This is a genomic window from Rickettsiales bacterium, assembly GCA_029252805.1.
Taxonomy (GTDB): Bacteria; Pseudomonadota; Alphaproteobacteria; order Rickettsiales; family JALZUV01; genus JALZUV01.
In genome coordinates, this window is record JAQXAR010000046.1 from 1 (window position 1) to 48,210 (window position 48,210).

The following is a 48,210-nucleotide window of genomic DNA, read 5'->3' on the forward strand; positions in this document are numbered from 1 at the left end:
AAGATAGCTGCGACGCTTTCAGCGTGAGCCTGTTACATAACGTCACCACCCCGACCCTAGGAACGAGGAGACAGTGTAGTTAACGATTGCTGTCACACACAAAAGAACTTATTCGGTTGCAATAACAACTTATTCTTACCCTTTCAGGTTATTGCAAAATCATTGCACGCTATTTTATCAGCGACCCTACTATAGTAGTAAGGTGTAGTCTGTAAGGGTAAGAATATTTTTTCAACTACTCTACGTCATCAATTCAGATTACGTAAAATTCCTACAATCATGGCAAACGACAATCGGCCACAGAACTTGAATAGCGCTTTACTGAGGTTAGGCGTTCACTCAAACACTTCCTTAATGGGTATGTGCAACCAATATGCACAAAACCACAACGTGGATGCTGCAATCCACTATATTAGTGTTACAATTGGCGGAGAAATCGCCAATAATATCTTTCAAGTTATTGAGAACTGGCCTTCTTCGAAGGACTGGTTTGACAAAGAAACGGGAGAATACACCATGTGAGTAACATAGTGTTATGAACCCGAGAAAACAGCCTCTGCGAAAGCAAAGGCTGTTTTTTTGTCCTAATTTTCGCCAAGCCCTAATTCTGACGTTTATTTCTGAATTTCTGGGCCCAGCCTACGCGGTGCAATTGCTGCGGACGAGTCATGGCTAGCGCATCCGCCTCCACATCCTCCGTAATCGTACTGCCAGCGCCGACAATAGCGCCCTCACCCACCTCAACCGGCGCTACGAGTGCGCTGTTGGAGCCGATAAAGGCATGATCGCCAATGGTCGTGCGATATTTCTGGAAGCCGTCATAGTTACAGGTAATCGTTCCCGCACCGATATTAGCATAAGCGCCCACATGTGCATCGCCCACATAGCTGAGGTGATTCACCTTCGCGCCTTCTTCTAAATCAGCATTTTTAATTTCAACAAAGTTACCGATACGCGCGCCTTTGCCAATGTTGGCTCCTGGGCGTAAACGTGCATAAGGCCCAATAATAGCATCTTTGGAAACATGTGCCCCTTCAAGATGCGAGAAGGCGCGGATGCGAGCACCCGATTCCACCTCAACTCCCGGCCCGAAATAAACATTCGGCTCGATCACCACATCTTTATGAATTTCAGTATCGTGGCAAAAACTAACCGTCTCTGGCGCCTGCATCGTCACGCCTGAGCGCATGATATGGTTTCGCGCACGGGCTTGATAAGCGTGCTCGGCGGCGGCTAAATCCACGCGATCATTCACGCCCAATAGCGATTCTTCCGATGCCTCAACTACGGCGCACGTTTTGCCTTCCTTCACCGCAATTTCGACCAAATCTGTTAGGTAATATTCACCCTTAGCATTATCGTTTTTAATTTGAGCGAGGTAGCGGATCAAGTCTTTCGCATTCACCGCCATCACACCTGAGTTACACAGGTTAATCGCACGCTCTTGCGCATCTGCTTCTTTAAATTCGACGATTCTCTGCAAGTCACCCTTATCATCGCATACTAAACGGCCATAGGCAGCAGGGTCTACCGGACGCATCCCTAAGACCGTTACCGCGGCTTTTGTCAGGATCATCGCGCGCAAGGTTTCGACCTCAATCAATGGCGTATCACCGTAAAGCACGAAGACTAAACCGTCGAACCCGTCGAGTGACTCTTCTGCAGCACGCACCGCATGACCGGTGCCGAGTGCCTCATGCTGAATGGCGGTGTTTGCATCATAATCCAGCTGCGCGATCACTTCTGCGACCTTCGGCATTTCAGGGCCGACCACGACCACCATTTCTTCCGGCTTCAACTGAGAACTCGTTTTTAAGACATGCCCCACCATCGGCAAACCCGCTACTTCATGTAGCACCTTAGGTAAAGGCGATTTCATTCTCGTTCCCTGCCCTGCACACAGAATCACACAAGCGATCGATGGTTTTTTCATAGCTTCCAGCCTCAAAATTGCTTACAATTCACCGTAATAAGAAGAAATTAGGGAAACCATGCCTCAGATACCAGCCAATTTTGTCATGCCAGCACTTCTAGCCTTATGCGGGTTGCTACTTGTGGTGCTTTTCACCCATTTTTATCGCACGAGCCGCATGCGACGCATCATGAATGTGCAACGTGAACATATTATCCGCTTAGAGGCCGAAGCAGAAGCCTCAGACCGTTACGGCGATACGTTCAAAGATGCCGCCCGTGCAAGCGTGATGGCCGTAGGACAAGAGCTCTCCAGCAAGCTGCTCGAAGATCATAAGCGCGAAGCGGAAGCGGTTAAGCAATCAATCGGACAAAAAACAGAAGAACAACAACAGAAGTTCCTCAAACAATTTGGTGAGCTTTCAAATGCCGTTGCGGCGATCAATGAAACCAGCAAGCAAACACAAGATAAAGCTGATACACTCTGGCGCACCATGTCATCGCCCGGCACTGCAGGGCAGCTTACGGAAGTCTCATTAGAGAATCTTCTACTGAATCTCGGCCTACAAAGAGGCACCGACTTCGACCTACAAGCCAGTATGACCAACGATGCAGGAAGTAACTTTCGTCCTGATGGCATTGTCTACCTCCCCTTTGACCGCCTGATGATTATCGACTGCAAAGCCTCTAAATATGAACTCGAACTCGCTGCTGCAGAAACCGAACAAGAGCGCACGCAAGCCGAAGCAAAATTTAGCCAAGCCATGCATAAGCACATCACCTCGCTTGCGCAAAAGAACTACACTGCGGCCGTGATTGACGATCATAAACGCCGTACCGGAAACGCACCTCACCCACAGATTATCAATGTGATGTATATCGCCTCCGATGCGGCGGTTTCGCGCCTTGATACGATCGATGGTAGCTTCCGCGAGAAGATGCAAAAATATGGCATTATCGCCGTAGGCCCCGCAGGTTTACATGGCCTATGCAGTATCGCCTCGATGCAGATTTCTGAACTCAAACGAGATGAAAATCGCGAGAAAATCGTTAAAGAAATCGAACGGATCCTTGCTGGCCTTGCCATCAATCTTGATCATTTAGAGAAAACCGGCACGCATCTAAAGCGCGCGGCGGAAAGCTACACGAAATTCACCTCTTCCTATAACCGCACCTTATCGCCCAGACTCAAGAATATTGAGAAACTCGGTATCTCACCTGAAGGAAATAAGAAACTCCCCGGCAAACTTCTTGGCTTTGAGATGCGCGAAACGAATGAATGGATTGAAGGTGAAGCCGAAGATGCCGATAATGTCACTTCATTGGAAGATAAACGAAAGAGTACCTCTTAATGCAATTCCCCGGACCACAATGGCCTGAGCTCGAAACCATCACACTCACCGATGGTCGCACCCTCGCCTTCCGCCGTATTGGCGCAAAAACCGGTAAACCGGTCCTCTTCTTCCACGGCACGCCCGGTTCTCACACGCTCGGTTTTATGGCCGGTGATGCTGCGGAACGTGCAGGCTATCAACTTATCTGCCCTGATCGTCCAGGCATTGGTGATTCTGCCCCTCAGAAAGGCCGAGAATTGCGGCACTACCCTTTGGATATGATTCAACTCCTCGCACATTTAAAGATCAAAGAATGCGGCGTGATTGGCATTTCCGGCGGCGCCCCTTATGCGTTCCAATGTGCCTATGACCTGCCCAATCAAATCACGTTCGTCACTAGCTTATCCGGATGGCTTAGCTTCGGGCGTGAAGAGGCAACTGGCATCAAATTACCCAAGCCCATCAACACGTTCCGCTTAATGTATAAAAGCAAATTCACCGTACCGGCTGTCGGCAAACTCACCGAATATACCGTCAATAAGCAGCCGGATAAATTCGTCGCACATTTACGCAAAACCCTACCGCCTGCAGATGTCGCACTGATGGATGTGGATTTTTATCGTGAGCTCTTCCTCTATGATTTGCAAAATGCCTATAAAAATGGATGGAAAGGCCCAGCCGTGGATGGCGCCCTGCAATTTGGTGATCAGCCTTTCGCCTTACACAATATCAAACAGCCCGTCATCTTACTACATGGCACCGCCGATAGCGTTGTGCCCTACGCCATGGCCGAAGCCTACAATAAGCACCTACCGAATGTAGCGGAATTCATCACCACCCCCGAAGGCGGGCATCTTTGCGCTGCGACGGAAGAAGGTAAGGTGTTTAACGCGATTAAGAAAATTGATACTTAAAAGCCTGGATTAAAGCCTTCTAGTTCAACTTTATTCATTAGACTATCCGTATGCCTCCCAAGTGAGTCCGCTGCTGGAGGAGTGCGGTTGAGAATATCATCTATCAAACTCCCCCGTAAAGAGGAAATCGTATCTTGTGCTCCGGTAGCGGCTCCCTGCTCACCCAGAATCACCTCCCCTGCCGGAACATCTGGTAAGGTATTTAGTTGGGCATTAAACTCATTGATAAAATCTTGCTGCTGCTCAGCGCGTATTTGTTCATTGAGTTCCAAAAACTCTGCACCACTCATTGTATTTTCAATAACTCTAAAGTTATCAACATTCTTAAACACATATCTATTGGCGCCACCCTCTGCATCTGTATTGCTAGTTACCCCTTCTCCCGCAGAGGAATACGTTACTGCGCCATCCACTGGAGCAGAATGTGTTTCCGTCTTTGTTTCGGTCGCGGAAGCCTCATGATGTTCTTCAACAGCGGGCTCATCAACATGCTCACCTACCTTATGATCACCCGCATCATGCCCTCCACCGTCTGAGATAACCGCTCCTTGCTCCATGGCGCTTTGAGGTAAATATTCTGAAATTTCCGGCCAGTCTCCACTTAAGCTCGCGCCGATAATGGAGCCGATAATACCACTAACGATCGCATGTTTGATGCCGGCGCTAATAACGCTCGAAGCTTCCACCTTATGCGCATTAGCGATCTCTTCGGAGGTGGGTTGGCCGCCTGCGGCGTATAAAGCAGCTTCACGCTTTTTCCCCTCTCGTTTAGCCTCTTGGTTTCCACGATAAAGCCCGACTAACCCTGCGGCGAGCATCGTTACCATAATGGGGGTTGCAAGCGCACTTAAGCCAGCCATCGCGATGGCGCCGCCTACAGCCATTCTGACCAAAGCAAAAACCGCAACAGATGTCGCCACCGAAAACAGGAAGTCGCTAGGATTATTCGCAACGCTATGCGCAAAATGTTTTACTTTATTTGAAAAAGCGATCGGTCGATAACCCACTTGAGAACTATCATCAACCTGCAGGTTAGAGCGTGAAGGTTGCGCAACAAAAGGGTCCGGCGCAGCAACCACTGTTGGTTGCCCCGCTCTTACGTCTCTTTTGTTATATGTCGCTACTTCGGTCACACATCTCCACTTACATTATTCAATCTCGGAATGAGTATAAAGGATTACCCCCCTCAACCGAAGGAGGGGTATGTTACGATTAGATGACAGTCAGAGCGCCTAAGCTACCTTTTTACTCTTGCCCTCAGCGCCTTTTTTCTTATTTAGGTACGGCTTGAGCCATTTCCCTGTAATAGAGCGCTTCTCTTTGATCACCTCTTCCGGCGTGCCTGCAACAACGAGCTCGCCGCCTTTATGACCACCACCCGGGCCGATATCGACCACCCAATCCGCCGTTTTCACGACATCTAGGTTATGCTCAATCACGACTACCGTGTTACCCGCATCGACCAAGCGATGCAGCACCATAAGGAGCTTCGCAATATCTTCACTATGCAAGCCTGTAGTTGGCTCATCAAGAATATAAAGCGTACGACCTGTCGAGCGTTTTGATAGCTCACGTGCCAGCTTAATACGCTGTGCCTCACCCCCGGAAAGTGTCGTCGCTGATTGGCCAATACCAATATAACCCAAGCCGACTTCTTCGAGTGCTTTGCATTTTTCACTGATCGATGGATGTGCTTCAAAAAACTTTGAAGCCTCTTCAACCGTCATGTTTAGAACGTCAGAGATCGACTTATCTTTATACGTCACTTCCAGCGTTTCGCGGTTATAACGCGCGCCTTGGCAGACATCACATTTCACGTAAACATCTGGCAGGAAGTGCATTTCAATCTTGATAACGCCGTCCCCTTGACATGCTTCACAACGTCCGCCTTTAACGTTAAAGCTAAAGCGGCCCGACTTATAGCCACGCGCTTTTGCTTCCGGCAATTGAGCGAACCAATCACGAATGGGCGTAAATGCCCCGGTATAAGTCGCCGGATTCGAACGTGGAGTACGCCCAATCGGCGATTGATCAATCTCAATCACCTTATCGATAAACTCAAGACCTGTGATTTTATCATGTGCTCCCGGATGTGCCTTACTTCCGTGCAACTTGCGCATGGTCGCCTTATAGAGCGTTTCAATCGTCAGGCTAGATTTACCGCCACCCGATACTCCTGTGACGCAAGTGAGCGTCGCCAGTGGAATCGTCACATCGATATCTTTAAGGTTATTCGCACGCGCGCCTTTAATCGTAATCGCTTTGATTTTCGACGTTTCACGACGTTTCTTCGGCACTGCAATCTCTCTTTTACCCGAGAGATACTGACCTGTAATGGAATTAGGATCATCCATCACTTCTTGCGCGGTACCTTCTGATACGATGAGACCACCATGCACACCGGCACCCGGCCCCATATCGATCAGGTAATCTGATTCGCGCATTGTATCTTCATCATGCTCTACCACGATCACGGTATTTCCCAGATCACGAAGGTTTTTCAACGTACTTAGCAGACGTTCATTATCGCATTGGTGCAAGCCAATTGAAGGCTCATCCAACACGTAAAGCACGCCAGAAAGGCCGGAACCAATTTGCGATGCCAAACGGATACGCTGTGACTCACCGCCCGAAAGCGTGCCAGATTCACGGCTCAGCGTGAGGTAATCCAAGCCTACATTATTGAGGAAACCAAGACGAGCGCACAGTTCCTTGAGCACTTTTTCACCAATTTGCTGATGCGTTTTGCTAAGCTTTTTTTCTATGCTAGAGAACCACTCGACCGCTTCTTCAATCGACAAACGGCAAATCTCACCAATATGATGATCAGCCACTTTAATGCAGAGCGATTCTTTATTCAGGCGATAACCATTACACGCTTCACACGGGCTGATATCTTGATATTTACCAAGCTCTTCGCGCACATGATCGCTTTCCGTCTCATCGGACTTACGTCTGAGCGATGGGATAATACCTTCAAATGGCTTGTTACTGAGGAAGCTACGCAAACCATCATTATATTTGATTTTCACCACTTCCTCGCCGGAGCCGTAAAGCAGCATTTCCTGAGTTTCGTCTGGCAGGTCTTTAAACGGCACAAGCGGATTGAATCCGAAATGCTGAGATAAACCTTCAATCGTTTGTTTATAATATTTCGTTTGCGTGTTCGCCCAAGGCGCAATCGCATCATCCAGCAACGATTTCTTCGGATCGGGTACGATCAGTTCTGGTACGAAGAAAATCTCCGTTCCGAGGCCATCACACTCTTTACAAGCACCATAAGGGCTGTTGAATGAGAATAAACGCGGTTCAATTTCATCAATCGTAAAGCCGCTTTCGGGGCAAGCGAACTTGCTTGAAAGCAGGATAAACTCGCTATCTCCGCCTTTTTTCTTCGGCAGAACTTCGACCATTACCAAGCCGCTCCCCGTATTCACAGCCGTTTCCATTGAGTCCGCCAAACGCACTTCGATATCGTCTTTAATCACCAAGCGATCGACGATAACTTCGATCTCATGCTTCTTATTTTTATCGAGCTTAGGCAGTTCATCATCAAATTTATACACTTCGCCATTAATGCGTACCCGCTGGAAGCCAGCCTTCTGCGCGGCAATAAGTTCGCCATGATGCTCACCTTTACGGCCACGCACAACCGGCGCAAGCAGGTGAAATTTCGTGCCCTCAGGCAGTTCCATCACCTTATCAACCATCTGACTAACCGTTTGACTTTCAATCGGTTTACCTGTCGCTGGAGAATATGGAACACCAATACGCGCATAAAGCAAACGCAGGTAATCATAAATCTCAGTCACCGTACCTACGGTCGAACGCGGATTCTTGCTGGTCGTCTTCTGATCAATCGCAATTGCAGGTGATAGGCCGGTGATGCTCTCGACATCCGGCTTATCCTGAATATTCAAAAACTGGCGCGCATAGGCCGATAGACTCTCGACATAACGACGCTGTCCTTCCGCATAGATCGTATCAAACGCAAGCGAGGATTTACCTGAGCCTGAAAGCCCTGTCACCACCACCAACTGATTCTTAGGAATATTAACATCCACATCTTGCAGATTATGTTCTTTCGCGCCACGAACGCGGATAAAAGGATCACTTGGGTTTTCGAGAGCTGACATATTCGCCTGTACCTGTACTTCTTTAAGGGGCATGCACTCTAGCCAATTTTCCTCTACCATGCTAGCGATAATTACGGTTTCTCTACAAAATACCCTTATACCACATCTTGCAGATAGGCGAGTAAGGCTAGCCCACCAACTTTTTGGCGTGCGTCATTTATTTTGCGCAGTAAAACTAATGACAAACCTATAAAACTGCGCTATTCCTTCACAAAATTAATAAGAACATAAATGAGGGCATCATGGCTGGTAGCATCAATAAAGTAACTTTAATCGGTAATGTGGGTAACGAACCTGAGATTCGTCAAACACAGGATGGCCGTGAACTTGCAAATCTTTCCATCGCGACATCGGATAGCTGGCGCGATAAAAACACAGGCGAACGCCGTGAGAAAACTGAATGGCACCGTGTGGTCGTCTTCAATGAAGGCCTCGTTAAAGTGATCAAAAACTATGTTCACAAAGGCTCTAAGCTTTATCTTGAAGGCGCGCTTCAAACACGCAAATGGACTGGCAATGACGGTATTGAGAAATACACAACTGAAGTCGTCCTCCAAGGCTTTAACGGCAATTTGACTATGCTCGACAGCAAAGGCAGCCAAGGTGGAAGCTACAATCAAGATAGTGGCAGCCAGAACCAAGGCCAACAGCAAGCCTCACCTGCATTTGGTCAAGTCCCAGGTGGCAATGCGAGCAATGCTCCCGCAGCAGCGCCTGAATTAGACGATGAAATCCCATTCTAATTTTTAAGGTTATCCAACCATGGATAAGTTAAAATTTTGGGGCGCCGCGGTCGGCTTTATCCTTTTTCTTTGGATTATGTCACCAGACCCTGAGCCTGAAGCGACAGATTTTACGACCACAGAAGCCCAGCTAACGGGTGATGGGGCCACCATTTTATCTGATCCGCTAGACGGACCGCAAACCATGCAGTTCAAGACTGGCAAAGTGCCCATTACAACACGAGGCGGCAATTTACCTCTCGTTTTAGGCTTTGCGCATAGTGACGAACAGCAATCCGCCGGGTTAATGCATTACCGCGTTTGGCCAAATTACATGCACGGGTTACTGTTCCTTTTTGAAGAAGAAGATAGCTACAGCATGTGGATGCGCAACACGCATCTATCGCTTGATATTGCCTTTATTGATCGTAACGGACGGATCGTTCAGATTGTCAGGAACACTACGCCAAAATCAGAAGTTCCGATCAAAGCACAAGATCAGGTTCTCGCTATTTTAGAAATCCCAGCAGGAAGTGCCGCCAAATGGAATTTGAAAAAAGGCGATCAATTACGTCTCAAATATTTCCGCTCTGCCTTGCCTGCTTCGCGTTAATTAGCCTTTCATGGCACGCAAATGCCACTTTTGTCTATGCGCGCTCAAAGCTGACCATCTATCCGATTGCCGCTCCCGTTGAGGTGCAGCAGCCTCGCTCAGATCAACACAGGCCGCGCATTCAAGCACTCAGCCCGATCAAACTAGTGGCTGAGATACGTCCTGCCACCTCGTTTCAGGCCCCGTCCATGTATTTAGCCAAGCCACTAGAAGGCAATGCGGCTTACCTGATTCCGTTACCGGATTTAGAAAGACTCGCTGCGCAAAAGGCACAACGTCGCAAGCGCAAACAAGAGACACTCTATCCGCTTCCTACCGCAAAACCGCCCATCCCCAAAGCGCTAGCACCGCTGCTAAATACTGAGTTGGCCAACCGTCATCGCATCAATCCGGCGAATGTTTACAGCCCCGTTGATATCATCGCGATCAACGCACAAGGCGTGATTATCGAAATTTGGCCGAACCTAAATCTCAGCCAACTTCAAACCCCTTTAATCCTGCCCAAAGCCAGCCACGCCGTACTCTACCTAGCCGCCAACCGCGCTGAACAACTAGGCATCACCCCGCAAGATCGCATCGAAAATCAACTTTTCACCCCGCCCCCAGTATCGCTGCAATAACCTAACTAACAGGCACGGCTTCAATGATCACATGCGCCTGTGCGTAGGGGTATTCATCGCTCAATGTTAGGTGAATCACGGGCTTATAGCGCCGCATATCCACGAGCTGATTTAACTTCGCTAGCGCGCCGCCGCTGAGCTCTAAAGTGGGTTTACCTGAGGGTAGATTGACCACCCCCATATCTTTATGGAACACGCCTTCGCGAAAGCCCGTGCCCAGCGCTTTCGCACAAGCTTCTTTCGCTGCGAACCGCTTAGCATAGGTCGAGGCTAAGCCATTGCGTTCACCGCCGCCTTTGCGTCGCTGTGCTTTTGCTTGTTCGGTTGGTGTAAATACACGATTCTCAAACCGCTCGCCAAAGCGCGCCAAAGATTTCTCGATACGCCGAATATCGGTCATATCATGTCCGGTCCCTATCATCATGCGTGCACCTCATTCATCAATTTTCGCATTTGCGCAATCGCTGCTGGTAGCCCCATCGTAATCGCCTCACCCATTAGGAAATGGCCGATATTAAGCTCCATCACCTCAGGTAATCGTGCGATCGCTTGCACATTATCAAAACGCAAGCCGTGGCCTGCATGGCATTCCAAGCCAAGTTCCGATGCTAACTGCGCGGCTTTTGTAAGTCGTTCCAACTCACCCGCCACGCCTTCAGCATAAGCCCCTGTATGTAGCTCGACCACGGGCGCGCCCATCTCAATACTCGCTCGTAACTGCGAGGCGCTCGGATCGACAAACATCGAAACACGAATACCCGCTTGAATGAAAGGCTGGATATACTCCGCCAAACGCGCTTGTTGTCCTACGACATCCAACCCACCTTCGGTTGTCACCTCTTCGCGCTTTTCCGGCACGAGGCACACTGCATGCGGCATCACCTCTAACGCAATCTTTTGCATTTCATCGGTCGCCGCCATCTCGAAATTAAGCGGAATTTTAAGTTCCGCTTTCAAACGGCGCATATCTTCATCACGGATATGCCGGCGATCCTCACGCAAATGCGCGGTGATTCCATCGGCGCCGGCTTGCTCTGCCAGCAATGCCGCCGCAACCGGACAAGGATGCACGCCGCCACGCGCATTACGCAACGTCGCCACATGATCAATATTTACGCCGAGTCTTAACATCACCTACTCCTGACACCGCTCAACCGTTTGCACCGTCTTCAGGTGGCGCATATTGGCGATGATGTGGTTAAGATGCTCGGTATCGTTGACTTCCAAATCAATCAACACTTCAAAAAAGTCGATATTACGGTTGATAATTTTGAAATTGGTAATATTACCCTCATCCTTGGCAATCGAGTTGGCAATCGAAGCTAAGCCGCCTTTAGAGTGACTCACATTCGCCCGTATTCGCCCCACATGCTGGCTATCAGCGCCACTATCCCATGAAACATCAATCCAACGTTCCGGCGTATCGGTAAAGTTATCGAGCGTATCGCAATCGGTCGTATGAATGGTGACTCCGCGACCGGTGGTGACGATACCCACAATCGTATCACCCGGAATGGGATGGCAGCAGCCCGCATAATGAATCGCCATACCGGGGATCAACCCGCGAATCGGCATAGATTCTTTTTTATTCTCTTTCTTACGGTTGGTAATGCGCTCAAAGAGATTAAACTCGCTCTTCTTCTTTTTATTGGCTTGTTCTGGCAATAGCAGGTCAATCACTTGCCCACGACTTAGCGTTCCCTCGCCCACTTCCGCATAGAGATCTTCGACCTCTTTACGATCCATCTGTTTCAAGAGAGGCTCCACAAGCTTATCGTTTAGCTCTTTGCCCGACTCTTGCTTATAGAGCTTACTCAACAACGAACGCCCGAGACTCACATATTCCTCACGTTGGCGAGAGCGCACGAATTTGCGAATCTCCGAGCGCGCTTTTCCCGTAACGACGAAACGTTCCCACGCTGGCGACGGCGTTTGGCTTTTATTCGTAATAATTTCGATCTGATCACCATTACGCAAACGCGTTTTGAGCGGCACAATGCGTCCGTTAATTTTGGCGCCCACACAGGTATTGCCGACGCCAGAATGCACGGCATAAGCAAAATCAACCGGAGTCGCGCCAAGTGGCAGAGATTCAATATCCCCCTTCGGCGTGAAACAGAAAACCTGATCGTGATACATTTCCAACTTGGTATTCTCGAGAAAATCTTCAGGGTTGGCCGATTGCTCGACAATCTCCAATAGCTCACGAATCCAACGAAACTGCTTACCATCTTTCGTAATTTGCCCTTGTCCGTCGCCTTTATAGGCCCAGTGTGCTGCCAAACCATATTCAGCAATATCATGCATATGTTGTGTGCGAATTTGCACTTCGATACGCTGCTGCTGCGGGCCAATCACCGAAGTATGGAGCGACTGATATCCGTTGCGTTTCGGCGTCGAGATATAATCTTTAAAATAGCCTGGTACCGTGTGATAGGCCGAGTGGATAACTCCTAATGCATGATAGCAGTCAGCCTCAGTGTCGACAATAATACGATACGCGATAATATCACCCAGCTGTTCAAAACCGATATTCTTACGCTCCATTTTCTTCCAAATAGAGTACGGTTTTTTCTCACGGCCAAACACTTTATACGTATTCAAGCCACCGTCTTTGAGTTTTGACTCGATCTGCAAACGGCTTTTCTCAATCGTCGCACGGCCTTTTTCTCGCAAAAACTTCAGACGATTTACGATCGACTCGCGCGCCTCTGGGAATAACTGCGTAAAGGCGAGATCCTGCAACTCTTCTTTAATACGGCGCATACCGATACGCTCTGCCAGTGCTGCATAAATCTCTAACGTCTCACGCGCGATGCGCTTGCGTTTCTCCGGCTTCTTAATGTAGTGAATCGTCTGCATATTATGCAAACGGTCAGCCAGCTTCACGAGCAACACCCGCAAATCTTCCGACATTGCCACCACGAGTTTACGAAAATTCTCCGCCTGCTTGGAGTGAATCGTATTGCCTTCTAGCTGCGAAAGTTTAGTCACGCCATCCACAAGCTTGGCAATTTCGGCACCGAAAAGCGCTTCAATTTCTTCGAGGGTCGCATCCGTATCTTCAACCGTATCATGCAAAAGCGCCGTCACAATAGTTGAAACATCTAACTTATAATGTGTCAGCACGCTGGCGACTTCCAGCGGGTGCGTAAAATACGGATCGCCTGACGCACGTGTTTGCGCGCCATGCGCCTTCATAGCGAACACATAGGCACGGTTGACCAGATCCTCATCTACATCGGGATCATAGGCCTTAATTTTATCGATTAATTCATCTTGACGTATCATGCCTCATCACCCTAGCCGCATAGGCGTATGAGTAAAGCATTCTTGTCTGTTTTAAGGGGAGATAAACCCACTTACCTGATAGGCAGAGCCAAAATGCCGCCCATGTGGGTTCCAGAACACCGCCTTTGACCAATCTCCAGCGTCGGACACATCCTTCACACGCATTGAATCATACACCATCAGGCGAGTATTGCGATTCCACCCCCAGTTCGTATGGGTCACATTAATTTCACGTTCATGGACGATTTCTTTGACCACTGCCACATGTCCAAGCCTTAGGCGATTTGTTTTTGATAGCACCATCACCGCCCCCGGTTTAGGCGTTTCAGACCGCTTATCAGAGGCAGCTTGGCGCCACCATGTATGTGCATTGCCGCGAATTTGAATGCCGGAGGCACGGCGCGCAAATGGCACACATTGCTCATGTTTATTGCTCTTCCAGCCTTGCGCCATCGGTGAGTTAACCACCGTATGTATTTCACCTGTTGAACTACAGGCAGCAAGCAGCATAAGCATTAGGACTGAAAGGATAATACGCACGGACACTCAAATCGCTTATTAGAAGTGATGAGTCAAGGTAATAGATACAAAAACGGCCACCAGTTGAGTCTCTCAACTCCTCCGATAGCCGCTTTTCACTTTTTAAACTAGTACGCTTTTGTAACGCCGCCAGCCATTGCTTTTTCAGCATTGTCTTTAGACATCATAGCACAGATCGTTGTGCTGCAAGTGGGGCAAGAGCCCTTAGCCATAAAGCCACCTTTTTTAGTTTGATGCATCGCAGGGTCTGACATTTCAACACCCTTTTTCTTACATTTTACGCAATATGCAGTAATCATTTTGGAACTCCGTTATTTTTGTTATTCTTCCTGTCCGAATTCACCCTAGCACATATACTTTCTAAAAATAATATTTTTTTACCCTCATTGAGGACTGTCACATACTTTTTACACAACCGTCACATTTCCTTAATATTTATTCAGTATTCTAATACTTGTAACACACATAAAATTGCGAAAAAATACTTGGAGTTAATAATGAGAAATATCAAAACAGGCCTCGCAACACTCACCCTTCTAAGCGCGCTAGCCCACCCCGTATTAGCAGAGGATAACACCGTACAGAACGTTATACCAACGGCGCCTCAGTATATTGCCTATAATAATATGCCTTACGCGATGGACCCTAACTACGGTTACGCACAAAATTATTATAATAATTACTATCCAGCAGCGAATTATAACGCACAATACGGCGCGCAATATGTTGTTGTAGCGGCTCCAGCTCCGATGCAGCAAACTTATGGCTATAACTACCTTCCTTATTATTACGCTTACTAGGCTCAAAAAAAACTTAATCTATAGTAAAGGCTCTACATCATTAGTGTGTGAGGCCTTTACTTTTTATGAAGCAAAAGCCCTGATCAATACCATTATTGAGGTTATTAATCTTACTTGCGCCCAGCACGTTAGGGGTATACAAGCGTTTTCCATTATCCAGAGAGAAAAATATGACAGAATTTCAAGGTGTTATTCCTGCGTTCAACCAAGCGCTTACAAAACGCGGTTACACCACCCTTACTGAAGTGCAAAATGCGGTCCTCGCACCGGAGCTGATAGATCAAGATCTTTTGGTTTCTGCGCAAACGGGATCCGGTAAAACGGTCGCTTTTGGATTAGCCTTCGCTCCCACTCTTTTGGAGGGTGCCGAAACACTTGGTAAAGTACAGAAGCCTTTAGCTCTCGTCATTGCACCGACTCGCGAACTTGCCATGCAAGTCTCACGCGAACTTGAATGGCTCTATCAGCCTTGCAAAGGAATCATCTCGACCTGTGTTGGTGGTATGGATATTCGTACTGAACGTACTGCCTTAAAGCGCGGCCCCCATATTGTGGTTGGCACGCCAGGTCGTTTGCGCGATCATATTGAGCGCGGCTACCTTGATCCAAGCCAGCTAAAGGCCGTCGTTTTGGATGAAGCCGATGAAATGCTTGATATGGGTTTCCGTGACGAACTACAATATATTCTCGAAACTGCACCCAAAGAGCGCCGTACGCTCTTATTCTCTGCGACCGTACCGAAGTCGATCGCCTCTTTAGCCAAGCGTTATCAAAATGATGCGCGCCGCATCTCGACTAAAGATGAAAAGAAACAGCATGTCGATATTGAATATCAAGCCTTAACGATTGCCCCAAGTGACCGCGAAAATGCGATCATCAACATCCTGCGTTTTCATGAAGCGAAAAATGCGATCATCTTCTGCGCGACGCGTGCAGCCGTGAACTTACTGACAAGCCGTTTAACCAATCGTGGCTTCTCTGTCGTGGCGCTCTCGGGTGAGTTAAGCCAAAATGAACGTACCCATGCACTACAAGCCCTACGTGATGGCCGCGCGAAAGTGTGTGTCGCCACCGATGTTGCCTCACGCGGGATTGACTTACCGGGACTCGCACTCGTGATCCACGCTGACATTCCGAAAAACTCAGATATCCTACTTCACCGTAGTGGCCGTACTGGCCGTGCGGGTAGCAAAGGTGTCAGCGCCGTTCTCGTGCCACATAACGCACGTTTTCGCGCCGAACGTTTACTCAATAACGCGAAAATTGAAGCGAAGTGGGACAAACCTCCTTCTATCAAAGACATCACCACGCGTGACCACGAACGCTTTCTTTCTCACCCTGCCCTTAATGATGAAATCAAACCAGATGAGCAGCCGGCAGTCGATGAATTGCTAGAGCGCTTTACGCCGACACAAGTTGCGGCCGCTCTCATGCGTTTGCATAATACGCAAAAACCCGCGCCAGAAGAATTGCTCGAAAACGCTCCCAAAGAAAGCCAACGCAATAATCGTGATGGCTTTAAGAACAGTGTTTGGGTCTCCATCTCTGTTGGCCGCAATGTAAATGCGGAGCCACGCTGGATCTTACCGATGCTCTGTGGTGCTGGTAACTTAACCAAAGGCAAAATTGGCGCGATCAAAATTCAACAAAACGAAACCTTCATTGAGATGACCGCTGATGCGGTAGACGGTTTCTTTGAAGCCGTTGGCCCATCGGGTAAAATGGAAAAAGACATTATCGTCAAACGTGTCAAAGGCACTCCATCCATTTCCAGAGATGAAGGCGGTCGCCCTAAACGTTCCTTTAACGACAAAAAGAAGCCTTATGATAAAGGCGGACGTTCATCTGAACGTTCAAACTCACGCCCTGGTCCCGGCGGAGAAAAACGTTCATTTGGTGACAAGAAAAAGCCGTATAGAGACGATGGAAAGCCATCTGACCGCGCGGGTTCTTCAGAAGGCAAACGCCCTTTCAAAAAGAAGTATGATGAACGTGGCCCACACGATGGCAAGCCCGGCGAAGGCAATAGCTCCAAAGGTGGTTTCAAGGGAAAACCTAAAGGTGATTTCAAAGGCAAGCCTAAAGGCGGATTCAAGGATAAACCTAAAGGTGACTTTAAGAGCAAACCTAAAGGCGGCTTCCAAGACAAGCCTAAGGGCGACTTTAAAAGCAAACCTAAAGGTGGCGGCTTCAACAAAACGAGAACAAAAGCGCCCAAAGCATAGCTATACTATGTGATGGCAGTTTCTCCTATTTGACTAAAATCAATTTCTACTTGTTCGCTTTGTGTAATCCTGCGCAGCATGGAAGATCCGTTTACTGAATATGAACGATTATTTCGTGATTACGTCAAAATATGTAATCGCGCTCTAACGGTTAATAAGGATATCTTCCCTTTCAAGCATATTTGGAATGCGGCGGAGGCAGAGCTGCAAAACGGTTCCGTGAAAATTATCATTTATGATGATGAGCCTAAAATGAATTACAGCCTTCGTTTGCAAAATAACAAGATCGATGCATCCGCCTGCTCGCACATAGGAAAAGATGAGCCCTGGTATTTAAATACCAGTTACTTAAGACGGGTTGTTGAGCACCCAGATGAATATATCGATAACCCTGCTATGATTGATTGGGATTGGCTAAAAGCCGCAAAACTTTAATGTAGATCTGTGCAAGGATAAGCAGAAGAACAAGCACTGCACGAATAGCTTGAGAGCTGCTTTATTGTATCAATCTCTACCGTCGCCCCTTTAATACGTATCCCTGTTTCGTCACGTAACCGCGCCAACGCGCGCGAGAATGTCTCTGGCTTCATACCGAGCCGCGAGGCAAGCAAGGTTTTATCATAAGGCAAATTCAGCCGAATGGGTGTAACCGCATCAGGCTTACACAAACGCAGCAAAAAACAGCCAATGCGTTGTGGTGCATTTTGCACCGTGCGGTGTTCAAGTTCCATGTCCTGCTGTTTACGAAAACGCGACATAGCGCCCAGCATATTCATCGCGAGCTGAGCATCTTTAGTGATCGTATTTTTCAACAAGGAGAGTGGTAAACAAATCACGTCCACCTCTTCGACCACCTCTGCATGCAGATTGTAAGTATCTTCTTCAAAAAGCGCCGTCTCACCAAAAAGGTGATTTGTGGTGAGCACATCAATCACCGCTTCTTCACCATCGAGTGTTTCACGAAATAGCTTAACCCAGCCGTGCATCACAAGATAGAAAGACGAGGCTTCACCCCCCTGAGCAAAAATCATTTGTCCCTTACTAAAAGAACGGATGGAAGCTTGCTGAACAAACAGCCCAACCGTTTCTGGGGCAATATTCTTGAACAAGCCGCTACGCTCCAAAAACGCTTGAAGCTTATTCGGAGTCTCAACGGAAATTTCTGTAGCTAAAGCTGTCATATGAAACGAAAATAGGCAAGCACTTGACCAAAGTCAAATCGTATCAGCCGCGCACACCCTAAACTGACACCTCAAGATTAATAATCTCAGGAATTTTCTGTGTCATTTCTAATGGGGCAATGCCACTTGGCATTCGCGCAGCATAGCAGTATTTTACTGACCGTCTTTCTGGCTGGTCTGGTGGGTGGCTTTACCCACTGTGCCGGTATGTGCGGGCCATTTGTGCTGGCACAGTGCGGCGATAAATCTGAGCCCTCCTTGCAACGTGATTCTGGTTTACTGCTGCCTTACCATTTGGGCCGTATGACAACCTATATGACGCTCGGCGCCATTGCCGCCCTACTCTCTAAACAAATTATGGGAACGCCACTGCAACAATCCGTCTCCTTTACCTTCCTTACATTAGCGGGGGTTATTTTTATCGCCAGCGCCTTACCCCAGCTCAAAATAAAGCTACTGAGCATCCCTATGGGCGGTTTTGGCAAAGTGATTGGCAAACTGGCGCGCCCCTTCTTGCACAAATCAGATGGACTAAGCGGCTACAGCCTAGGTGTGTTGCTTGGCTTCTTACCTTGCGGGCTAATTTTTGCGGCGCTGATGGTAGTCTCTACCACGGGCAATCCGTTCTCCGCCGCACTTGCCATGATGCTCTTTGCTCTGGCCACCATCCCTGCTTTGGCATTGGTCGGATTGGGCGGGAAATTTGCCCTGCATAAATGGCCGGAAACAACACGAACCTTCACCCGTGCGGTGATGGTTGGCAATGGAATTAGCCTGTTCGCACTGGCTGGAAAAATGATTGTGTAATGGAGAGATTAATGACCCCACAAACAACACCGATTTACAATGACGAGGTGGTGAAGCTTTTCACCCTAGCGACTATGTTCTGGGGAGTGGCGGGCTTTTCTGTCGGCTTACTAATCGCCCTGCAAATGGCCTTTCCTGAGCTCAATTTTGAGCCTTACTTCACCTTTGGTCGCTTACGCCCCTTGCATACGTCGGCGGTCATTTTTGCCTTTGGTGGCAATGCCCTCTTTGCGACGAGTTACTTCTCCGTACAACGTACCTGCCGCGCCCGGTTATGGAATGATAAGCTTAGCCTCTTTACCTTCTGGGGTTATCAGCTTTTCATTTTGATGGCCGGTCTTGGCTATCTCGCCGGAGTCACTCAAGGCAAAGAATATGCCGAACCAGAATGGTATGCCGATTTATGGTTGACCGTCGTATGGGTAGCTTACCTCGTGGTATTCCTGATGACGTTAGTCAAGCGTAAGGAGCCGCATATTTACGTGGCCAACTGGTTCTTCCTCGCCTTTATCGTCACCGTCGCGCTGTTGCATTTAATCAACGGCATCTCCATCCCGCTATCGATCACGGAAACCAAAAGTTACCCACTCTGGGCGGGAGTAAAATCGGCCATGATTCAGTGGTGGTACGGGCATAATGCCGTTGGCTTCTTCCTGACCGCTGGCTTCTTAGGTATGGTGTATTATTTCGTACCTAAACGTGCGGAGCGTCCGGTTTATTCGTACCGCCTATCCATTCTCCACTTTTGGTCGCTGATCTTTATTTACATCTGGGCGGGACCTCACCACCTGCATTACACCGCTCTACCCGATTGGGCGCAAACACTCGGCATGACCTTCTCCATCATGCTATGGATGCCAAGCTGGGGCGGCATGATTAACGGAATGATGACCCTATCGGGTGCATGGCACAAACTGCGCGAAGATCCGGTGTTGAAATTCATGATCATCTCCCTCGCCTTTTACGGAATGTGCACGTTTGAAGGTCCTCTCATGGCGATTAAAGAAGTGAACAGCTTGAGCCACTACACCGATTGGACCATTGGCCATGTACATTCCGGCGCACTGGGTTGGGTGGCTTTCATCACCTTTGGCTGCATGTATTACCTCATTCCGGTGCTTTGGAATAAGCGTGAAATGTACTCGCTAAAACTCGTCAACACTCACCTCTGGATCGCGACGACAGGCATAGTGCTTTACATCACCGCTATGTGGGTCTCAGGCATTATGCAGGGGCTAATGTGGCGTTCTTACGATGCGATGGGCTTCCTCGAATACTCCTTCGTCGAAACCGTGATGGCGATGCATCCGATGTATGTCATCCGCGCGTTAGGCGGACTTCTCTTCGTTATCGGCGCATTGATCATGGTTTATAATGTTTACAAAACCATCACCCTGCCGAATGACGAAATGGACTACCCCGTGACCGATTTGGGCCGCAAAAGAATGCGCGAATTGAAAAAAGGAGCTGCTCATGCTTAAGCATCACAGTAAAATTGAACGTAATTCAATGATCATGCTGCTAGGCATTATCATTGTAGTCTCCATCGGAGGCTTGATTGAGATCGTTCCGCTCTTCCGTAAAGAAACGACCATCGAACCCGTGCAAGGCATACGCCCCTACACGCCGCTGGAACTGGCCGGGCAGAATATCTATATCCGTGAGGGTTGCTATAACTGTCATAGCCAACAAATTCGTCCATTGCGTGATGAAGTAGAGCGTTACGGTCACTACTCGCTGGCCGCCGAGAGCATGTATGATCATCCTTTCCAATGGGGCTCTAAGCGCACGGGACCGGATCTTGCTCGCGTTGGCGGCAAATACTCAGATGAGTGGCAGACGCAACATCTGGCTGCCCCGCGCTCCTTAGTCCCCGAATCCATCATGCCTAATTATTCACTCTTGATGAATCATGCAGCAGATATTGGGAAGATCGCAATGGACCTAAAAGCACTCCGCATGGCCGGCGTTCCCTATAGCGACGAGCAAATCGCCGAAGCCTATAATGATGCCATGGCACAAGCCCGCCCCGAAAGCGAGAATCGCGATGGATTGCTCGAACGTTACGGAGAAGTCAACACGCGTGATTTTGATGGCCAACCAAATTTCGTATCGGAAATGGATGCACTGGTCGCCTACCTACAAGTACTCGGCACTATGGCCAAACTGGAAGATTACGACCCTGATTTGAATATTAAAGCGAGTCCGCACAGAGATCAGCAGACCGAGCAAGGACAAATGGAAGGAGCGACGCAATGAAAACTGTCTTTGCCAATGCCGATGCGGGAATTGTCGGTCTACTCTTCTTCTTTTGCGTGTTTGTCGGCATCGCCATTTGGGCATTCAACCCGAAACGCAAAACTCAAATCGAATCTTACAAGAACATACCCTTAAACGAGGATGAGCATGACAGATAACAACAAAAAAGACCCCGATGAACTCTCCGGCGTTGAAACCACTGGGCATGAATGGGATGGCTTAAAAGAGCTAAACAACCCCATGCCACGCTGGTGGTTATGGACATTCTTCGTTTGCTGCATTTGGTCAGTCGGTTATTGGGTGGTCTATCCTGCATGGCCGACCCTCTCGGGTGAAGGCGAACGCGGCGGCACCGTTGGCAGTATGGAATGGACGCAATATAAAGAACTCAAAGAAGGCCAAGCCGAGATTGTCGCACGCAAGGCCGGGTACCTGAAGAAATTCCATGCAGCAAGCTTTGAAGAAATCTTGGCATCTCCGGAGCTTTATGCTTTTGCCGTCGCCGGCGGAAAATCGGCCTTTAAAGATAATTGTGCCACCTGCCATGGCTCCGGCGGCGCGGGCGCAAAAGGCTATCCAAACCTCAATGACGATGATTGGATCTGGGGCGGCACCCACACCGATATTTACCAGACGCTAAAATTTGGTATCCGCGCCAACCATCCTGAAACACGTGACTCAATGATGCCTGCATTTGCGGGAATCATTCCAGATATACAGATCGAGACAATTGCCGATTTCATCATCTCTTTACGCGGCAGCGTTAAGATGGAGCACCCCGGCTATACGGCTTTCCAAACCAATTGCGCCAGCTGCCATAGCGCCGATGGCTCAGGCATTCGCGAGCTCGGCACCCCCAACCTGGCGGATGCCATCTGGCTAAAGAGCGACGGCAATAAGGCCAGTATCATCAGCCAAATCAAAAACCCCAAACATGGCATGATGCCCAATTGGAATGAACGCTTGGATGAAGATACGTTACGCCAACTGACCGTCTATGTGCATAGCTTAGGCGGAGGGGAATAGCGCCCGAACATGTCTGATACTCAGCTCTTTGAGAAACAAAAACGCATCTACCCCAAGCGCACATGGGGGCGTTACCGTAAACTGAAATGGGTGGCCATGATCGCCACGCTCAGCATTTATTATCTCACGCCATGGCTGCGCTGGGATAGAGGGCCGAACGCGCCCGATCAGGCGATCCTCATCGATATCCCACATAGCCGCGCCTATTTTTTCTTCATCGAAATCTGGCCACAGGAAGTTTATTACTTCACCGGCCTTCTTATCCTCGCGGCGATTGGGTTATTCTTCGTCACCAGCTTGTTTGGCCGCGTGTGGTGTGGTTACACCTGCCCGCAAACCGTATGGACCGATTTATTCGTCTGGGTTGAGCGCATCATTCAGGGTGACCGCAATGCACGGATGAAGCTGGATAAACAACCGCGTTTTAGTCTGGAGCGCATCTGGAAAAAAACGGCAACCCATTCCATCTGGCTAGTAGTTGGGGCGCTTACGGGTGGCGCATGGGTGTTCTACTTTAACGATGCCCCGACGCTCATGGAAAATATCCTGCATGGCGAGCTCCCCACTGCCGTGCTGGGCTGGATTGCCGCCCTCACCCTTTCCACCTATATCATGGCCGGTTATGCACGCGAACAAGTCTGCACCCATATGTGCCCCTATGCACGGTTTCAATCTGCCATGTTTGATAAAGATTCGCTCATCATCGCCTATGACAATGACCGTGGCGAAACCCGTGGCAAACTAAAAGAGAAGCCCTCCACCCCGAACCAAGGCGACTGCATCGATTGCTCATTATGTGTGCAGGTCTGCCCGGTCGGTATCGATATTCGCGATGGCTTGCAGATGGAGTGCATCGCCTGCGGTTTATGCGTCGATGCCTGTAATGATGTGATGGAGAAAATTGACCTACCTCAAGGCCTCATTCGTTACGATACGGAACATAACAAGCAAGCTCGTCGAAGTGGCAAACTCGAACAATTTACCTTCCTGCGCTGGCGTACCTTAGGCTACACGCTAATTCTGGCAGCGGTCGGCGGGATCATGCTCTTCAGCCTACTTACGCATTCACCGCTGGAACTGCACGTCTTACATGATCGTAACCCACTTTTTGTCACGCTTTCAGATGGTTCCATTCGCAACGGTTATGACATTAAAATTCTCAACAAAACGCATGATGATAAAAGCTACTCCCTGACATTAGTTGGCCCCAAAAATGCCGAAATCCGCGTACAAGGCGCAGGCGAATTAGAGCAATCCGCTCTCTCTGTTTATGCCGATAGCGTCGCGCATTACCGCATCTTCGTAACAACCGCTAAACCTCCAACCTCGCGGGTAAAAATGCAATTTACCTTGCAAGATAACGCCAGCTCTGAGCAAGATACCATGGAAACTATTTTTATTAGCGGGAAGCAATAATGGAAGCCGTAAAGCCTAAAAAATCGGATAAATATATTCCCTATTACTTCGTTGCCTTCTTTATATTTCTGGCAATGGCAGATGGGGTATTTGTCTATCTCGCCACCTCAACCCATACCGGTGTCGTGAAAGAACAAGCTTATGAAAAAGGATTGGATTACAACAACCTCATTGACGCAAAAGCCGCTCAAGATACTCTGAATTGGAAAAGCAGCCTAACGCTCCAAGGAGAGGCACTCACTGCCACGCTGAGCGATGCCGAAAACACTCCTCTCAAAGACGCAAAGGTAACGGCACATTTAACCCGCCCCACTCAGGGTGGATATGATTTCTCAGCGACCCTAACCCCTCAGGATAATAAGCACTATACTGCACTTATAGATTTCCCACTAAAAGGACAATGGGACGCCACCCTCATCGTATTATGGAATCAGCACTCTTACCAAAAACGCACCCGCTTGATCGTACAATGAGCCTGTGTGCTCACTGTGGAAAGATAGCGCCTAGCGGGCAGGATTATTGCTGCAATGGCTGCAATGCGGCGGCAGAAATATTGCACGAAACCGGTCAATTCTCGGCATTCGCACAACAGGATACAACCGGCGAACATCACCTGGTTCTGACGGTAGAAGGAATCCACTGTGCCTCCTGCATTCAGCTGATTGAGAATGCATTACTAAGTGAAAAATTCGTTACCCATGCCCGCGTTAATATGAGCACCAAACGCCTGCAATTTAGCTGGTCGGGCAAAACTTCATTAGGCGATCAATTAGCCCAGAAAGTTGAAAAACTCGGCTATAAACTCACCGCCTTTGATGCCAACCAAAGCCAAACCAATGAGCAAGACGAACAAAAATCTCTATTGCGTTGCATTGCCGTAGCCGGCTTTGCCATGGGTAATATCATGCTGCTTTCCGTGGTTTTATGGAGTTCATCCATCGAAGTGATGGGCCTCGCCACACGCGATCTAATGCATTGGATCTCCGCGCTTATCGCCCTACCCGCCATTGCCTATGCCGGTCAACCGTTCTTTTCCTCCGCATGGAGCGTGTTACGCCAAGCCCACACCAATATGGATGTCCCCATCTCGCTTGCCGTCTTACTGGCCAGTAGTATGAGCCTGTGGGAAACCTTCCGCCACGGCGAGCATGTCTATTTTGACTCAGCGGTAATGTTGTTATTCTTCCTGCTGATTGGTCGTTACTTGGATGCGCGGGCACGTGGAAAAGCGCGTGAATCGGCGCAAGATTTACTGGCTATGTTACGGGGCACCGCTACCGTCATTGAAGGAAACAAACAACGCATTACACCGATCAAGGAACTGCATAGCGGCATGCAATGTCACATCGCAGTTGGCGAGAAAATTCCAGCCGATTGCATCATCCTCTCCGGCGAATCTGAGCTAGATACCAGCCTTATTACGGGTGAAACGGTGCCGCGATCCGTACAGACGGGCGATTCCATTTTTGCCGGCACTCTCAACCTATCATCCCCGCTGACGATCGAAATTTCTAAACCCAGCGAGGACAGTTTACTAAGCGATATCGTCAAACTGCTGGAGCAAGCCGAACAAGGACAAGCGCATTATGTAAAACTGGCTGACAAGGCCGCACGACTCTATACCCCCGTCGTGCATAGCCTCGGCCTACTCACCTTCCTTGGCTGGTGGTTAGGCATGGGCATGGCATGGCAAGAGGCACTGATGATTGCCGTGACGGTGTTGATTATCACCTGCCCTTGTGCGCTAGGCTTGGCCGTTCCTGTCGTGCAACTCCTCGCCAGCGGCAAACTGATGAAGCGGGGTATCTTGCTAAAATCCGGCGATGCATTAGAACGATTAGCCAGTATTACCCATGTCATATTCGATAAAACCGGCACACTCACCATGGAGAAGCCAAAGCTAAACAATCACAGCGACGAGCTCCCTCTCGCTGCCTCACTCGCCGCACATAGCCGTCACCCTTATTCGCAAGCAATCAGTATGGCTTATGAGGGAAAGCTCCTGTCATTGGAAGCCGTGGAGGAAATCCCCGGCAAAGGGGTCGAAGCATTCCGCGATGGCAAGAACATCCGCTTGGGCAAAATGGACTGGTGTAACGGGCAAGAAAGCAGCAGCTATGATGGCCCGCAAATATGGCTGGCCATTGAGGGCACAGAAGCAACCAGCTTCCATCTTACCGACCCCTTACGCGCCGATGCGCTCGCCGTTACAAGCAGCCTTGCTGATGCAAGCTTATCCTTACAACTCCTTTCCGGCGACCGCGCCAGCACGGTCAACCAGGTAGCCGATGAACTGAATATCTCGCAATGCCAAGCCACTCTTTCGCCCATCGATAAAACAAAAGTAATCCAACAGCATCAACATGACGGCCATAAAGTGCTGATGGTTGGAGATGGGTTAAATGATGCGCCAGCACTAGCATCAGCCACCGTCTCTATGTCGCCTTCCAGCGCGATGGATATTACACAAAATACAGCTGATATTATCTTTCAAGGCGACAGCCTCGTGCCGATCCTCACCGCATGGCAGGTTGCCAAACACGCAACCTTACTCGTGAAGCAAAACTTTGCTCTGGCCGTGATGTATAATCTCATTGCGATCCCACTTGCAGTATTGGGGCATGTCACTCCCTTAATTGCGGCGCTTGCGATGTCTGCTTCCTCGCTCCTCGTCATCGGCAATAGCTTCCGGATAAACTGGGAGGGTAAGTAATGGATATCCTGCTCATCCTCATCCCTGCGGCTTTATTACTGGGTTTAATCGCGCTAGCAGGCTTTATGTGGTCGCTCAAAAATAATCAATATGATGATTTGGAAGGTGCCGCTCACCGTATTCTAATGGATGAAGATGATAATCCTCCTACCGATTGACCTAAGTCAATCACAAGCACGAACGCGCTTGCTATTCATCACTCATCAACCAAAGAAGGAGAATGATTGATGAAAAAGACGGCACTATTTGGATCACTTTTAATGGCAACCACTCTGTTTACTGGCGTGGCTCAGGCAGACTCACTCGCTAACGCGGATAGATGGGCGAAAGAGCGCTTTATGCTTCGAGGTCGGGTGATTGGAGTCGTTCCACAAGAGGATAGTTCCACCAATATTGGCGGTCATGTCACTGCCGATGCTGCAATAGTGCCAGAACTGGACCTGACATACTTCTTCACTGATCATATTTCCGCAGAGCTTATTGCTGCCATCACCCCGCATGATATGGGCGCAAAAAACACCTCACTCGGCAATCTAAGTTTGGGTGACGTATGGTTATTGCCTCCGACACTAACCGCACAATACCACTTTAACCCACATGGCGAGATACGCCCTTATGCCGGTGCTGGCTTGGGTTATATTATGTATTTTGATGAGACCCCTGGCGCAGTGACTAACATCAAGTATGATGACGGCATTGCTTATGTGCTGCAAGCAGGAGTCGATATCCCCGTCGATGAACATTGGGCCGTGAACCTAGACGTGAAAAAACTTTTCCACAATGTAGATGTCACCATTAATGGCGGTGCGGTTACCGCAGATGTCGACCTTGACCCTTGGATTATTGGTGCGGGTGTAGGATATCGCTTCTAGTGAGTAGTTTTGCAAAGAAAATGGGGAAGCATTCCTTTGCGGCCTGGGTTATTTACCAGACGATCAAAGGAACGCTGACCACCACCTTCATCTGGGCACCAGCGCTTTACTATTATTTCAGCGGATAAAAAACAACATGCCCTTAGTCTAACCCAAACTTAAAAAGAGAGTACCATGAGTCATACACCCCACGAATTAGCCGATGAGTTTCCAAAACAGGCCGATAAAATTCATGAACTAAAAAGCAATAACACACATTTCTCCAAATTAGCCGATGATCACCATACCTTAAATCGTGAAATTCACCGTATCGAGACTAACATTGAACCTGCAAGCGATGAAGTGCTTGAGAATCTCAAGAAAAAACGATTGGCTATTTTAGATGAAGTCACGAGTTTTTAAACTCATAGCCCCAGATATCTAAAACACTCGGCGACACATGCCGACAGGTGATTTCAACTTAGTATATAACCCTTACCATTCTAGCGCCGCTATTAAGCGGCGCTACCGGGGCCGCGAGCGCAGCACTTATCGCGAACCTGTTTCTACCCATCACCCCAGTACTATGTTGCGTAATGAGTCAGGCGAATAGCTAAATGATTTTTTCCGTATGCCAAATCACACATAATAGACCACAATATAACCGGCTAATAACACGGCTATCCAAGTGGCAGTCGCACCAATGGTCCATGATCTAGAAAGTTGTTTATCAAAGCCTGAAAAGCTTTCTTTCTGACGTAGGGCGGCGCTGAGTAGAGAGTTCAATCCACGCGGGATGACCAAAGCGACATTCAGCATTCCCTCAGCGACTTTTACAATTTTTCCCAAGAATGGCCTTCTCCAGAACCAGTCGAAATCGAGTGTGATCGTTACGGTACGTCGCATCATAGGCAGCAGTAAGAAGAAAGCTAAACCTGAAAATAGCAGCAATTGCAGATAATAAAGCACCTTGCCCGGCTTATAAGCCTCATACTCAACCGGATAAGGTAACATCGCATAGAGCCACTGTGGGAAGCCCCCTAACAAAATGCAAATAGCGGCAAAAATAACCATGGCCGCCGACATATTCCAAGGCGCTTCCTTTGGCCGAAGCCCGGAATCGCGATTAAAGAACACAAACCAAGGAAACTTAATCCCAGCATGAAGAAACACCCCAGCAGAGGCTGCTGCAAGCAAGAAATACACTGCAATAAGTCCCTCTGAAACTGCGGCCTCAGAAATAAGTGTTTTGGTCGTAAAGCCAGAAGTCAGCGGAAAGCTCGAGATCGCCAAGGCACCAATAATACCGCAAATACAGGTTAGTGGCATGGTTCTAAACAGCCCCCCTAAATCGGTACATCGACGCATACCTGTACGATATAACACCGCACCCGCACTCATGAATAATAGTCCTTTATAAACAATATGCGCAAAGGCATGAGCGGCGGCACCATTGAGAGCCATCTCGGTACCAATACCAACCGCGCAGACCATAAAGCCTACCTGATTGATAATAGAATAGGCAAGAATGCGCCGCGCGTCATTTTCTAAAAGCGCATAAATAATGCCATAAAAAACCATGTAGAGGCCGATACCAATCAGAATCGGCTCCCCCGGGAATAACAGAATAAGCATCAATACGGCAGTTTTGGTGGTGAATGCAGATAAGAAGACTGCCCCCGTCGGACTAGATTCAGGATAGGCATCTGCAAGCCATGACGAGACGGGCGGCGCCGCCGTATTAATTAAGATACCAATCAGAATCATCCAGGTGCCAAAGTCGGTCGCACGCATGGCTTGGATATCAACCGAACCCGTCTGGATAGCAACGCTCGCAATACCAACCATCAGAATCACCCCTCCCAGCAGATGCATCACCGCATAGCGCAGCCCTGCCTTTTGAGCGGATGGCGTTCCGCCGCACCACACAATGATGGTCGATCCCACGGCCATGACTTCCCAAAAAACAAAGAGAGTGATCAAATCACCGGCAAAGGCGGCACCAATCGCCGCCCCGGCATAAACGAACGCGGCAGCCAATTCCTGCGTGCGGGCGTGTCGAAATGCAAAAAGTGCACCCACAAAAACGGCAATCGCAAAGGCAGAGGCAAAGACACGCCTAAACTCCCCGCCCTCAACCGGCTCCAGAGTGTAATCGAGAAAACTTAACGTTCCCGCCACACCATTGGGAATTTGCCAAATGGCCCAAAGCGTCAGCAATGGCAATAGCAATACAAAAGCCGCCTGCAGGCTCCCTCGTGTCAGCCCCACAAAAAGCGCCCCTAGAATAAGGATCAATCCAGGTGAGAAAAGCTCAATCATCATAATAATCTTCCTTACGCTTCAAGAATCGCCCAAGAAATTTTGCCACTAGCACCATCGCCACACAGCACAAAAACCCGAAAATAGCAGCAAAGGCGAATAAGTTATCAACTTCAAACCGCCCTTTCACATCAATAAAAAGTTGAGCTCCAATGGTTAAGCCAAGGATAATCACACCGATAATGGCCGCCCAGCGAATTGTGGTGGGGCGCACCATCCAGTGGTTAGCGGGTTTCATTTCAGTCATTGTGAGCTCCCAGCAATCTGTACTGCCAAATCGAGTACAGGTTGGTTATATAAAAAGAATGCCAGCGTCAGCGTCGCAGTGATCATCAGCGCAATCACTATCGGCAGCGGCGCCTCACCATGATCAATTCTTGGCGCTGTTTTCTCAGTCTGGAACCATGCCATATACAGGATCGGTAGAAAGTATACTGCGTTCAATAGCGTACTGACAATAATCGTGAAAATTGCAATATAGCTATCCGCCTGCAGCGCACCCAATAACAAATACCATTTCGAAACAAACCCAGCTGTCATAGGAATACCAATCATGCTGAGCGCACCAATGGTAAAGGCCGTCATCGTCCAAGGCATACGCCTTCCAATCCCTCGAAGCTGGCCAAGTTCGGTTTTTCGGCATGCAATATAGATACTGCCCGCAGCAAAAAAGAGAGTAATTTTACCGAACCCATGCGCAACAATATGCAGCGCAGCTGCCATTTCAGACAGGGGTTGAAAAATAGCGATCGCTAGCACCACATAGGAAAGTTGGGCAATAGTCGAATAAGCAAGCATACGCTTGAGATTCGTCTGCTTCATCGCGACCACACTCGCCGCGATAATGGTAAAGGCCGCGATATAAAGCAACCAATCTGCACTCGGTTGGGATGCTAAAAATTCAGTGCCAAAAATATAAATGATAACTTTACTAATCGTAAACACGCCCGCCTTAACAACAGCAACAGCATGGAGCAAGGCACTGACCGGCGTCGGTGCCACCATCGCGGCTGGCAACCAGCGATGAACAGGCATCACCGCCGCTTTACCCACACCGAAAACATAGAGCGCTAACAACACGCCCACAACAGGCCCTGTGATATGCCCTTCCATGATACCACCTGGGGTAAACTCAAGCGTGCCTGTCAAATGATAGGTCCATAGGATGGCTGGCAGCAACAGCCCGATCGACGTGCCAACGAGGATACCGAAATAAACGCGCGCAGACTTCACCGTCGCCGGATCGCCTTTATGCGCCACTAACGGATAGGTGGAGAAGGTCAATATCTCATAAAATAGCAGTAAGGTGAGCAGGTTACTCGAAAAAGCAATCCCCATCACCGCTGAAAGCGCAATGGCAAAACACACATAAAACCGAGTCTGGTGGCGCTCCTTATTGCCGCGCATATATCCGATCGAATAGACCGAATTCACCACCCACAATAACGATGCTAATAGGGCAAATATCATCCCCAACGGTTCGATATGGAAGGCAATCGAAAGACCGGGTAGTAACTCCGTTAACTCAAAAGAAGGACGCCCTCCTCCAAGAACTACAGGTAACAGGTTCCATACGATGAGCATCAAGCCCACTGCAGTGGCCAGCGTTATCGATTCACGTAAATTAGGGCGCGCTTGTCCGGCAAAGGCGATACCCAATGCTCCAAGCAGCGGCAGCGCTAGCGCAAATATAATAGAGAGATCAGAACTCATTGCAGTGGCTCCAATAATGTTTTTGCGGCGTCCCCTGAGAGTGAGAGCGGTAAGGAAGGATCAAGGCCGAAATAGAAGTTCAGCAGCACCGCAGCCCAAGTGATCACGAGCATCCAAAACGGAGCTTCTCCCATCTTCACAACCGTGGTGGCACTCGCGCCCGCTTCCGAGGCTTCTTGATTGCCAAAATAGGTAGCTTCAATCACTCGCCAGATATAAATGACCGCCATCAGAGAGCTGACGAGAATAACAACAATTAATCCTTTGCCCAAAGCGCCTTCATCCAAAGCCGCAGAAATCAAATACCACTTACTGATAAAACCAGCCGTCCCGGGAATGCCGATTAAACTAAGCCCTGCACAAGCGAAGGCCGCCATGGTCCAGGGCATCGAACGCGCCGCACCACGAATATTTTCTAACCTTAGTTCGGCAAAGCGAGTGGCAAGACAAGCGACCGCAAGGAACAACGCGCCCTTCGCTAGCGCGTGATTAAAGATATGTAAGATTCCGGCATTCAACCCGGCATAGGTCACAAAACTCGCGCCTAGCATGATATACCCGATCTGCGCGATTGATGAATAGGCCAGCAGCCGTTTCAAATTACGCTCATAAATGGCGATACTTGAAGCCACCAAAATAGCAAGCACAGCCAGCGGCATCAGGAACCCTGTGAACTGAATTTCGTGACCTATAAGATTCGGCTGGAACACAAGAAAGTCAAATTGCAAAAGGACAAACATCGCGACTTTGGTAGAGCATGTAGCCAAAAACGCAGTCACCATATGCGGAGCGTAGGTATAGCTATTGGGGAGCCAAGCATGTAAGGGGAATAAAGCCGCCTTGATAGCAAGGCCCACGGTAATGAAACCAGCCGCCGCCAACACCGGTCTAACTTCGGCCACATCCTGAATTCGTACCGCCATATCCGCCAAATTGAGCGTGCCCGTCATCATATAAATAAGCCCGACACCAATCAGATAAAAGGTCGCGCCTATCGTTCCAATGATCAGGTATTTGAAGGCGGAAGTCAGGGCTCTGCGATCCGAACCAGCAGCAAGCAATGCATAAGTCGCCAGTGACGTAATTTCCATAAATACAAAAATATTGAAAACATCACCCGCGACCAAAATACCCGACATACCGGTTAATGCAACCAACCAGACCGCATAGAAAGCGGGTTGACGGCCCTTATCAACCGTGGCTTCAATACTGCGTTTCCCGGCAAGCAGCGCGAAGCTTGAGCCCCCCGTCGTGATCAACAACAACAAGGCACCAAAAGCACCAAGATTCAGTTCAATCCCGTAAGGCGCCAGCCATGAACCCATTGCATAAACGACCTCTTCACCCTGCAGGATGGAACCTGCAAGCGAAACTGCAATCGCAAATGCCATAAGGCTGGTCACGGTGGCCGCAGCCCAAGGCATCCCCGGAACGCGAACGAGCGCCACAATCGGAGCAGCAAGCATAGGCAGAACCACCTGTAAGGCGATAAGATGGGCTTCTAAGATCATGAGCGCTCACCAATCTCGATAATTTCATGTTCTTCAATCGTCCCGTAGGATTCCTTAATGCGAACAACAATCGCAAGGCCCATCGCCGTGGTCGATATACCCACCACAATGGCCGTCAGAATAAGCACTTGGGGTAAGGGGTTCGAGAAAATTTGATCGGTGGCACCGGCCTCGATGATAGGGGCCGTTCCGCCTTCCACCTTGTTCATCGTAATATACAGCAAGAACACGGCGGATTGAAAAATAGACAAGCCAATCAATTTTTTAATCAAATTGCTTTTCACAATAACGGCATAAAAGCCGATCATCAGCAGTATCGCGAACACCCAATAATTATAAAGTCCCAGAAATTCCATTATTGCACCTCACGCGCAGCAAAGGCATGGAAAATGAACAACAGCGCGCCACACACCGTAATCCCCACACCCGCTTCAATCAGTAAAATCCCCAAATGTTGCCCCGCAACGGGGTCTACCGCAAGGACAGAGTAATCAAGGAAGTTCCCACCCAAGAGAATCCCGAACAAGCCTACCGTGCCATATAGAAAAAGGCCGCCAGCCAGCATGCCTGTGATGACTCCTGCAGGTAGCACTTTCAACGCCTGCCCCTCGCCTTCTAATAACGCATATAGGATAAATGCCGCAGCGATGAGGGCACCGGCTTGGAAGCCGCCACCGGGACCAAAGTCGCCATGAAACTGAACATATAAGCCAAAAAGCACAATAAACGGAACCAACAACCGCCCAACCACACGAGGGATCAAATGACGCCGCAGCCCCGAGGTCGGCGAAATAGAACGGGCGGTCGATAAGGGCCCTAAAAGCAGCATAACACCCATAGCCGCCGTAAAGACGACCATGACCTCACCCAATGTATCATAGCCACGGAAACTGCCAAGCACCGCCGTTACCACGTTGGGAATATCCATGAGAGCTTGAGTGTTTTCCAGATACCAAGGCGCCACATGCTGATGCACAGGCGCTTCAGGGTCGCCAAGTTGTGGCTGATCAAGCGTCGCGTAGGTAAGCGTGAGCGTTACCGCGGTCACCACGATCAAAGGAAACCAACGGTTTCGTTTGATCGGATGCTCATTATGGGACGTCAGCGCCAGTGCGCTGAGAAATAGCACCGTAGAAATACCCGCGCCAACCGCTGCTTCAGTCAAAGCAACATCTGCGGCATCGAGAATAAAGAAGTTCACGGACATGAGCAGGCTAAAAATTCCCATCAACATCACCGCCACAAACAAATTCGGTGTCCGCACAATTGCGATGGCGGTAATCACCAATAAGGTCAGCAAAAATATACTAAAGAGCAATAGCATCATCATCAATCCTCCGACTCACCTTCAGCAGCGAGTGCTGAAAAAGGCTTAAGGCCCGATAACAGAGCCGTATTCGCCAATGCATAAGAGGAAGTAGGCCCCGTCAGAAGCAAGAACACCAAAATCGCTACTAGCTTGATGGTCGCAAGCGTCAAACCTGCCTGCAGCATGACTCCTGTCAAAATGAGAATGGTGCCCATGGCATCTGTCAGGCTGGCCGCATGCATACGTGTGTAAAGGTCTGGCAAGCGCAGTACGCCAATACCACCGATTAAAATAAAGATTCCGCCTGCAGAGAGCAAAATCCAGCTTAGAATATCAATGGCGTGGATCATGTTTCCACCTCTTCCGTCGGTCCATTTTCTTCTCGGCGGATTTGGGCATTCTGAAAGAACTCCAACACCGCAAGCACGCCGATAAAATTGATCAACGCGTAGGCCAGCGCTAAATCCAGAAAGTCCGGACGACCATATAAGAAGGCTAGAACAGATAAAAACAGCACGGTTTTAGTCCCGAACATGTTAACGGCAAGCACCCGATCATACATACTTGGTCCAGCAATGCCACGGACAAGCGCTAAAGCCATTGTGATAAAAATTGCAATAGAAACAACAATATACATAGCGTCACCTTCCCACCAGAGTGTGTGCCCGGCGGCTCATTTCGCCCGCCAGAATCGCGGCGGCGGCGTCTTTCGTCAGGCAGTGAACCTTCATCTGCCCTTCCACAATATCCATCGTTACAGTGCCGGGCGTCAACGTGATGGCATTGCCCAAAATAGCCTGCCCCACCGGATCATCCGGAGTATCCTTAAGTTTCACAACAGTCGGGCTGATAGGCAAACTCGGGCTCAACACAATGCGTGATACATCTAGACTCGAAATGACAATTTCCTTGAGCAACCATATCCAGTAGCGTGGGAGTCGCGGCCCTAAATGCAAGGAAAACACCCCTTTATCAAAAAAGCCGATCCGGCTGGCCACAATAAGCACCAATACGCAAGAGAAAGCCCCTAGCCCAAGCAATAATGGCTTGTAAATGCCAGACCATAAAAGCCATGAGACAGCTAACAATATTAGCAGGCCTAACATTTTTGGTAAATTACTCTTCACGTATCCCTCAAGTTTTTGACATCCAGTATCACCTCATCACATAAAATAGAGAGTGCAGATATATCGTGCCAATCATTTATGATTGTAGCTTGTGATCGCTCAAATCTATTACGAACATCATTATGGGCACCCCTTCATTACGTCAATTAGAATATCTTCTCATACCTTAGGAGGAGTTCATTTTCCGTAAGGTCGCCGCACGAGTTCATGTAAATCAGCCCACACTTAGTGGCCTAAAACGTCACCATCTTTTTACGAGTCTCATCCCACAGAGCCAGAGAAAAACATTTCCTGCTTTCCCACAAAGTCAGACTATTAGCATCCTGCAATGCCGGCGTTTCATTATAACATTTAACAAGGTTATAATTAGGCACTTTTGCAGAGAGATGATGGATGTGGTGGTAGCCAATATTCCCCGTCAACCAATGTAGAATTTTGGGCAAGTCATAAAATAAAGAGCCCTTGATAGCAGCATCATAATAGTCCCACTCACCATCATTGCGCTCCCAATAGACATCTTCAAACTGATGCTGCACATAAAACATCCACGTCCCAAGCGAGGAAGCCACGAAAATGATTGGCAAATAGAGCTTAAAGAAAGGCGCTGCCCCCATCAATGCGACGAAAGACACAATAAACAAAACGATGAATAGGTTAGTCGACATAACACTGATCCATGAGCTAAGGCGCTTGGATCTATAAAATACAAACCGCTGCTTTATAGTAAAATGATAGAATGCACCTAACGTAAATAGGAAGAAAGGATTGCGGTAAATCCTATAAAAGAACTTATTCACCTCGCTCTGACTCTCATATTCAGCAACGGTCCAAGTGGTGACATCCCCGACCCCTCTATTATCTAAATTGCCGCAAGTCGCGTGATGCCTTTTATGCTCTTTTGCCCATTGCGCGTAGGGAGTGATCGTCAGCACAGACAGCATTCTACCCAAGATATTATTGGCTTTCTGATTTTTAAAGAATGAGCCATGCCCGCAATCATGCTGCAGGACAAATATCTTCACCAGTAGTGTTCCAGCAATAACGGATAAACCGAGGGTTACGATATAGTAGTTTTCTGCCGTCAGATGCATGGCATAGCATATGGCAGAGAATACAACCAATGTATAAAACAGCTGCAAAAGGCCTTTTTGGGTGCTCGATTGCTTATAAGGATCAACTATTTTTTCCCAATAAGCTTGAGGTGATAGTGCGTCTTCCATTCGTTCCCCTAAGAATTATTTTCCAGGAATGCTTATACCCTAATAAAAACACTTTTTGAAACATTAGAATTCGATAATGCGAGCTCAAAACGCTCTTTAATAACAAAAAATGTTCCTCATAGTAGTTTTTCCTCACAAACTTCTCGTAATGCACTTCGAGAAGCGTGATCCACTAAACTAAATATTCGGTCAATTTTGTCTTTATCCTTAGAGGGCTGGTGGCCCTTCACCTTTATAAACTGACAATTCAGCTGATCTGTCAGCCGATAGAACTCTTGATATAGCTCAGAGTTATTGAGCCGCCGCCCCTTACTTGAAAAATAATCATTGCGTTCAAGTTGTGCTCGCCTCTGGGGCAGTCCAATAATATTTTGCGAATCAGTATAGGCCATTAAGACTCGCTCGCGGCTCTTGGCCAAAGCACTCACTTCACCCAACGCCCACAGCAATGTTTGTAATTCCAGTTTCGTCGAACTCGTTTGCTCAAAACGCTTTACTGCTACGCTCTCTTTGAGGGATTCCGTAGGCACCTCTAGATCAGTCACTATAAGCATAGCACCATAGCCGACCTTCGATTGAGTCTTCACACTACCATCAGTAAAAATATGCACCTGTGGCATTAAGCCGCTTCACCATAGTGCAGTATCACATCCAACAATGGCTGCCCGTAGCGCTTTAGCTTGGTTTCTCCGATGCCACTAATATCCAACATACCCTCTAAGGTATCAGGTTTCTGCTGCGCCAATTCAACCAGCGTCTTATCATGAAAAATAACATAGGCGGGAACTTTTTTAGTTTTCGCCAATACCCCGCGAGCCGCCTTTAATTGCTCATAAAGCGCTTGATCTGCTTCACTGGCCAAGCCCGCCGCCGCCGTTGATTTACGGTTGCTACGCTCGAGTTTCTGTGTCGTCGCAGTTTTAACATGATGTCGCATCGGCAGCGCGGGCTTACCTTTTAAAAAAGCCCACCCCTTGTCGGTAATATGCAAACCACCGTAGCCGTCAGCCTTAGGGGCCAGTAAATTACTTGCGACCAACTGGCGGAAAATATTTTGCCATTCGGATTTGCTAAGCTCCGTGCCAATACCATAAGTGGTGATTTGGTCATGGCTGAAGTTGCGGATACGCTCAGTATTCGCGCCCAGCAGCACATCGATAAGATAGGCAACCCCAAAGCGCTCCTCCGTACGGTAAACACAGGAGATGGCTTTTTGTGCTGGCACGCAAGCATCGAAAGTTTCTGGCGGGTGCTCACACGTATCGCAATAACCGCAGGGCTCGCAGCTATCGTCAAAATAGTTCAGCAACACCTGACGGCGACAGGTCGCCGTTTCGCACAAGCCCAGCAGAGCGCCGAGCTTTTGGTTTTGGATGCGCTTTTGCTCGTCAGGCGCGTCGGAGGTTTCTATCCACTGGCGCTGCATGGCCGCATCTTCCATACCGTAAACCATGAAGGCGTTTGACGGCAGACCATCGCGGCCGGCACGTCCGGTTTCCTGATAATAAGCTTCGATATTTTTGGGAATATTCATATGCACCACAAAGCGCACATCAGGCTTATCGATCCCCATACCAAAAGCAATGGTCGCCACCATGATGATCTGTTCGCCTTGTAAAAACTGGCGTTGATTTGTCGCACGCACTTCGCTTGACAAGCCTGCATGATAAGGCAATGCATTCACGCCTTGATCGCGTAGCCATACGGCCATCTCATCCACTTTTTTTCGCGAGATACAATAGATAATCCCGCACTCGTCTTTGTGTTTTTCCTGAATGAATTTCCACACTTGTTGCTTAGGCGAGTTACGCAGCGCGATGGTGTAATGGATATTTGGCCGGTCGAACCCGCTGACAAAAGTACGTCCCTTTTCGAGCACTAAACGTTCGACAATATCTTTGCGAGTCGGCGCATCTGCTGTCGCGGTCAGCGCGATACGTGGCACACCAGGAAAACGCTCAGCCAGCAGCGATAACGCCGCATAATCCGGACGGAAATCGTGCCCCCATTGTGAGACACAATGCGCTTCATCAATCGCAAAAAGCGCGAGGTTACATTGCCCCAACAGATTCAAGAAATCGGGCATCATCAGCCGCTCAGGCGCGACATATAACATATCCAACGAGCCCTCCAGCATTTGCTGGCGTATCGCTGCGATCTGCCCTGAATCCATAGACGAATTCATCGCGCCGGCTTTGATATCCAGTTGTTCCAATGCTGAAATTTGATCCTGCATCAGCGCGATCAAGGGTGAAACCACAATTGCCATACCATCACGGCACAGCGCGGGGATTTGGTAACATAACGATTTACCGCTACCAGTTGGCATCAGCACAAAGGCATCGCCCCCGCCAATAACATGATCGATGATCTCTGCTTGAGATCCTCGAAATGCGTCATAGCCATAGGAATCGCGCAATATTGAGAGAGGAGTTCGCAGTGTCATGAGTGCTTTCGTTGCTGTAATTGAGGCGCCACAATAGAGCTGTTGTAAGAAGCGCTCAAGGCTTTTAAGCGCCAATATTGCACCAGAATGAGATTTGGCAAGAAATCTACGATTCGAGACAAATAGGTCATTTCGCACACCACTGATCCCTAACGGTGCAACGGTTATCGCCTCAAATACCCCCCACTGTCACAAAACCTTCACATTACCCACTCAACACAAACCACCCAAGATACTGATATATAGCAATTATTTATCAACAATTTTAGCTAAATCCCACCCAATCGTTAATCGTTATTAACCCTACTCCTTCATAATGAAAGGAGATGAAAAACACGATTAGATACCGCGCTCAAACCAAAGCAAAATACGCCCTTCTTTTAGGGGTCTTTTTGCTGGTGCCCCTCATTTCATTTCAGGCACATGCAGCCTCACTGAACTTGTTCAGTAGCTCCAGCACCAAATCCACCGATCTCAGCGCCTTCGCCAAATGGACTCGGGTTGTGCAGCAAGGCCAAGTAAGCTCCGCTCAAGACTGGCCATCTCTGTTGAGCCACCCTACCCGTTCCAATCAGGTTCAAACCCTCAAAGCCATCAATCAGCAGGTCAATAGCTACCGCTACATCGAAGATAAAGATGGCTGGAAAACCCCTGATTACTGGGCAACACCAGATCAGTTCTTCAAAAAAGGCGGCGGCGATTGCGAAGATTACGCTATAGTAAAATACATGGCACTCAAAGCGCTGGGCTGGAATCCGAACAATATGCGTATTGTGGTTTTACAAGATATCAAACTGAACCAACTCCATTCCGTGCTGGCGGTAAACTTCAATGGGGAAACCTATATTCTCGACAATCAGTTGAGTTATCTCGCGAGTGACCGTGATATCCGACACTATGTTCCTATCTACTCTATTAATGAACATGCTTGGTGGCGGCACCACCCCTCACGCAAGGCCTAATTCACCAATAATAACACAAGTATTGGAAATATAACAATTTTCGTAGAATAATATCGCTCATTATTTGACTTTTGAGCATGCTCCTGATAGCCGTGCGGTGAAATCACAGGAGTCTTTCGAGCCATGTTTAAACTTTTATCATCTACCGCCGCCGCTATCACGCTATGCGCCCTCGCTTCCACAAGTTATGCGCAAGTCATCCCTCGCACCGTTGAGCCAGGGAAAATTGGGCAGCGTTATCAGATAGAAAGCCGTCCTACCGTCACGGGCGAACCTCTCATTCAAATTAAAGACCGTAAAGGACAAAAGCGTCTTTCCGGTGGTACGAGCTTCATGATGGAAGCCGTCTCGTTTGAGGGCAATGAAGCGATTTGCGACGACAGACTTAAAGAAGAATTCGGCGATCGCTTCGGTCAAGACATTACCTTAAGTGGATTACAAACATTGGTCGATGACGTCACCGCTTATTACCGCAACGAAGGCTTCATTCTTTCACGTGCCATTCTGCCCCAACAACGCATCGGTGATGGTGTCGTGAAGATTAAACTCATTGAGGGTTATATTAACGACGTCACCTTCACAGGTGACATCTCTAAAGGCAGCCTTGCTGAAGAATATGCCGATAAACTCCGCTCAAAAGCGTTAAATGTGAATGACCTAGAACGCTACCTTCTGCTCATGGATGATCTTTCTGGCATGACAGCCCGTGCGACCCTAAGCGCCGCTCCTTCTGGCGTGGGTGGCTCTGATATGGCCGTCTCACTGACACAAAAAACCTACAGCTTCCGCGCCAATGTTAATAATCGCGGCAGCCGCTATTTGGGCCCAGCTCAAGGTGATCTATCCGTTCAGAGTCATAACTTGATTGGTCAACATGAGACGATTGGTATTCGCACGATTCAAACCCTTAACCTAGATGAACTGGCTTATTACGAGGCATCTTACTCTCAGCCTGTTGGTAGCGAAGGCACCGTGGTTCGCGGGCTCATTAACTATACTGACACAGAGCCTGGCAACGCCCTCGCTCCCCTACGCCTTCAAGGTGATAGCGTAACGGCTCGTTTGGATGCGACCCATCCCTTCATCCGTTCACGTCGCGAGAACCTGTTAGGGACGATCGCCTTTACGTACCGTAATGCGAAGTCCGATACGTTTGGACTATCTATCTTTGAAGATCGTGTCCGCACGCTATCGGGGCGCTTGGCTTATGACTTTTTGGATAACCTAAAAGGCATCAACCAACTCGCCGCTGGCGTCACTCATGGCGTGGATATTTTTGGCGCTAATGATGCCAATGACCTTATCTCACGTGCTAACGCAGATTCGAGCTTCACGAAATTCAATTTCGATGTCCAGCGCTTACAGTCTATTTACGGCCCCTTTGCGGCACAGGTAACTGCTGCGGGACAGTTCTCGCTTGATCCACTCCATGCCTCTGAAGAATTTTCTGTTGGTAGCACACCACTTGGTAGCGCTTACGATCCGTCAGAGCTAAGTGGCGATAACGGTTTCGGCGTGCGCGGCGAGCTGCATTATAATGCAGATTACAGCAATCAGTGGATCAATAATTATCAGCTCTATAGTTTTTATGATTACGGTAAAGTATGGAATCGCAGTATTATTGCTGGCGAAGATGATGCCGCCTCGCTCGCATCAGCCGGTTTGGGCGTTCGCGCCGGGCTTTTGGATAATCTGCGTGGTGACATAGAGCTTGCTATGCCACTTACCAAGCGTGTTGCCGCAGAAAACACCAAAGGTGATGATACCCGTATCTTCTTTAACCTGACCTACAATCGCTAACAAAGGTTAATAAATGGTTAATCTTCTGCTGGATTTCTAGCGGGAGTTGCTGTATTAAACTCTCAAAATAAGTCTAAATTCTAGCACATCGAGGGTATTTAAATGCAGGGTATTACATTTCCAACAATTGGCAAAAATCGTTTCGGATCTCACCTAAAGACGTCAACATGTATGACAGCGATTGCTGTAGGTATCGCCATGAGCGCAGGTACTGCTAATGCTCTACCCCAAGGTGCAACCGTGGCTCATGGCGATGTATCGCTGCAGCAAACCGGTACTGACCTCAATATCCACCAGCGCAGTGATACGGCCATCATTAACTGGCAGAATTTTGATATCGCCAAAGGTGAGGCAACTCACTTTCAACAGCCTGATGCCAATAGTATTGCTCTAAACCGTGTCACAGATTCGACCGCTCCCTCGAAAATCTTTGGCACACTCAGCGCCACCGGACGCTTGGTACTCGTAAACCCTAACGGCGTCTTCTTCGGCGCTGATTCACGCGTCAATGTCGGCGGGCTCATTGCCACCAGCGCGAATATTTCTGACGATAACTTCAAAGCCGGAAATCTAAACTTTGATCAAGCCGGCAATGCCGATGCTAGTATCGTTAACCAAGGCACCATTACGGCCAAAGAAGGCGGCCTTGTCGCGCTTGTAGCGCCTGGCGTTGAAAATAGCGGCGTGATCCGCGCGAACGCCGGCACCGTTGCTCTAGGCACAGGCGAAACTGTTGCCTTTGACTTTTTCGGGGATGAACTTGTCAGCTTCGCGGTTAAAGGGGAAGCAAGCACCGGTATTAAAAACTCAGGCACCCTATCTGCCAATGGCGGAACCGTTTACATGACCGCAGATGCTGCCAGCAAAGTCGTCGATGAAGTCATCAACACGACTGGCGTGATTGAAGCCACCAGCATTCGCAAAAAAGGCGGCGTGATTATTCTAGGTGGTGATGGCCATGTTAAAGTCAGCGGCAAAGTCAATATTTCCGGCAAAGGCGTTGGCCAAACAGGCGGTACCGCAACCATTACCGGTAAAGGCGTTCACCTAGCAGCCGCAGAGATAGATGCTTCCGGTTATGCTGGCGGGGGCGATATCTTCATCGGTGGCAGCAAGCATGGCGACGGCACTGTCGTTTCAGCAGGTACTACCGTGGTCGATAGAAATTCCAGCCTGATTGCCGATGGCATCAATGGCGGCAATGGTGGCAACGTGATCTTATGGTCTGAAAAAGCGACTCACTTCACCGGCAACATCAGCGCTAAAGGCGCAAACAATGGTGGCTTTGCCGAAGTTTCCAGCCGCGGCCTATTGGGCTTTTATGGCGCAGTCGACCTCAAAGGCCTCAAAGGCACAGGCGGTACGTTACTACTCGACCCTGAAAATGTGATCATCGATGCGACGACCACAGCGGATGCCGAACTAACCGCCGATGGTTTAATCAATACCGCAGATGGTGCAGGCACCACCTTCCGTATTTCTACAGGTGCCGTTGAAACCGCACTCAATAACTTCGCCAATGTGGTGATTGAGGCGTTGAACATCATCAATGTTAAAGCAGATATCGATGTCTCCACCGATGTAGCCGCGCTTGGCAACTCACTCACCCTGCAAGCCGATAGAATTTTGCTCAATGCAAAAATTAAACTCAATGACGGTAACCTGTCGCTTCTAGGCCGCCTCATTAATGTGAACTCGCTGACTGATCTTGGCGAAGGCGTCTTCCGTGCCCTTGGCATTGACGGCGCGAGTCATGCAGAGCGTGTCACCGTCGCCGATACAGGTTCGATCATCACCGATACAACCGGTGGCGTTATCGGTGCCGAAATTAAAACCAAAGATGCTATCATCAACGGTACGATCCACACCAATGCCGATCTTATCGTTAATGCCAGCAACAACATCACCATCCGTGGCGCGGTGCGAGCCGATGATGATATGACTTTAACCGCGGGCAATAATGTTTCAATCCAAGCCGCTCTAACAGGCGGCCCCGGCGCGATTGATGATTTAATCATCAATGCAACAAAATCCCTGACCGTCACCGATACAGGCAGCATCAGCACAGCTGGAAATATCCGCCTCGGTGCCACCAATATCAACCTTGCAGGTAACACAACTGCCGGCGCACAACTTACGATGCAAGCCAGCAAGCGCCTGACTTTAGAAGGCCTACTAAGCGGCACCATCCTTGGCTCGACCTCAGGCGGTGCGGCAGATGAAATTTCAACCGCACCGATCGTCACCGTCAATAGTAATAATGTTAATTTGCAAACAGCCCTTGATATTGTCAATACGGGTGGCCGCATGACCTTAGGCAACACCACCTTTACGCAAGGCGGCTTAGTACTGGATCGCGATGTTGATATTTCCGGCTCTGGTAAAGACACAACCAAGTTAGATGCTAGCGGCTCGGATCAAGGAATTACCCTTAAAGCCGGTGCGGACAATGTCGTATTGAGTAACTTCACCATTGAAGGCGCCAAGAAACAAGGTATTCAGATCAAAGACGAGAATAAAGGAATTTCCAACCTTACTCTCAACGCAATGGGTGTGACGAAAAGTGGCACCTTCGGCGTACGCCTGAATAAGAAAACATCCCTTGATGGCCTAACGATTCGCAACTCTAATATTTCTGACAATAAGGATTCGGGTATCCGACTTGAAGCCACCAACAAGAATACCGTTGCCAATGTGCGTATCCTAGATAATGACATTAAAGGTAATACGAAGTTCGGTATCAATGTAACAGCAACTGCGGCCTCCCCTATCGCGCTTGTTCGTATTACGGGCAACCGCTTCGCCGGAAACAGTGCGGTGGCTTTGTCTGAGAACATCACACTACGCCCCGCTTCGGGTCCAGCGCATACCTTACCTGACGATTCGGCAGCTGCTTTGGAAGATTTAGTCAAAGACAATACCTTCGAAAACCTTGTTTACACCACCGGACCTGCCGGCGAGTGGCGCCGCAGCGGTGCGCAATTTATTCTAAATTCGAAAATCGCAGACGGTCTAGCGCTGGCACAAGCCGGTGATACCGTAAATGTCGGCGATGGAACATATGAAGAAAACGTCACCATCAACAAGAACCTCACGCTCAATTCTCTCAACGGCAAGGCCACCACTACCATTGATGCCAATGGTGGCACCGGTATCCTCATTGATGGCGTAACCGAAGGCACCGTCGATATAAACGGCTTTACCTTCACCGATTCAGACATCGGTATCCACGCCACTGCCAATAACACCATGGGTTTGCTAAACCTACGCAACAACTGCTTTAACGACTACCGTACCAACGGTATTTTCGTAACCGGCGATGCGACGACAGGCAGCAATATTGACCATGTTAGTATTTTAGACTCACGTTTTGAGGGTAACATTACCAATGCGGCCAATGGCGGGCGTGGTGATATCAATCTATTCTTCTTCAACAATAACGCTACCTTGCGCAACCTTATACTGCGCGGCACGACCGCTTTAAATGCGGCTGACACCGAAGGTGCACGTTACGGTATCCAGCTTCGCGGCGCCGATAGCGGTGACTTTAGTACGCCAAATGCAGCCGCCGGAAATCTCATCTTTGATAATGTCAATGTCAGCGGGGATTACCAAGTCGCCATGATTGCTATTCAAGGCTATCAAGGCCTGCCATCGCTCAGCATGACCGACGTGAACTTGGGCAGTACTCTTGTTGTTCCTGCCATCGCAAAAGGACGGGTCAGAAGCTCTCACATTGGCCAATGGTGGGGTGCTGCCCTACGCCTCGTCAATATCGCAGGCAATGAAAACCAAACCATCTCTTTAGGTAACACCACCTTCAACGGCGTTAAAACCGCTTTTGACCAGCCAGGTTTTGCCAAAGCAGGTGACCCTACTTACGAAATTCTTATCAGTGCGGCGGGTGCCGGCAATGGCTTCACTCGCATTATGGGTGAAGGCACAAGATTCTTCGGTTCAGCCATTGGCGATTTGACAGACGCACAACGTTTCAAACTACGGACTGTGATTTCAGATGCGCAGATTCAGAACGTTTTCCGTGGAGTATTCGTCCCTGTTGTACGTGGCTATGTTGACTTTGGTGCAGTGAAATATGTGGCCAACAAGGGCGGTTCATACCCTGTAGCAGATGCAAGTTACTTCCATTCAATCCAGAACACGATTGACCATGGCGCGCGCGAAGGCGATACCGTGAAGCTTGAAAGTGGCTTATGGAACCAAGGCGCCTACATCCATAAAAACATTACGCTGACCGGCGCAACCAACAATCGCTTTGATACCGTTCTGCTCCCGACAGATCTCAGTCGCTTACCGGAAGGGTTTATCGAAAGCTTTGATGATAACTTCACCGCTCGTCCGATCATTCAGGTGCAAGGCACCAATGCAACCATCACAAACCTAAGCGTTGATGGTGGGTTCCTAGGCAACCGCCGTGATGTGAAAATAGGCAGCCGGGGATATACTCCATGGGAACGTGCAGTCGGTATTGGCTTTAAGAATGCCGGTGGCACAGTCGATAATGTCGGCGTGTATAACATTCGTAACGGTGTGAATATGCTACCCGAATTTGCTGTTCGTGACGCTGCACCGAAAGGTGCGACGCCTCAAGGTATCGGCATCCTAGCAGATAGCGCCATCATTAAGCGCCGTATCAAGGAAGTCGTTGATTTTAATGCCTTAGACGCAGATCCGGTCAAAGTCAACATGGATGAGATAGAAGAAAAAGGTTTCAACCTTGAAATCAAGAACTCTGAAATTGCAGGCTTTGAGCGCACCGGTATTCGTGCTCATGGCAGCGACCTCACCGTCAACATCAACAACGATACCATCACAGGCGGTCAATTCTTCTTCGGTGCTCCAAAAGAGGAGAAGAAAGCAATCCGATTGGACGTACGTCGCGATGTGCAAAACCCAACAGGCCCTCAGCGCGGGATTGTCTTGTCAGGTAATGTGGCCGGTAGCGTCACTCAAAACCTGATTGAGAAGGTCAATAGCAAAGGCTCACGTGCCGTTATCGTGCAGAATGTAGCACCAGGCTTTACGATCTCTGACAACACCGTCACCGGCGGCTTTAGCGACGATATCCCTACAATGGCTTTACTCGACATTGAGGTTGAGGAAGTAAAGGTGATAGAGGAAAAGAAACAACTGCCTACCTTTAACCCAGACACAACAGGCTTCCTTGTTCAAGATAATGTGATGCTCTCTGGTAATCAGGTATCAGGCTTTAAACGTGGCACCGATGTTAAAAAGGGGCACGCCGTGATTATGGGCGACACGTACACCGATAATAAAACAGGCATTCGGGTGCGCAATAAAGGCTTTGCAACGTTACAGGATAACACCGTCAGCGGTGGTGATGTTGGCTTGCTCGTTACGGGCAAAAAAGCAGCCGTTGTCTTTGCCGATAAATCCACCGGTTCGTCTTTCAGCGATTATGAAAAATTCGCGATTAAGTTGGAAAATGGCGCGATGGATGATCTCGATATTGATGGCCGTTCGGTCACCTTTAACGGCAGAACGGGAGCCGCTCTGGGTGCTTTTGGTGAAACGGAAGTATGGGATGAGAATGACAATGTTAAAGTCGGCGATGTCATCTTCTTGACGGCTGGGGGGACCCCGACCACTCCTACTCCTCCCGTTACACCAGAAGAGCCAGAAACCACTTCAGGTGGCGACGGTGACACTGGAACCGATACCGGCACTGGATCAGGCGGCGATGGCGGGAGCGGTGGCGAAACCACAGAAACCAGCACCTCACCCGATGGCAGCACTCAGGCATTGAACGAGTTTAACGACACCCGTTATTCCGGTCTCCTAACTGCATTATTCTCTTACTTTGGGAAAACCCTTGGCCAAGGCGAAAGCTTCACGGGCAATCTGGATCTAAGCTTATTCTTCGGTAACACTAATGGCGGCACTAATTTCGCCAACCTAACACCTGAACAATTAGCAGGCTTAACCCCTGCCGCCGGTGGCAATTCAGGCCTACCAACGGGTCCGGATGAATGCCTAAATAGCTACCTTCAATCCGGTCACAGCGATACGTTTGACTCAAGCAAGTGTGGCGCAGAGTAGATACACGATACGGTACCCTTCTCTCCTTTTCATGACCTAGCCATCAGGGGAGAAGGGTAAGTCCAATTGTCACGAAACTGTAACAGACACCCCCCTCATTTAAGCTTATACTCTATCCATCTATTTCGCATTTCTTTTGAATTGTATACAGGCTTGTGCCTCTTGTATTGTCCCCTTTCAGGACTGATCTAGATACTTAATGGCGCATTTCTATTTTTTTTGAAATTTATTTATCACCTAAAATAAAAAAATTAGGGGCTGACACCTAATAATATTCTTTGAGCAACTTTTTCAGGTCTGCCAGTAAGTCACTTGGTGTGCCCATATTAAACCTCCACTCACATTCTTTCAAGAACAGATTAA

At 48.8% G+C, this 48,210-nt stretch carries 45 protein-coding genes; 24 read left to right on the forward strand and 21 right to left on the reverse strand.

Annotated features, from left to right (window positions below; all coding sequences use genetic code 11):
* The first annotated feature begins 279 nt into the window (after positions 1-279).
* Positions 280-522 (forward strand): hypothetical protein, encoded by a 243-nt coding sequence (locus P8P30_09005; protein ID MDG1287682.1) that lies wholly within the window; start codon positions 280-282, stop codon positions 520-522.
* A 79-nt stretch (positions 523-601) separates the two neighbouring features.
* On the opposite strand, the gene glmU is transcribed toward P8P30_09005, so the two are convergent.
* A complete protein-coding gene (gene glmU / locus P8P30_09010) occupies positions 602-1,933 on the reverse strand; it encodes a bifunctional UDP-N-acetylglucosamine diphosphorylase/glucosamine-1-phosphate N-acetyltransferase GlmU (protein MDG1287683.1) in 1,332 nt (443 codons plus the stop codon).
* Positions 1,934-1,991: 58 nt separating this feature from the next.
* Here glmU and rmuC point away from each other — a divergent pair, with 58 nt between their 5' ends.
* The gene (rmuC, locus tag P8P30_09015) at positions 1,992-3,263 is read left to right on the forward strand and encodes a DNA recombination protein RmuC (protein ID MDG1287684.1); all 1,272 of its coding nucleotides are present in this window, start codon (positions 1,992-1,994) and stop codon (positions 3,261-3,263) included.
* Positions 3,263-4,159, forward strand: a complete 897-nt coding sequence (locus P8P30_09020; GenBank protein ID MDG1287685.1) for an alpha/beta hydrolase — start codon at positions 3,263-3,265, stop codon at positions 4,157-4,159. Before rmuC ends, P8P30_09020 begins: the two co-directional genes overlap by 1 nt.
* On the opposite strand, the gene P8P30_09025 is transcribed toward P8P30_09020, so the two are convergent.
* Together P8P30_09025 and uvrA are read right to left on the reverse strand one after the other, a co-directional pair.
* A complete protein-coding gene (locus P8P30_09025; protein MDG1287686.1) occupies positions 4,156-5,238 on the reverse strand; it encodes a hypothetical protein in 1,083 nt (360 codons plus the stop codon). The genes P8P30_09020 and P8P30_09025 overlap by 4 nt on opposite strands.
* A gap of 153 nt (positions 5,239-5,391) precedes the next feature.
* A complete protein-coding gene (gene uvrA / locus P8P30_09030) occupies positions 5,392-8,295 on the reverse strand; it encodes an excinuclease ABC subunit UvrA (protein ID MDG1287687.1) in 2,904 nt (967 codons plus the stop codon).
* Positions 8,296-8,537: 242 nt separating this feature from the next.
* On the opposite strand from uvrA, the gene ssb reads away from it, so the two are divergent.
* Genes ssb through P8P30_09045 form a run of 3 tightly spaced genes read left to right on the forward strand, consistent with a single transcriptional unit; the run spans position 8,538 to position 10,250 of the window.
* Positions 8,538-9,038 carry a single-stranded DNA-binding protein gene (gene ssb / locus P8P30_09035; protein ID MDG1287688.1) on the forward strand — a complete coding sequence of 167 codons (501 nt, stop codon included), beginning with the start codon at positions 8,538-8,540 and terminating at the stop codon, positions 9,036-9,038.
* 19 nt (positions 9,039-9,057) lie between these two features.
* A complete protein-coding gene (locus tag P8P30_09040) occupies positions 9,058-9,630 on the forward strand; it encodes a DUF192 domain-containing protein (GenBank protein MDG1287689.1) in 573 nt (190 codons plus the stop codon).
* Positions 9,561-10,250: a DUF192 domain-containing protein gene (locus P8P30_09045; GenBank protein ID MDG1287690.1), complete on the forward strand. Its 690-nt coding sequence runs from the start codon at positions 9,561-9,563 to the stop codon at positions 10,248-10,250. Before P8P30_09040 ends, P8P30_09045 begins: the two co-directional genes overlap by 70 nt.
* A gap of 1 nt (position 10,251) precedes the next feature.
* On the opposite strand, the gene acpS is transcribed toward P8P30_09045, so the two are convergent.
* From acpS to P8P30_09070, 5 genes are all read right to left on the reverse strand, one after another.
* On the reverse strand, positions 10,252-10,674 hold the full coding sequence (gene acpS / locus P8P30_09050; protein MDG1287691.1) for a holo-ACP synthase: 423 nt from the start codon (positions 10,672-10,674) through the stop codon (positions 10,252-10,254).
* Positions 10,671-11,381 carry a pyridoxine 5'-phosphate synthase gene (locus P8P30_09055; GenBank protein MDG1287692.1) on the reverse strand — a complete coding sequence of 237 codons (711 nt, stop codon included), beginning with the start codon at positions 11,379-11,381 and terminating at the stop codon, positions 10,671-10,673. The genes acpS and P8P30_09055 overlap by 4 nt, the downstream gene beginning before the upstream one ends.
* A 3-nt stretch (positions 11,382-11,384) precedes the next feature.
* Positions 11,385-13,541, reverse strand: a complete 2,157-nt coding sequence (locus tag P8P30_09060; GenBank protein MDG1287693.1) for a bifunctional (p)ppGpp synthetase/guanosine-3',5'-bis(diphosphate) 3'-pyrophosphohydrolase — start codon at positions 13,539-13,541, stop codon at positions 11,385-11,387.
* Between the two features lie 51 nt (positions 13,542-13,592).
* Positions 13,593-14,087: a CHAP domain-containing protein gene (locus tag P8P30_09065; protein ID MDG1287694.1), complete on the reverse strand. Its 495-nt coding sequence runs from the start codon at positions 14,085-14,087 to the stop codon at positions 13,593-13,595.
* A 101-nt stretch (positions 14,088-14,188) separates the two neighbouring features.
* Positions 14,189-14,380: a DUF5679 domain-containing protein gene (locus P8P30_09070; GenBank protein ID MDG1287695.1), complete on the reverse strand. Its 192-nt coding sequence runs from the start codon at positions 14,378-14,380 to the stop codon at positions 14,189-14,191.
* Positions 14,381-14,578: 198 nt separating this feature from the next.
* On the opposite strand from P8P30_09070, the gene P8P30_09075 reads away from it, so the two are divergent.
* From P8P30_09075 to P8P30_09085, 3 genes are all read left to right on the forward strand, one after another.
* Positions 14,579-14,881 (forward strand): hypothetical protein, encoded by a 303-nt coding sequence (locus tag P8P30_09075; protein ID MDG1287696.1) that lies wholly within the window; start codon positions 14,579-14,581, stop codon positions 14,879-14,881.
* Between the two features lie 170 nt (positions 14,882-15,051).
* Positions 15,052-17,106 carry a DEAD/DEAH box helicase gene (locus P8P30_09080; protein ID MDG1287697.1) on the forward strand — a complete coding sequence of 685 codons (2,055 nt, stop codon included), beginning with the start codon at positions 15,052-15,054 and terminating at the stop codon, positions 17,104-17,106.
* 78 nt (positions 17,107-17,184) lie between these two features.
* Positions 17,185-17,541 (forward strand): hypothetical protein, encoded by a 357-nt coding sequence (locus P8P30_09085; GenBank protein ID MDG1287698.1) that lies wholly within the window; start codon positions 17,185-17,187, stop codon positions 17,539-17,541.
* Here the strand turns inward: P8P30_09085 and P8P30_09090 are convergent.
* Positions 17,538-18,287, reverse strand: a complete 750-nt coding sequence (locus tag P8P30_09090; protein ID MDG1287699.1) for a Crp/Fnr family transcriptional regulator — start codon at positions 18,285-18,287, stop codon at positions 17,538-17,540. The genes P8P30_09085 and P8P30_09090 overlap by 4 nt on opposite strands.
* A gap of 99 nt (positions 18,288-18,386) precedes the next feature.
* Between P8P30_09090 and P8P30_09095 the strand changes: the two genes are divergently transcribed.
* The 12 genes from P8P30_09095 (at position 18,387) to P8P30_09150 (ending at position 27,782) form a co-directional block, all read left to right on the forward strand.
* The gene (locus P8P30_09095; GenBank protein MDG1287700.1) at positions 18,387-19,094 is read left to right on the forward strand and encodes a sulfite exporter TauE/SafE family protein; all 708 of its coding nucleotides are present in this window, start codon (positions 18,387-18,389) and stop codon (positions 19,092-19,094) included.
* Between the two features lie 11 nt (positions 19,095-19,105).
* Positions 19,106-20,575 (forward strand): cytochrome-c oxidase, cbb3-type subunit I, encoded by a 1,470-nt coding sequence (gene ccoN, locus P8P30_09100; protein MDG1287701.1) that lies wholly within the window; start codon positions 19,106-19,108, stop codon positions 20,573-20,575.
* Positions 20,568-21,353 carry a cytochrome-c oxidase, cbb3-type subunit II gene (gene ccoO / locus P8P30_09105; protein MDG1287702.1) on the forward strand — a complete coding sequence of 262 codons (786 nt, stop codon included), beginning with the start codon at positions 20,568-20,570 and terminating at the stop codon, positions 21,351-21,353. Before ccoN ends, ccoO begins: the two co-directional genes overlap by 8 nt.
* Positions 21,350-21,511: a cbb3-type cytochrome c oxidase subunit 3 gene (locus P8P30_09110; GenBank protein ID MDG1287703.1), complete on the forward strand. Its 162-nt coding sequence runs from the start codon at positions 21,350-21,352 to the stop codon at positions 21,509-21,511. The genes ccoO and P8P30_09110 overlap by 4 nt, the downstream gene beginning before the upstream one ends.
* Positions 21,501-22,379 carry a cytochrome-c oxidase, cbb3-type subunit III gene (ccoP, locus tag P8P30_09115; GenBank protein MDG1287704.1) on the forward strand — a complete coding sequence of 293 codons (879 nt, stop codon included), beginning with the start codon at positions 21,501-21,503 and terminating at the stop codon, positions 22,377-22,379. The genes P8P30_09110 and ccoP overlap by 11 nt, the downstream gene beginning before the upstream one ends.
* A gap of 9 nt (positions 22,380-22,388) precedes the next feature.
* Entirely contained in the window at positions 22,389-23,795 is a 1,407-nt protein-coding gene (gene ccoG / locus P8P30_09120) for a cytochrome c oxidase accessory protein CcoG (GenBank protein ID MDG1287705.1), read from the forward strand.
* Positions 23,795-24,268 (forward strand): FixH family protein, encoded by a 474-nt coding sequence (locus P8P30_09125; protein MDG1287706.1) that lies wholly within the window; start codon positions 23,795-23,797, stop codon positions 24,266-24,268. Before ccoG ends, P8P30_09125 begins: the two co-directional genes overlap by 1 nt.
* On the forward strand, positions 24,196-26,508 hold the full coding sequence (locus P8P30_09130; GenBank protein MDG1287707.1) for a heavy metal translocating P-type ATPase: 2,313 nt from the start codon (positions 24,196-24,198) through the stop codon (positions 26,506-26,508). The genes P8P30_09125 and P8P30_09130 overlap by 73 nt, the downstream gene beginning before the upstream one ends.
* On the forward strand, positions 26,508-26,666 hold the full coding sequence (gene ccoS, locus P8P30_09135; GenBank protein ID MDG1287708.1) for a cbb3-type cytochrome oxidase assembly protein CcoS: 159 nt from the start codon (positions 26,508-26,510) through the stop codon (positions 26,664-26,666). The genes P8P30_09130 and ccoS overlap by 1 nt, the downstream gene beginning before the upstream one ends.
* Positions 26,667-26,735: 69 nt before the next feature.
* Entirely contained in the window at positions 26,736-27,380 is a 645-nt protein-coding gene (locus P8P30_09140) for an OmpW family outer membrane protein (protein MDG1287709.1), read from the forward strand.
* The gene (locus tag P8P30_09145) at positions 27,380-27,508 is read left to right on the forward strand and encodes a hypothetical protein (protein MDG1287710.1); all 129 of its coding nucleotides are present in this window, start codon (positions 27,380-27,382) and stop codon (positions 27,506-27,508) included. The genes P8P30_09140 and P8P30_09145 overlap by 1 nt, the downstream gene beginning before the upstream one ends.
* Positions 27,509-27,554: 46 nt before the next feature.
* The gene (locus P8P30_09150; GenBank protein MDG1287711.1) at positions 27,555-27,782 is read left to right on the forward strand and encodes a DUF465 domain-containing protein; all 228 of its coding nucleotides are present in this window, start codon (positions 27,555-27,557) and stop codon (positions 27,780-27,782) included.
* A gap of 216 nt (positions 27,783-27,998) precedes the next feature.
* Here the strand turns inward: P8P30_09150 and P8P30_09155 are convergent, their stop codons facing one another.
* The 12 genes from P8P30_09155 to recQ all read right to left on the reverse strand — a co-directional run bounded on the left by P8P30_09155 (position 27,999) and on the right by recQ (position 39,007).
* On the reverse strand, positions 27,999-29,684 hold the full coding sequence (locus tag P8P30_09155; GenBank protein ID MDG1287712.1) for a Na(+)/H(+) antiporter subunit D: 1,686 nt from the start codon (positions 29,682-29,684) through the stop codon (positions 27,999-28,001).
* Positions 29,674-29,928, reverse strand: coding sequence for a hypothetical protein (locus P8P30_09160; GenBank protein ID MDG1287713.1), 255 nt, complete (start codon positions 29,926-29,928; stop codon positions 29,674-29,676). Before P8P30_09160 ends, P8P30_09155 begins: the two co-directional genes overlap by 11 nt.
* Positions 29,925-31,394: a monovalent cation/H+ antiporter subunit D family protein gene (locus P8P30_09165; GenBank protein MDG1287714.1), complete on the reverse strand. Its 1,470-nt coding sequence runs from the start codon at positions 31,392-31,394 to the stop codon at positions 29,925-29,927. The genes P8P30_09160 and P8P30_09165 overlap by 4 nt, the downstream gene beginning before the upstream one ends.
* Positions 31,391-32,905: a monovalent cation/H+ antiporter subunit D family protein gene (locus P8P30_09170; GenBank protein MDG1287715.1), complete on the reverse strand. Its 1,515-nt coding sequence runs from the start codon at positions 32,903-32,905 to the stop codon at positions 31,391-31,393. The genes P8P30_09165 and P8P30_09170 overlap by 4 nt, the downstream gene beginning before the upstream one ends.
* Positions 32,902-33,261, reverse strand: coding sequence for a cation:proton antiporter subunit C (locus P8P30_09175; protein ID MDG1287716.1), 360 nt, complete (start codon positions 33,259-33,261; stop codon positions 32,902-32,904). Before P8P30_09175 ends, P8P30_09170 begins: the two co-directional genes overlap by 4 nt.
* Positions 33,261-34,235, reverse strand: a complete 975-nt coding sequence (locus P8P30_09180) for a DUF4040 domain-containing protein (GenBank protein ID MDG1287717.1) — start codon at positions 34,233-34,235, stop codon at positions 33,261-33,263. Before P8P30_09180 ends, P8P30_09175 begins: the two co-directional genes overlap by 1 nt.
* The gene (gene mnhG, locus P8P30_09185; protein MDG1287718.1) at positions 34,235-34,564 is read right to left on the reverse strand and encodes a monovalent cation/H(+) antiporter subunit G; all 330 of its coding nucleotides are present in this window, start codon (positions 34,562-34,564) and stop codon (positions 34,235-34,237) included. Before mnhG ends, P8P30_09180 begins: the two co-directional genes overlap by 1 nt.
* The gene (locus P8P30_09190) at positions 34,561-34,851 is read right to left on the reverse strand and encodes a monovalent cation/H+ antiporter complex subunit F (protein MDG1287719.1); all 291 of its coding nucleotides are present in this window, start codon (positions 34,849-34,851) and stop codon (positions 34,561-34,563) included. Before P8P30_09190 ends, mnhG begins: the two co-directional genes overlap by 4 nt.
* A 4-nt stretch (positions 34,852-34,855) precedes the next feature.
* The gene (locus tag P8P30_09195; protein ID MDG1287720.1) at positions 34,856-35,320 is read right to left on the reverse strand and encodes a Na+/H+ antiporter subunit E; all 465 of its coding nucleotides are present in this window, start codon (positions 35,318-35,320) and stop codon (positions 34,856-34,858) included.
* A gap of 254 nt (positions 35,321-35,574) precedes the next feature.
* Positions 35,575-36,561 carry a fatty acid desaturase gene (locus P8P30_09200; GenBank protein ID MDG1287721.1) on the reverse strand — a complete coding sequence of 329 codons (987 nt, stop codon included), beginning with the start codon at positions 36,559-36,561 and terminating at the stop codon, positions 35,575-35,577.
* Positions 36,562-36,677: 116 nt separating this feature from the next.
* The gene (locus tag P8P30_09205) at positions 36,678-37,181 is read right to left on the reverse strand and encodes a hypothetical protein (protein ID MDG1287722.1); all 504 of its coding nucleotides are present in this window, start codon (positions 37,179-37,181) and stop codon (positions 36,678-36,680) included.
* Positions 37,181-39,007: a DNA helicase RecQ gene (recQ, locus tag P8P30_09210; protein MDG1287723.1), complete on the reverse strand. Its 1,827-nt coding sequence runs from the start codon at positions 39,005-39,007 to the stop codon at positions 37,181-37,183. Before recQ ends, P8P30_09205 begins: the two co-directional genes overlap by 1 nt.
* A gap of 326 nt (positions 39,008-39,333) precedes the next feature.
* On the opposite strand from recQ, the gene P8P30_09215 reads away from it, so the two are divergent.
* From P8P30_09215 to P8P30_09225, 3 genes are all read left to right on the forward strand, one after another.
* The gene (locus tag P8P30_09215) at positions 39,334-39,969 is read left to right on the forward strand and encodes a transglutaminase-like cysteine peptidase (GenBank protein MDG1287724.1); all 636 of its coding nucleotides are present in this window, start codon (positions 39,334-39,336) and stop codon (positions 39,967-39,969) included.
* Between the two features lie 123 nt (positions 39,970-40,092).
* A complete protein-coding gene (locus P8P30_09220) occupies positions 40,093-41,769 on the forward strand; it encodes a ShlB/FhaC/HecB family hemolysin secretion/activation protein (GenBank protein MDG1287725.1) in 1,677 nt (558 codons plus the stop codon).
* Positions 41,770-41,940: 171 nt separating this feature from the next.
* Positions 41,941-47,847, forward strand: a complete 5,907-nt coding sequence (locus P8P30_09225) for a filamentous hemagglutinin N-terminal domain-containing protein (GenBank protein ID MDG1287726.1) — start codon at positions 41,941-41,943, stop codon at positions 47,845-47,847.
* Positions 47,848-48,210: the final 363 nt, after the last annotated feature.

Excerpts from the sequence above, each read along its gene's own strand:
- P8P30_09080 (MDG1287697.1), top strand. The coding sequence starts at position 15,052 with ATGACAGAATTTCAAGGTGTTATTCCTGCGTTCAACCAAGCGCTTACA.
- ssb (MDG1287688.1), top strand. The coding sequence starts at position 8,538 with ATGGCTGGTAGCATCAATAAAGTAACTTTAATCGGTAATGTGGGTAAC.
- P8P30_09225 (MDG1287726.1), top strand. The coding sequence starts at position 41,941 with ATGACAGCGATTGCTGTAGGTATCGCCATGAGCGCAGGTACTGCTAAT.
- P8P30_09090 (MDG1287699.1), bottom strand. The coding sequence starts at position 18,287 with ATGACAGCTTTAGCTACAGAAATTTCCGTTGAGACTCCGAATAAGCTT.
- ccoG (MDG1287705.1), top strand. The coding sequence starts at position 22,389 with ATGTCTGATACTCAGCTCTTTGAGAAACAAAAACGCATCTACCCCAAG.
- P8P30_09170 (MDG1287715.1), bottom strand. The coding sequence starts at position 32,905 with ATGATCTTAGAAGCCCATCTTATCGCCTTACAGGTGGTTCTGCCTATG.
- ccoN (MDG1287701.1), top strand. The coding sequence starts at position 19,106 with ATGACCCCACAAACAACACCGATTTACAATGACGAGGTGGTGAAGCTT.
- acpS (MDG1287691.1), bottom strand. The coding sequence starts at position 10,674 with ATGATGATAGGGACCGGACATGATATGACCGATATTCGGCGTATCGAG.
- P8P30_09110 (MDG1287703.1), top strand. The coding sequence starts at position 21,350 with ATGAAAACTGTCTTTGCCAATGCCGATGCGGGAATTGTCGGTCTACTC.
- P8P30_09060 (MDG1287693.1), bottom strand. The coding sequence starts at position 13,541 with ATGATACGTCAAGATGAATTAATCGATAAAATTAAGGCCTATGATCCC.
- P8P30_09055 (MDG1287692.1), bottom strand. The coding sequence starts at position 11,381 with ATGTTAAGACTCGGCGTAAATATTGATCATGTGGCGACGTTGCGTAAT.
- P8P30_09195 (MDG1287720.1), bottom strand. The coding sequence starts at position 35,320 with ATGTTAGGCCTGCTAATATTGTTAGCTGTCTCATGGCTTTTATGGTCT.
- P8P30_09125 (MDG1287706.1), top strand. The coding sequence starts at position 23,795 with ATGGAAGCCGTAAAGCCTAAAAAATCGGATAAATATATTCCCTATTAC.
- P8P30_09160 (MDG1287713.1), bottom strand. The coding sequence starts at position 29,928 with ATGACTGAAATGAAACCCGCTAACCACTGGATGGTGCGCCCCACCACA.
- glmU (MDG1287683.1), bottom strand. The coding sequence starts at position 1,933 with ATGAAAAAACCATCGATCGCTTGTGTGATTCTGTGTGCAGGGCAGGGA.
- P8P30_09040 (MDG1287689.1), top strand. The coding sequence starts at position 9,058 with ATGGATAAGTTAAAATTTTGGGGCGCCGCGGTCGGCTTTATCCTTTTT.
- P8P30_09005 (MDG1287682.1), top strand. The coding sequence starts at position 280 with ATGGCAAACGACAATCGGCCACAGAACTTGAATAGCGCTTTACTGAGG.
- P8P30_09020 (MDG1287685.1), top strand. The coding sequence starts at position 3,263 with ATGCAATTCCCCGGACCACAATGGCCTGAGCTCGAAACCATCACACTC.
- P8P30_09075 (MDG1287696.1), top strand. The coding sequence starts at position 14,579 with ATGAGAAATATCAAAACAGGCCTCGCAACACTCACCCTTCTAAGCGCG.
- P8P30_09155 (MDG1287712.1), bottom strand. The coding sequence starts at position 29,684 with ATGATGATTGAGCTTTTCTCACCTGGATTGATCCTTATTCTAGGGGCG.
- recQ (MDG1287723.1), bottom strand. The coding sequence starts at position 39,007 with ATGACACTGCGAACTCCTCTCTCAATATTGCGCGATTCCTATGGCTAT.
- P8P30_09130 (MDG1287707.1), top strand. The coding sequence starts at position 24,196 with ATGGGACGCCACCCTCATCGTATTATGGAATCAGCACTCTTACCAAAA.
- P8P30_09140 (MDG1287709.1), top strand. The coding sequence starts at position 26,736 with ATGAAAAAGACGGCACTATTTGGATCACTTTTAATGGCAACCACTCTG.
- mnhG (MDG1287718.1), bottom strand. The coding sequence starts at position 34,564 with ATGATCCACGCCATTGATATTCTAAGCTGGATTTTGCTCTCTGCAGGC.
- P8P30_09200 (MDG1287721.1), bottom strand. The coding sequence starts at position 36,561 with ATGGAAGACGCACTATCACCTCAAGCTTATTGGGAAAAAATAGTTGAT.
- P8P30_09045 (MDG1287690.1), top strand. The coding sequence starts at position 9,561 with ATGGAATTTGAAAAAAGGCGATCAATTACGTCTCAAATATTTCCGCTC.
- P8P30_09165 (MDG1287714.1), bottom strand. The coding sequence starts at position 31,394 with ATGAGTTCTGATCTCTCTATTATATTTGCGCTAGCGCTGCCGCTGCTT.
- uvrA (MDG1287687.1), bottom strand. The coding sequence starts at position 8,295 with ATGTCAGCTCTCGAAAACCCAAGTGATCCTTTTATCCGCGTTCGTGGC.
- P8P30_09215 (MDG1287724.1), top strand. The coding sequence starts at position 39,334 with ATGAAAAACACGATTAGATACCGCGCTCAAACCAAAGCAAAATACGCC.
- P8P30_09175 (MDG1287716.1), bottom strand. The coding sequence starts at position 33,261 with ATGGAATTTCTGGGACTTTATAATTATTGGGTGTTCGCGATACTGCTG.
- P8P30_09205 (MDG1287722.1), bottom strand. The coding sequence starts at position 37,181 with ATGCCACAGGTGCATATTTTTACTGATGGTAGTGTGAAGACTCAATCG.
- P8P30_09220 (MDG1287725.1), top strand. The coding sequence starts at position 40,093 with ATGTTTAAACTTTTATCATCTACCGCCGCCGCTATCACGCTATGCGCC.
- ccoP (MDG1287704.1), top strand. The coding sequence starts at position 21,501 with ATGACAGATAACAACAAAAAAGACCCCGATGAACTCTCCGGCGTTGAA.
- P8P30_09180 (MDG1287717.1), bottom strand. The coding sequence starts at position 34,235 with ATGATGATGCTATTGCTCTTTAGTATATTTTTGCTGACCTTATTGGTG.
- rmuC (MDG1287684.1), top strand. The coding sequence starts at position 1,992 with ATGCCTCAGATACCAGCCAATTTTGTCATGCCAGCACTTCTAGCCTTA.
- P8P30_09150 (MDG1287711.1), top strand. The coding sequence starts at position 27,555 with ATGAGTCATACACCCCACGAATTAGCCGATGAGTTTCCAAAACAGGCC.
- P8P30_09070 (MDG1287695.1), bottom strand. The coding sequence starts at position 14,380 with ATGATTACTGCATATTGCGTAAAATGTAAGAAAAAGGGTGTTGAAATG.
- ccoO (MDG1287702.1), top strand. The coding sequence starts at position 20,568 with ATGCTTAAGCATCACAGTAAAATTGAACGTAATTCAATGATCATGCTG.
- P8P30_09190 (MDG1287719.1), bottom strand. The coding sequence starts at position 34,851 with ATGTATATTGTTGTTTCTATTGCAATTTTTATCACAATGGCTTTAGCG.
- P8P30_09085 (MDG1287698.1), top strand. The coding sequence starts at position 17,185 with ATGGAAGATCCGTTTACTGAATATGAACGATTATTTCGTGATTACGTC.
- ccoS (MDG1287708.1), top strand. The coding sequence starts at position 26,508 with ATGGATATCCTGCTCATCCTCATCCCTGCGGCTTTATTACTGGGTTTA.